55 protein-coding genes and 1 other RNA gene (2 of these 56 cut by a window edge) are annotated in these 55771 nt (G+C 62.2%); 25 read left to right on the top strand and 31 right to left on the bottom strand.

What is annotated here, in order from left to right; translation table 11 throughout:
* The 5 genes from GR198_RS22300 to GR198_RS22320 form a co-directional block, all read right to left on the bottom strand.
* Positions 1-408 carry the 5' portion of a hypothetical protein gene (locus GR198_RS22300; protein ID WP_003542836.1) on the bottom strand. The gene continues 228 nt to the left of window position 1, outside the view, so the window shows 408 of its 636 coding nt (coding positions 1-408); it begins with the start codon at positions 406-408; its stop codon lies off the left edge, out of view.
* Between the two features lie 112 nt (positions 409-520).
* Positions 521-646 (bottom strand): type B 50S ribosomal protein L36, encoded by a 126-nt coding sequence (gene ykgO / locus GR198_RS22305; RefSeq protein WP_003542835.1) that lies wholly within the window; start codon positions 644-646, stop codon positions 521-523.
* Between the two features lie 164 nt (positions 647-810).
* On the bottom strand, positions 811-1887 hold the full coding sequence (locus tag GR198_RS22310) for a 5-(carboxyamino)imidazole ribonucleotide synthase (protein ID WP_029871921.1): 1077 nt from the start codon (positions 1885-1887) through the stop codon (positions 811-813).
* The gene (purE, locus tag GR198_RS22315; RefSeq protein WP_025395974.1) at positions 1884-2378 is read right to left on the bottom strand and encodes a 5-(carboxyamino)imidazole ribonucleotide mutase; all 495 of its coding nucleotides are present in this window, start codon (positions 2376-2378) and stop codon (positions 1884-1886) included. The genes GR198_RS22310 and purE overlap by 4 nt, the downstream gene beginning before the upstream one ends.
* 18 nt (positions 2379-2396) lie before the next feature.
* A complete protein-coding gene (locus GR198_RS22320) occupies positions 2397-2600 on the bottom strand; it encodes a YdcH family protein (protein WP_003542832.1) in 204 nt (67 codons plus the stop codon).
* Positions 2601-2828: 228 nt separating this feature from the next.
* On the opposite strand from GR198_RS22320, the gene GR198_RS22325 reads away from it, so the two are divergent.
* Entirely contained in the window at positions 2829-3002 is a 174-nt protein-coding gene (locus tag GR198_RS22325; RefSeq protein ID WP_003542831.1) for a YdcH family protein, read from the top strand.
* Between the two features lie 206 nt (positions 3003-3208).
* Here GR198_RS22325 and GR198_RS22330 read toward each other — a convergent pair whose 3' ends face one another.
* Both GR198_RS22330 and GR198_RS22335 read right to left on the bottom strand, forming a co-directional pair.
* Entirely contained in the window at positions 3209-3469 is a 261-nt protein-coding gene (locus GR198_RS22330) for an ArsR/SmtB family transcription factor (RefSeq protein WP_003542830.1), read from the bottom strand.
* Between the two features lie 96 nt (positions 3470-3565).
* Positions 3566-4330 carry a sulfite exporter TauE/SafE family protein gene (locus tag GR198_RS22335; RefSeq protein ID WP_164069591.1) on the bottom strand — a complete coding sequence of 255 codons (765 nt, stop codon included), beginning with the start codon at positions 4328-4330 and terminating at the stop codon, positions 3566-3568.
* 107 nt (positions 4331-4437) lie between these two features.
* Here GR198_RS22335 and GR198_RS22340 point away from each other — a divergent pair, with 107 nt between their 5' ends.
* The gene (locus GR198_RS22340) at positions 4438-5091 is read left to right on the top strand and encodes a thiamine phosphate synthase (protein ID WP_029871923.1); all 654 of its coding nucleotides are present in this window, start codon (positions 4438-4440) and stop codon (positions 5089-5091) included.
* A gap of 10 nt (positions 5092-5101) precedes the next feature.
* Positions 5102-6184, top strand: a complete 1083-nt coding sequence (locus GR198_RS22345; protein WP_029871924.1) for a tetratricopeptide repeat protein — start codon at positions 5102-5104, stop codon at positions 6182-6184.
* A 94-nt stretch (positions 6185-6278) separates the two neighbouring features.
* On the opposite strand, the gene GR198_RS22350 is transcribed toward GR198_RS22345, so the two are convergent.
* Positions 6279-8021, bottom strand: coding sequence for a chemotaxis protein (locus GR198_RS22350; RefSeq protein WP_164069592.1), 1743 nt, complete (start codon positions 8019-8021; stop codon positions 6279-6281).
* A 342-nt stretch (positions 8022-8363) separates the two neighbouring features.
* Here GR198_RS22350 and GR198_RS22355 point away from each other — a divergent pair, with 342 nt between their 5' ends.
* The 10 genes from GR198_RS22355 (at position 8364) to GR198_RS22400 (ending at position 20040) form a co-directional block, all read left to right on the top strand.
* Positions 8364-8693, top strand: a complete 330-nt coding sequence (locus tag GR198_RS22355) for an STAS domain-containing protein (protein ID WP_028742222.1) — start codon at positions 8364-8366, stop codon at positions 8691-8693.
* Positions 8690-9058: a response regulator gene (locus GR198_RS22360; RefSeq protein WP_003542824.1), complete on the top strand. Its 369-nt coding sequence runs from the start codon at positions 8690-8692 to the stop codon at positions 9056-9058. The genes GR198_RS22355 and GR198_RS22360 overlap by 4 nt, the downstream gene beginning before the upstream one ends.
* Entirely contained in the window at positions 9055-11109 is a 2055-nt protein-coding gene (locus GR198_RS22365; RefSeq protein ID WP_029871926.1) for a chemotaxis protein CheA, read from the top strand. The genes GR198_RS22360 and GR198_RS22365 overlap by 4 nt, the downstream gene beginning before the upstream one ends.
* A complete protein-coding gene (locus GR198_RS22370) occupies positions 11106-11615 on the top strand; it encodes a chemotaxis protein CheW (RefSeq protein WP_003542822.1) in 510 nt (169 codons plus the stop codon). Before GR198_RS22365 ends, GR198_RS22370 begins: the two co-directional genes overlap by 4 nt.
* A gap of 33 nt (positions 11616-11648) precedes the next feature.
* Positions 11649-13358: a methyl-accepting chemotaxis protein gene (locus GR198_RS22375; RefSeq protein ID WP_029871927.1), complete on the top strand. Its 1710-nt coding sequence runs from the start codon at positions 11649-11651 to the stop codon at positions 13356-13358.
* 244 nt (positions 13359-13602) lie between these two features.
* Positions 13603-15525 carry a HAMP domain-containing methyl-accepting chemotaxis protein gene (locus GR198_RS22380; RefSeq protein ID WP_029871928.1) on the top strand — a complete coding sequence of 641 codons (1923 nt, stop codon included), beginning with the start codon at positions 13603-13605 and terminating at the stop codon, positions 15523-15525.
* Positions 15526-15697: 172 nt separating this feature from the next.
* A complete protein-coding gene (locus GR198_RS22385; protein WP_029871929.1) occupies positions 15698-17515 on the top strand; it encodes a methyl-accepting chemotaxis protein in 1818 nt (605 codons plus the stop codon).
* Entirely contained in the window at positions 17512-17994 is a 483-nt protein-coding gene (locus GR198_RS22390; protein ID WP_029871930.1) for a chemotaxis protein CheW, read from the top strand. The genes GR198_RS22385 and GR198_RS22390 overlap by 4 nt, the downstream gene beginning before the upstream one ends.
* Positions 17995-18024: 30 nt before the next feature.
* Entirely contained in the window at positions 18025-18882 is an 858-nt protein-coding gene (locus tag GR198_RS22395; protein ID WP_029871931.1) for a CheR family methyltransferase, read from the top strand.
* Between the two features lie 60 nt (positions 18883-18942).
* Positions 18943-20040 (top strand): protein-glutamate methylesterase/protein-glutamine glutaminase, encoded by a 1098-nt coding sequence (locus GR198_RS22400; RefSeq protein ID WP_029871932.1) that lies wholly within the window; start codon positions 18943-18945, stop codon positions 20038-20040.
* Positions 20041-20122: 82 nt separating this feature from the next.
* Here GR198_RS22400 and GR198_RS22405 read toward each other — a convergent pair whose 3' ends face one another.
* Positions 20123-20863, bottom strand: coding sequence for a 3-oxoacyl-ACP reductase family protein (locus tag GR198_RS22405; RefSeq protein WP_029871933.1), 741 nt, complete (start codon positions 20861-20863; stop codon positions 20123-20125).
* A 72-nt stretch (positions 20864-20935) separates the two neighbouring features.
* Positions 20936-21514, bottom strand: a complete 579-nt coding sequence (locus tag GR198_RS22410; protein ID WP_029871934.1) for a TetR/AcrR family transcriptional regulator — start codon at positions 21512-21514, stop codon at positions 20936-20938.
* Between the two features lie 218 nt (positions 21515-21732).
* Here GR198_RS22410 and GR198_RS22415 point away from each other — a divergent pair, with 218 nt between their 5' ends.
* From GR198_RS22415 to GR198_RS22425, 3 genes are all read left to right on the top strand, one after another.
* Complete coding sequence (locus GR198_RS22415) at positions 21733-22533, top strand: inositol monophosphatase family protein (protein ID WP_029871935.1); 801 nt, start codon at positions 21733-21735, stop codon at positions 22531-22533.
* 112 nt (positions 22534-22645) lie between these two features.
* On the top strand, positions 22646-23752 hold the full coding sequence (locus GR198_RS22420) for a MotA/TolQ/ExbB proton channel family protein (protein WP_028742214.1): 1107 nt from the start codon (positions 22646-22648) through the stop codon (positions 23750-23752).
* Positions 23753-23755: 3 nt separating this feature from the next.
* The gene (locus GR198_RS22425) at positions 23756-24787 is read left to right on the top strand and encodes a peptidoglycan -binding protein (protein WP_029871936.1); all 1032 of its coding nucleotides are present in this window, start codon (positions 23756-23758) and stop codon (positions 24785-24787) included.
* On the opposite strand, the gene GR198_RS22430 is transcribed toward GR198_RS22425, so the two are convergent.
* The 5 genes from GR198_RS22430 to GR198_RS22450 all read right to left on the bottom strand — a co-directional run bounded on the left by GR198_RS22430 (position 24788) and on the right by GR198_RS22450 (position 30068).
* Complete coding sequence (locus GR198_RS22430; RefSeq protein WP_029871937.1) at positions 24788-26038, bottom strand: RNA polymerase sigma factor; 1251 nt, start codon at positions 26036-26038, stop codon at positions 24788-24790.
* Positions 26039-26045: 7 nt separating this feature from the next.
* A complete protein-coding gene (locus tag GR198_RS22435) occupies positions 26046-26384 on the bottom strand; it encodes a YciI family protein (protein WP_012758892.1) in 339 nt (112 codons plus the stop codon).
* Between the two features lie 271 nt (positions 26385-26655).
* Positions 26656-26844: a YegP family protein gene (locus GR198_RS22440; protein WP_003542808.1), complete on the bottom strand. Its 189-nt coding sequence runs from the start codon at positions 26842-26844 to the stop codon at positions 26656-26658.
* A gap of 285 nt (positions 26845-27129) precedes the next feature.
* Positions 27130-28122: a Bug family tripartite tricarboxylate transporter substrate binding protein gene (locus GR198_RS22445; RefSeq protein WP_029871938.1), complete on the bottom strand. Its 993-nt coding sequence runs from the start codon at positions 28120-28122 to the stop codon at positions 27130-27132.
* Between the two features lie 143 nt (positions 28123-28265).
* Positions 28266-30068 carry an ABC transporter transmembrane domain-containing protein gene (locus GR198_RS22450; protein ID WP_029871939.1) on the bottom strand — a complete coding sequence of 601 codons (1803 nt, stop codon included), beginning with the start codon at positions 30066-30068 and terminating at the stop codon, positions 28266-28268.
* Between the two features lie 192 nt (positions 30069-30260).
* On the opposite strand from GR198_RS22450, the gene rpmE reads away from it, so the two are divergent.
* Entirely contained in the window at positions 30261-30482 is a 222-nt protein-coding gene (rpmE, locus tag GR198_RS22455) for a 50S ribosomal protein L31 (protein WP_003542805.1), read from the top strand.
* A 191-nt stretch (positions 30483-30673) separates the two neighbouring features.
* Here the strand turns inward: rpmE and rcdA are convergent, their stop codons facing one another.
* The 3 genes from rcdA to GR198_RS22470 all read right to left on the bottom strand — a co-directional run bounded on the left by rcdA (position 30674) and on the right by GR198_RS22470 (position 33092).
* Positions 30674-31189, bottom strand: coding sequence for a protease adaptor protein RcdA (rcdA, locus tag GR198_RS22460; RefSeq protein WP_003542804.1), 516 nt, complete (start codon positions 31187-31189; stop codon positions 30674-30676).
* A 391-nt stretch (positions 31190-31580) separates the two neighbouring features.
* Positions 31581-31772 (bottom strand): DUF1192 domain-containing protein, encoded by a 192-nt coding sequence (locus GR198_RS22465; protein ID WP_003542803.1) that lies wholly within the window; start codon positions 31770-31772, stop codon positions 31581-31583.
* A gap of 21 nt (positions 31773-31793) precedes the next feature.
* Entirely contained in the window at positions 31794-33092 is a 1299-nt protein-coding gene (locus GR198_RS22470; RefSeq protein ID WP_017989362.1) for an MFS transporter, read from the bottom strand.
* Positions 33093-33263: 171 nt separating this feature from the next.
* Between GR198_RS22470 and GR198_RS35475 the strand changes: the two genes are divergently transcribed.
* Complete coding sequence (locus tag GR198_RS35475; protein ID WP_003542801.1) at positions 33264-33428, top strand: hypothetical protein; 165 nt, start codon at positions 33264-33266, stop codon at positions 33426-33428.
* Between the two features lie 45 nt (positions 33429-33473).
* On the opposite strand, the gene GR198_RS22475 is transcribed toward GR198_RS35475, so the two are convergent.
* The 8 genes from GR198_RS22475 to tkt all read right to left on the bottom strand — a co-directional run bounded on the left by GR198_RS22475 (position 33474) and on the right by tkt (position 43460).
* On the bottom strand, positions 33474-34397 hold the full coding sequence (locus GR198_RS22475; protein WP_164069593.1) for a PhzF family phenazine biosynthesis protein: 924 nt from the start codon (positions 34395-34397) through the stop codon (positions 33474-33476).
* 157 nt (positions 34398-34554) lie between these two features.
* Positions 34555-35580 carry a class I fructose-bisphosphate aldolase gene (locus GR198_RS22480; RefSeq protein ID WP_003542799.1) on the bottom strand — a complete coding sequence of 342 codons (1026 nt, stop codon included), beginning with the start codon at positions 35578-35580 and terminating at the stop codon, positions 34555-34557.
* A gap of 220 nt (positions 35581-35800) precedes the next feature.
* On the bottom strand, positions 35801-37003 hold the full coding sequence (locus tag GR198_RS22485) for a phosphoglycerate kinase (RefSeq protein WP_204337189.1): 1203 nt from the start codon (positions 37001-37003) through the stop codon (positions 35801-35803).
* A gap of 70 nt (positions 37004-37073) precedes the next feature.
* A complete protein-coding gene (locus GR198_RS22490) occupies positions 37074-38948 on the bottom strand; it encodes a potassium/proton antiporter (RefSeq protein WP_164024175.1) in 1875 nt (624 codons plus the stop codon).
* 492 nt (positions 38949-39440) lie between these two features.
* Complete coding sequence (locus GR198_RS22495; RefSeq protein WP_164024174.1) at positions 39441-39620, bottom strand: hypothetical protein; 180 nt, start codon at positions 39618-39620, stop codon at positions 39441-39443.
* 209 nt (positions 39621-39829) lie between these two features.
* Complete coding sequence (locus tag GR198_RS22500) at positions 39830-40144, bottom strand: hypothetical protein (protein ID WP_130656184.1); 315 nt, start codon at positions 40142-40144, stop codon at positions 39830-39832.
* Between the two features lie 250 nt (positions 40145-40394).
* The gene (gene gap / locus GR198_RS22505; protein ID WP_024323244.1) at positions 40395-41405 is read right to left on the bottom strand and encodes a type I glyceraldehyde-3-phosphate dehydrogenase; all 1011 of its coding nucleotides are present in this window, start codon (positions 41403-41405) and stop codon (positions 40395-40397) included.
* A gap of 81 nt (positions 41406-41486) precedes the next feature.
* Positions 41487-43460: a transketolase gene (gene tkt, locus GR198_RS22510; protein WP_164069594.1), complete on the bottom strand. Its 1974-nt coding sequence runs from the start codon at positions 43458-43460 to the stop codon at positions 41487-41489.
* A gap of 333 nt (positions 43461-43793) precedes the next feature.
* Here tkt and GR198_RS22515 point away from each other — a divergent pair, with 333 nt between their 5' ends.
* From GR198_RS22515 to ssrS, 3 genes are all read left to right on the top strand, one after another.
* Positions 43794-44069, top strand: a complete 276-nt coding sequence (locus GR198_RS22515) for a DUF4164 domain-containing protein (RefSeq protein ID WP_012758879.1) — start codon at positions 43794-43796, stop codon at positions 44067-44069.
* A gap of 15 nt (positions 44070-44084) precedes the next feature.
* A complete protein-coding gene (locus tag GR198_RS22520) occupies positions 44085-44462 on the top strand; it encodes a cell division protein ZapA (RefSeq protein ID WP_003542783.1) in 378 nt (125 codons plus the stop codon).
* A 340-nt stretch (positions 44463-44802) separates the two neighbouring features.
* A non-coding RNA gene (ssrS, locus tag GR198_RS22535) (6S RNA) lies at positions 44803-44961 on the top strand.
* 81 nt (positions 44962-45042) lie between these two features.
* Here ssrS and GR198_RS22540 read toward each other — a convergent pair.
* The 4 genes from GR198_RS22540 to GR198_RS22555 form a co-directional block, all read right to left on the bottom strand.
* Positions 45043-46530, bottom strand: a complete 1488-nt coding sequence (locus GR198_RS22540; protein ID WP_164069595.1) for an esterase-like activity of phytase family protein — start codon at positions 46528-46530, stop codon at positions 45043-45045.
* Positions 46531-46770: 240 nt separating this feature from the next.
* Complete coding sequence (locus GR198_RS22545) at positions 46771-47754, bottom strand: NAD-dependent epimerase/dehydratase family protein (RefSeq protein WP_164069596.1); 984 nt, start codon at positions 47752-47754, stop codon at positions 46771-46773.
* Positions 47755-47851: 97 nt separating this feature from the next.
* Positions 47852-48388, bottom strand: coding sequence for a helix-turn-helix transcriptional regulator (locus GR198_RS22550; RefSeq protein WP_164048033.1), 537 nt, complete (start codon positions 48386-48388; stop codon positions 47852-47854).
* 76 nt (positions 48389-48464) lie between these two features.
* Positions 48465-48797, bottom strand: coding sequence for an ArsR/SmtB family transcription factor (locus tag GR198_RS22555; protein ID WP_164048032.1), 333 nt, complete (start codon positions 48795-48797; stop codon positions 48465-48467).
* Positions 48798-48866: 69 nt separating this feature from the next.
* Here GR198_RS22555 and GR198_RS22560 point away from each other — a divergent pair, with 69 nt between their 5' ends.
* The 3 genes from GR198_RS22560 (at position 48867) to GR198_RS22570 (ending at position 52899) form a co-directional block, all read left to right on the top strand.
* Entirely contained in the window at positions 48867-49349 is a 483-nt protein-coding gene (locus GR198_RS22560) for an SRPBCC domain-containing protein (protein WP_164069597.1), read from the top strand.
* A gap of 137 nt (positions 49350-49486) precedes the next feature.
* Positions 49487-50518 carry a phosphogluconate dehydrogenase (NAD(+)-dependent, decarboxylating) gene (gnd, locus tag GR198_RS22565; RefSeq protein ID WP_164048031.1) on the top strand — a complete coding sequence of 344 codons (1032 nt, stop codon included), beginning with the start codon at positions 49487-49489 and terminating at the stop codon, positions 50516-50518.
* Between the two features lie 272 nt (positions 50519-50790).
* Positions 50791-52899, top strand: coding sequence for a mechanosensitive ion channel family protein (locus GR198_RS22570; RefSeq protein WP_164048030.1), 2109 nt, complete (start codon positions 50791-50793; stop codon positions 52897-52899).
* Between the two features lie 6 nt (positions 52900-52905).
* Here the strand turns inward: GR198_RS22570 and GR198_RS22575 are convergent, their stop codons facing one another.
* On the bottom strand, positions 52906-53283 hold the full coding sequence (locus tag GR198_RS22575) for a DoxX family protein (protein WP_164069598.1): 378 nt from the start codon (positions 53281-53283) through the stop codon (positions 52906-52908).
* A gap of 236 nt (positions 53284-53519) precedes the next feature.
* On the opposite strand from GR198_RS22575, the gene mprF reads away from it, so the two are divergent.
* Positions 53520-55771, top strand: partial view of a bifunctional lysylphosphatidylglycerol flippase/synthetase MprF gene (mprF, locus tag GR198_RS22580; protein WP_164024169.1) — the 5' portion only. The gene runs 352 nt beyond the window's last position; 2252 of the gene's 2604 nt are visible here — the first part of the coding sequence; the start codon lies at positions 53520-53522; its stop codon lies off the right edge, out of view.

Consider the following 55771-nt stretch of genomic DNA (forward strand, 5'->3'; position numbering starts at 1 on the left):
GAAATTCAGCGTGGCGCGGCGGTTCCAGCTTTCGGCATAATCGGGCTTCAGCGCGATCGCCTCGTCGAGGAAATCGAGGGCGGCGGGGTTGCGCTTTTCCTCGATCGCCTTGTCGGCCCACTGCATCAGCAGATTGACGGTGGCACTGCCCGAATCGTTCCATTCCATGCGGATTTCATTGGCGATGCCGCTGGCCTTTTCGGGATCGCGTTCACGCTTCAGCTGGCTGAAGAGCTGGTCGAGGTGCTGCTTCGGCGAATTGTTGGCATCCGCCTGCTCGACGATAACCTCCTTTTTCGTGGCGGCGGCCGGCTGTTCCGCGGCGGCGGCCGGAAAGGAGGAGGTGAGCAGAATGAGGGCGAGCGGCAGCGCCGCTGATGTCAAAGCAAAAAAGCGCATGGCGGACATATTAGCCCGCCAGCGCCGAAGATCAAACAAATTTGACGTGATCACCGCAGCGACCCACCGGATATATCTGCCGGCGCAAGCTCACGCGGCAGGGCGATCCGGACGTGCGAAATCAGCCCTGACGAGCCTTGAAACGCGGGTTCAGCTTGTTGATGATGTACATGCGGCCCTTGCGGCGAACCAGACGGTTGTCACGGTGACGAGCCTTGAGCGACTTGAGCGAATTCTTGATCTTCATTTTTCTGATCCGCGATCTCTATGGGGGAATTCACATTCGCCCGTATCTTTAACAATCAAAAGCGCGCCATCGGGCGCGCTGTTTAGGTGGGGGAGCAGATACCCCGTCACCTTTTCCGTGTCAACCACATGAAGGTGTTTTTCCCAAGGCACAGGGGTGTTTTCTCAGGCCAAAACCGGCGATTTCGGCGTCAAGGTGGTGACATGGCCCATCTTGCGGCCGGGGCGCCACTCGGTCTTGCCATAGAGATGAACCAGCGTATCGGGGCGCCGCAGCCAGTCGGGAACGGCAAGGATATCGTCGCCGATCAGGTTCTGCATGACGCAGTCGGAATGGCGCTCGGCATTGCCGAGCGGCAGGCCGGCAACGGCGCGGATATGCTGCTCGAACTGGCTGACGACGCAGGCGGCTTCCGTCCAGTGACCGGAGTTGTGGACACGTGGCGCCATCTCGTTGGCGACCAGGCCGCCATCGGCAAGCACGAAGAATTCGATGCCGATGACGCCGACATAGTTCAATGCAGAAAGGATTTTCTCGGCCGATTGGCGCGCGGCGTCCGCCGCCGGCGCAGAGATCGCAGCGGGAACCGTCGAGGTGTGGAGAATGCCGTTGCGGTGGACATTCTCGGCGGGATCGAAGCAGACGACCGTCCCGTCGGTGGCGCGGGCGGCGATGATCGAGACCTCGCGCTCGAAGGCAACGAAGCTTTCGAGGATGAGCGGCACGCCGCCAAGTGCTGCATAGGCGCCATCCGGACTGTCGGCCGCCGAGCGGAAAACCTTCTGGCCCTTGCCGTCATAACCGAGACGGCGGGTCTTCAGCACGCCCTGGCCGCCCAAATCCTTCAGTGCCGTCTCGAGATCGGCCTGGCTGTCGATCGTGTGGAAGCGGGCGGTTGATATGCCGCAGCCATTGAGAAAGCGCTTTTCGACGAGGCGGTCCTGGGCTGCTTCCAGCGCCTTCGGCGGCGGATAGACGGACACACTCGCCGAGAGCGTTTCGGCGGCTACGACGGGCACGTTCTCGAATTCGTAGGTGACGACGTCGCAGATATCGGCGAGTTCGGCCAGCGCCGAGGGATCGTCATAGGCGGCGGTAATCTGCCGGTTGGCGAGCTGGGCGGCTGGGCAGTCTGCCTGCGGATCGAGGACGACCGTGCGAAAATTCAACCTGGCGGCGGCAATGGCCAGCATGCGGCCGAGCTGGCCGCCGCCGATAATGCCGATCGTTCGTGCCGTCATAGATCGTCCATCGGGTATTCGGCGACGGCAGCACTCTGGCGCGCGCGCCATTCGTCGAGCCGGTCGGCAATTTCTTCGTCGGAAAGGGCAAGCACGGCGGCGGCGAGAAGGGCGGCGTTGACCGCGCCGGCCTTGCCGATGGCGAGCGTACCGACAGGAATACCGGCCGGCATCTGCACGATGGAAAGGAGGCTGTCCTGGCCGGACAGGGCTTTCGACTGGACCGGCACGCCGAAGACCGGCAGCGGCGTCATCGCGGCGGTCATACCCGGCAGGTGGGCGGCGCCGCCGGCGCCGGCGATGATGACCTTGAAGCCCTCCGCGCGTGCGCCCTTGGCGAAATTGACCAGCCGGTCGACTGTGCGGTGCGCCGAAATGATGCGCGCGTCATAGGGAATTTCCAGCGCCTCCAGCGTGTCGGCGGCGTTTTTCATGGTCTCCCAGTCGGACTGGCTGCCCATGATGATGGCGACGGGTGGTCTGTCTGTCATCGTTGCTGCTATTCCCTCTCAGGCGATGATGTCAGGGATGATCTGATCTTCCAGCTTGGAGAGCCTGTCCTTGATAACGAGCTTCTTCTTTTTCATGCGCTGGATCCGCAGAGCGTCGCATCCGGTCTGGATCATGGCGTTGATCGCGGCGTCGAAATCCTCGTGCTCCTGGCGCAGGCGCGCCACTATGAGCCTGATTTCCGCCTGTTCCTGATCGGCCATATGCATTCCCCGTTATCGTCCTTGGACCTTGTCCGATCTGGCGATGATTTCCGCAAGCTCCTATCACCAAATACAGGTAACGGCTAGTTAGTCTTGATCATGAAATTGCCATCCAGTCTTCATCTTTTGGCCTTCGACAAGCCTTCAAAAATATGTCACAGTCCCGCCCGTTGACACCTTGATCCCCGACGATGTTGGCCGGGGAGGGTAAGAGGAAGGAAGGGTCATATGACTGTTCAAGCTCATCTTGAGTCACTCCAGAAAAAGCATGTCGCTCTCGAGGAGGAGTTGCACGCGCTCAGAACATCTCCCTCTATTTCGGATACGGAGCTTGCTGAATGCAAGCGCCGCAAGCTGCGCATCAAGGACGAGATTCAGCGTCTTAAGTCATCCGTCCACTAATCTTCCCAAGGGTCGCCGGGCGATCATCTTGCGCAACAAGGTAAATCCATCCATTCCGCCAAAAATTTGCAAGAACCGGTGATTTGACACCATATTTGCGCCAGTCCGATGCATCCGGCATCGTGGCTGGCGCTTTTGGGTCTGTCACGTCCCGCATCGCGTTCTTATGATTCGCATCGTATCCCCAGATCTTATGGGAACCTGCATCAGGCCCAGAACTGATCCAGCCACAAATTGAGCTTGTCGAAGCCGCGGTTATTGACCGTGTAGATGCGTTTGGTGCCTTCCGAGGTCACGGAAACGAGATTGCTGTCGAGAAGCGCCTTCAGGTGCTGTGAAACAGCTGGACGGCTGATCGGCAGGCCTTCGGCGAGCTCATTGACCGTCCGTGGCGCGCGACGCAATTCCTCCAGCAGAAACCGCCGGTTCGGATCGGCAATCGCAGAGAAAGGGTCGGTGTTCGACATGGCGGCAACGCTACGTCAAACCGGCCGCGCCAGCAAGGAAATTGTGCATTGCAGCGAATTGCAGCAATGCGAAGTGCAGCGGCGCTGTAGGGCCTCTTACCAGCCAAGGCCCTCGCGCACGATCAGGAAGGCGGCGATCAGCGCCATTGCATACATAAAGGGATAGAAGATCTGTGGCTTCATGCGGCGCACGCACCAGGCGCCGGCGATGGTGGCGAGCGGGGCGAAGGGCAGAAGCGTTGCGGAGGTCGCAAGGTTCTGGGTGCCGAGTTGACCGAGCGCAAAATAGGGGATCAGCTTGATGGCGTTGAGGATCGCGAAGAAGCGCACGCTGGTGCCGGTATATTCGCGTGGCTGCAATCTGAGCGGCAGGGCATAGATCTGGAAGGGCGCACCGCCGGCATGGGCGACGAAGCTGCCGTAACCGGAAAATGTGCCCCAGAGGTTGGCGGCCACCGGCCGCTGGCTGCGCGGCGGCACCACCCTGCCGGCGCCCGGGCCGAAATTGCTCCAGAAATAGCGCAGGCAGAAGAGGATGGTCACCGCGCCGATGACGATGCGCAGCATATTTCCCGGAACCAGCGCCGAGGTCGCCCAGCCCAGCGCAATGCCGATGACGGCGCCTGGCAGCATGATCTTCAGCGTCGCCCAGTCGCCATGCTTGCGCCAGATGACGAGCGAGATCATGTCCATGAAAACCAGGATCGGCAGCAGGATGGCCGCTGCCTCGACCGGCGAGACGACAAGGGCGAGGAAGGGCAAGCCGATCAGCGACAAAGCGTCGCCCATGCCGCCCTTTGCGAGGCCCACCAGCAGAACGGCGGGCACGGCGGCGTAGTAGAATGACAAATCCTGCGGCATGCTTTCGACGTCCTCCTCTTGCCAGCCTCGTCTAACGGAACTACTCACACAAAACGAGTGCGGATCCCTCATTTCGAAGGGGAATTCGCAGGAAACGGAAAGACCCCATGACCGAACCGGAAAACCGCTGCCGTCTTGTGCTCATCGTAGCCGATATCGCCGATGCCGATGAACAGGCAAAGATCGTCGCCGACGCGCTGAAGGGCGGCGATGTCGCTTCGGTGATCGTGCCGCAATACGGGCTCGACGACGGCACCTTCCAGAAACATGCCGAAAAGCTGGTGCCGTTGATCCAGGGCGCTGGCGCCGCCGCGCTGATTGCAGGCGACAGCCGTGTCGCAGGCCGGGCGAAGGCCGACGGCCTGCACCTTTCCGCCAATGCGGAGGCCCTTTCGGAGGCGATCGACAAACATGCGCCGAAGCTGATCGTCGGCGGCGGCAACGCGGCCGACCGGCACCATGCGCTGGAGATCGGCGAAGTCAGGCCGGACTATATCTTCTTCGGCAAGCTCGACGGCGACATCAAGCCGGAGGCGCATCCGAAGAACCTGGCGCTCGGCGAATGGTGGGCCTCGATGATCGAGATTCCCTGCATCGTCATGGGCGGCACCGATCCAGCCTCGGCGCTCGCCGTCGCCGAGACCGGAGCGGAGTTCGTGGCGATGCGGCTAGCGGTTTTCGGCGAGCCCGCCCGGGCGCCGGCCGTCGTTGCCGAGATCAATGCGTTGCTTGACGAAAAAGCGCCACGGTTTGAGGATTGAAATCGCGCTCATGCCGATCCCGCCCGCCCGTCTTTTGAAATATCTCCTCGCCGGTATGGCCGCCTTCCTTGCGGCCGGGCCGAATATTGCCTTGGCGCAGGCGCCGGACAGCGTCATCAGCCAGCCGGGCACGGGGCCGGCTTCGACCTTCCGCACCGACCGGCCTTCCAGCCCGGGCGTGCAACCCTCCGATGGTGTCGGCGTATTCGACCGCATGGGCGCGAAGCTGCCGGACCTGCCGCCGGAGAAGGATTATAAGGGGCCGATCGACGAGGCTTACGGCGCCTTCCAGCGCGGTTATTACCTGACGGCAATGGACAAGGCGCTGCCGCGCGCCCAGCTCGGCGATCCGGCGGCGCAGACGCTGATCGGCGAAATCCTCTCGCAGGGCCTCGGCGTCAAGAAGGACGTGACGAACGCCGCTTTCTGGTACGGCAAGGCGGCCGAAGGCGGCGATGCGGCGGCGATGTTCAAATATGCGCTGATCCTGATGGAAGGCGAGGGCGTGCCGCGTGACAAGGTCAAGGCCGACGACTACATGCACAAGGCGGCCGAGGCGGGCAATCCTTCGGCGGAATTCAACTGGGCACAGCTTCTCATCGCCGACAATCCCGGTGAGAAGGGACTGAGGCTGGCGCTGCCATTCTACGAGAAATCGGCCGAGCAGGGCATTGCCGATTCGCAATATGCCGTGGCGCAGATCTATGCGACGCTGAAGGACCTGCCGGAGGAAAAGAAGAAGCTCGCCCGCGAGTGGATGGTACGCGCGGCGCGCGCCGGCTTCGACACGGCCCAGCTCGATCTCGGCATCTGGCTCGTCAACGGCGTCGGCGGGCCGAAGGATTACGTCAAGGGCTTCGAATGGCTGAAACTTGCCGCCAATGGCGGCAATGTCGCCGCGCAGAACAAGCTCGCCCATCTCTATATCAATGCGATCGGCACGGCGCCCAATCCGATCGAGGCGGCGAAGTGGTACGTGCTGTCGCGCCGGGCCGGGCTCGCCGATCCGGCGCTCGAGGATTTCTACCTCGGCATCGAGGACACCCAGCAGAAGGCGGCGATCGACGCCGCCAACAAGTTCCGGCGGCGATAGCGGCCGTTTGTCGACCCGGCCGACGGGCTACTGCATAGTCCCCTACGGCGTCCTTTGCGCGTCTGAAAGACGCGCGGCGCTGTAGCGTTCCAACCTAAAAAAGCGCATCGGCGAAGAGGTCTTCATCGTTTTCGGCTTTGGCGGTTTCGGCGGGAGCGGAGGTGCTGTCCTCGCTTGCCAGAATGATGCCGCGATGAATGCTGCGCTCCTGGACCATCGTATAGTGTTTGAAGATCTTGCGGTCGAGCGGCGCGATCGTCTCGGCGAGATCGGAGATATCGGCGACATCGGTGCCGGCGACGCCTTCGAGCATATCGGCGCAGCCGGCAAGAACTTCGCCCAGATTATGCTGGAAATCGAGCTTGCCGATCAGCAGGCTGATCTTGGTGGCGACCTCGCGACCGTTCTCGGCGAGCACCTTCAGCTCGTTTTCCATCACGTTGGCTGCAGAGCGGATGTTGCCGACGGCCGAGGTCAGGCTTTCTCCGAGATTGCCGGCTCCGGCATCCGTGGCGGGGGCGACGCGCCCGGCCGCAGCTTCGAGCGCCGGCAGGCCGTTGACGATGGCGTCGGCGGAATCGTCGAGCTTGCCGGCGAAGATGCGCAGCTCGGCGGTGACGACGTTGATCGACCTGCCTTCCTCGCCGAGCCGGCTGCAGCGCAGGTTGGTATTCAAAGCCATATAGTGAATGTCGGTCTTGACGGCGCGGATGTTGCCGATTGCTTCGGAGAGCTTGGCGGCCGTACCGATCGTCGACTGGCTCACCTGGTCGGCCTGGCGGCTTGCCGTATCGACCTGCTTGACGATTTCATGGGCGGCCGAAACGCTGGATTCCAGCGCGCGCATGAAGTTGCCGCCGGCCTCGCCGCTCTGACCGCTCATCTGATCTCGTAGTTTGAGGATCTCCCGCATGTCGTGGTCGAAACTCGCGATCGTCTTGACGACGTTCTCGGAATCCCGCTGGAAATTTGCGCACATGTCGCTCATCTGCGCCGCCGTCAGATGGTGAATGACGTTTTGAAGGCGCTGGCGCGCGCCGGCGTCGAGTCTGGCGCCATCCTCGCCGGCAAAGAAATCTTCAAGCAGCGAAAAGGTGGCCTGCACATGCTCAATGCGCTGGCGGGTGATATCGCCGATCTGCAGGGCAGACAGGGTCGAGGCGACCTTGCCCTGGACGGCGCGGGCAATTGCGCCGACCTCGCGGGCGATGACGCCGAGATCCTTGCGGTGTCCGGCGATCTTGGCGGCATCATCGCGCAGGGCTCCGGCGACGGCCGGAACAGTATCGGCATAGCTTTTGGAAACACCGGCGCCAAAGGAGGCAGCGAGCTTGACCTCCTTGTCGAGACTGTCGAGGTGCGTGGCGAAACGGTTGACCTCATCGGTGCCCGAATAGATGCGCTCCAGGATCTCCTGGGCGAAGCCGGCGAATTCGGCAAGGCCGGCACCGGTAATCTTCACGGTCACCGCGAAGGTTCTGAGATAACGCATCGTCTCCTGCATGTCGGCGACGTGCTTGCGCAGCTCCCTGCCGGTATGCGCCAGCGAGACGAGCGCCTGCTGGCGGTTTTCCTCGGTGACGGGCAGCGCCATCAGGCTCTCCACCGTGGCGCGGAGATCGGCGCTGGTGTCGCTCGCCTCCTTGTTGTCGAGCGTCGTGGTGACACTCTCGAGCGAGTTCAACAGACGGTTGAGGACATCCATCACCGAGAGCAGCACGGTGCCGCCTTCGAGGAAACGTTCCTCGACCTGGCTACGAGCAGATTCCAGGGTCTGGCTGATGTCCCACCCTGACGTGTAGGCTACAGCGTTCGATGATACCAGAGCGTGTGCCACTTTTATACCTTTTCTTAAAATACAGGCAATTCGACTCTATTTTTACGGGCAGGATGGAAACGTCCGGTAAACGCGCCGGGACTCGCCAGCGTTGTGATTAACGAAAGATGTCGATGGGGTGCCGGTGAAAGTGTCACGGCGGCGCGGCGTAATTCAACATACTGTTTTTATTTTATTTATTTCTAAATTTTGAGGAAAAAATACAACTTATCCCGGATGAGAATTGGGAGTCGCGGAACGCGCTATACGGCAGTTTCCTACAACCGCTGTTTACTCTGCATTAACGCTGTCGTGAGAGTCCTTTTAGGGTCATCAAGTATTTTTCTGGCCCAGGAGGCTGCATTGGATACTCAGAAACAATATTACGAATCTATAAATTTGCCAGATGTCCTCAGTATTCGTAACGTGTCCGAACTATATTCAAAGTTTACTGATGAATTTCACAGCAATGATACAATCATCATCAGCATTCCCGAAGGCGCGGAAGCGGATCTGAGTTTCGTTCAACTCATCGAATCCTCGCGCCGCCAAGCAAAGGCCAAGGGAAAGACGTTCAAGCTTTCTTCGCCGGCCAGCGGCTCGGTCCTGAAGGTACTTGAGCGCGCAGGTTTCATCGAATCCTTCGATCATGAAGATGCAAAGTTCTGGTTGCATAAAGAGGTGACGTTATGACTGCAAATATCCTGACTGTCGACGATTCTGCCAGCATTCGTCTGACCACCAAGGTCACGCTGACCAATGCAGGCTATAGCGTCACTGAGGCGGTCAACGGGGCAGAGGGCCTCGCGACGGCCAAGGGCAGCAGCTTCGATCTGATCGTGACCGATCTCAACATGCCTGTCATGGACGGTCTGACGATGATCGAGGAACTGCGCAAGCTGCCGGCGCAAGCCGGCGTTCCGATTATCTTCCTGACGACGGAATCGGACGCCGATCTCAAGGCGCGTGCCAAGGCCGCCGGCGCAACCGGCTGGCTGACCAAGCCGTTCGACCCGGAAAGCCTGGTGAAGATCGTGAAGAAGGTTCTCGGACGATGAGTACGCTCGATCCGGTTGCCGTATTCCGCACCGAAGCCGCCGAATGCCTCGAAGCGATCGAGGCCGGTCTTCTCGACCTGACCCACCAGCTCGACAACAAGGATCTCGTCGACGCCGTGTTCCGCGGCCTCCACACGCTCAAGGGCTCCGGCGCGATGTTCGGTTTCGAGGCGCTTGCCGCCTTCACCCATCATTGCGAAACAGCCTTCGACCGTGTCCGCAAGGGCGAGGTCGCGGCGACCAGCGAACTCGTCGCCGCCGTTCTCGCCGCCCAGGACCATATGCGGGCCCTAGTCGACCAGCCGGACGCCGATCACGGCGATATCGGGCATAAACTTCTGACGCAGCTGCAGGCTGCCGTCGGCGGCAGGGAAGCGGCGCCAGCAGCAGCGCCGGCTGCTGTTTCCGTACCCGCAATCGCGCGCGACGCAGCGGCGAAGAAGAAGAACAGCTGGCGCATCCGCTTCAGCCTACCCGCCAATTCGATGGCCAACGGCACCAACCCGCTCGGCCTGCTGGACGAGCTGCGCGATCTCGGCGAATGCACCGTGCGCGCCAACACCTCGGCCATTCCGCCCCTCGACGCTCTGGCTCCGACGGAACTCCACATTTCCTGGGACGTGACGCTGACCAGCGAGCAGGACCGCTCGGCGATCGACGACGTCTTCATCTTCGTGCTCGATGACATGGAACTCAGCGTCGAGGAGATCAGCGGGCAGGCAGCGGCAACCGCCGCTCCGGTCGAGGAAAAGGCAGCACCTGCCTCTGTCGCGGTATCGGCGGCCGCCGTTTCACCGACCGCCGTCCCGGAGTTCCGTCCTGTCGAGGCGGTTCCGGCCAAGCGCGAGGCACCTGCCGCCGTCAGCCAGGCGAAGGCGGCCGAGAATGTCCGCGTTCCGGCCGAACGTCTCGACGAACTGATGGACCGCGTCGGCGAGCTCGTCATCGCGCAATCGCGCCTCAGCCAGCTCGCCAGCGCCAGCACCGATATCGCACTGCGCTCCGTCTCGGAAGAGATCGAACGTCTCTCCGGCGAATTGCGCGACACGATGATGGTGCTGCGCATGGTGCCGGTCGCAACCCTGTTCTCCCGCTTCCGCCGCCTCGTTCACGATCTCGCTCGCGAGACCGGCAAGGTGATCGAACTGGTGACGGAGGGCGAGAGCACCGAAGTCGACAAAACCGTCATCGAGCGTCTGGCCGATCCGCTGGTGCATCTGGTGCGCAACTCGATCGATCACGGCCTAGAAACGCCCGCCGACCGCCTTGCCTCCGGCAAGACCGAAGCCGGCACGGTGACGCTTTCGGCCCGCCAGGCCGGCGGCGAGGTGATCATCTCGATCAAGGACGACGGCCGCGGCATCAATCGCGAACGGGTTCGCGCCAAGGCGGAGTCCTCCGGCCTTATCCAGCCCGGTCAGCCGCTTTCCGACTCCGAGCTGCTGCAGCTGATCTTCGCCCCAGGCTTCTCAACGGCAGCCGCGATCACCAATCTGTCCGGCCGCGGGGTCGGCATGGATGTGGTGAAGAAGACCGTAGAGGCGCTCCGCGGCGCGATCGACATCGTCAGCGTGCCGGGACAGGGTTCGGAAGTGTCGCTGCGCATCCCGCTGACGCTCGCCATCATCGACGGCCTGCTGGTGCGCGTCGGTTCCGGCCGCTACGTCATCCCGCTCTCGGCGGTCGAGGAATGCCTCGAACTGTCGCTCGAGGAAGATCTTCGCTCGCGCGGCCGCAGCTTCATCTCGCTGCGCGACAGCCTGGTGCCGTTCCTGCGCCTGCGCGACCTCTTCCGCACCGGCACAAAACCCGACGTGCATCAGAAGGTCGTCGTTATCTCGACCGGCACGGAGCGTGTCGGCCTCGTCGTCGACCAGATCATCGGCGACCACCAGACGGTCATCAAGTCGATGTCGAAACTGCACAATAACGTCGCGACCTTCTCGGGCGCCACCATTCTCGGCGACGGCAGCGTCGCTCTCATTCTCGACGTCGGGCACCTGGTTGCCGCGGGTCAGCAACAGGAGGCGCAATTGCGTGTAGCAGGATGAGTGCAACAGCAGCAGCCGAACGATTTGACAATCACTGGAACTATGCCGAGGAAGTCGAAGTCCTGACCTTCGATCTCAACGGCGAAACCTTCGCGCTGGAAGCGGTCATCGTCCAGGAAATCCTGGACCTGCTTCCCGAGACAGCGGTGCCGGGCAGCCAGCCCTTCGTCGCCAGCGTCATCAACTTTCGCGGCAAGGTCATTCCGCTCGCCGATCTGCGTCTCGCCTTTGGAATGGAAGCGGCGGAGGCGACGATCGACAGCCGCATCATCGTCATCGAGATCGATCTGCAGGGCGAGCAGACGCTCGTCGGCCTCAGGACCGACAAGGTGAATGAGGTAACGACGCTTGCAAAGTCCGCGAGCGAGGCCCCGCCGAGTGTCGGCATGCGCTGGCGCGCCGATTACATCAACTGCCTGGTGAAGAGGGGCGGAGAGTTCATCATTCTCCCCAATCTGCAGGCGATTTTTTCATCGAGGCGCGATGCGGCGGGAGCCGCTAATTGACGCTGAATGAATTCAACGAGGGGTTTGGGGACTATGCGACTGACAATCAAGACGAAACTGGTGACCGCGTTCACCTTCATCATTCTGATGCTCGTAGGCACCGCCGCCTACGGTATCTTCAGCCTTGGGTCGCTGAACGACACGATCGATAAGCTTCTCGCCGGCCCGGCAGCCCGGCTCGATCTGGCGCAGCAGATCAACATTGCCCAGCTCGAGGAGATCCGCCAGCAGAAGAACCTGCTCACCGCCCGCAGCGCAGACGAGACGGCTGGCGCAATCGCGAAGGGCAATCAGGCCCGGAAGGACTTCACCGACGCCTTCAACCAGGTGTTGGAGCTGGCCACGGAAGAAGGCAAGGCGCGCTGGGCGCGCATCGCCGAACTTTCCAAGAGCTTCACGGCAGCCGACGATCAGATCCGGGAATATATGAAGGCCGGCAATGCCGAAGGCGCAAATGCCGTTTCCGTCACGACGGCGCGGGTCGCTGCCAACGACATCGACTCGACGCTCAGCGAAATCCTGGCACTTGAAAAGCAGCGTATGAAGGCTGCCGACGACGGCGCCGAAGCGCAGTACACGACGACGCGCACAATGATGGTTGCGGTCGCCGCCGTTGCCCTGCTGATTGCTGCCTTTACCGCGTTCTGGATCGCCAGCACGATCAGCAGGGGCCTCGGCCGTGCCAACAGCGTGGTACGGGAAGTGTCGGAAGGCGATCTGACCAAGATGGCCGATATCACCAGCCATGACGAAATCGGCGAACTTCTGGGCAACGTCAATACGATGATCGAACGCCTGCGCGGCGTCGTCGCCGACGCACTGTCGGCCGCCGACAACGTCTCTTCCGGCAGCCAGCAGCTTTCGGCAAGCTCGGAACAGGTATCGCAGGGCGCTACCGAACAGGCGGCTTCCGCCGAAGAGGCTTCCGCCTCGATGGAGCAGATGGCCGCCAACATCAAGCAGAACGCCGATAACGCCGCCCAGACCGAAAAGATCGCCCGCCAGTCGGCCAAGGACGCGGAGATGAGCGGTGAAGCGGTGACGCGTGCTGTCGACGCCATGCGCACGATTGCCCAGAAGATCGGCATCGTCCAGGAGATCGCCCGCCAGACCGATCTGCTGGCCCTGAATGCCGCTGTGGAAGCAGCACGCGCCGGCGAACACGGCAAAGGTTTTGCGGTCGTCGCCTCGGAAGTGCGCAAGCTTGCCGAACGCAGCCAGTCGGCTGCCGCCGAAATCAGCTCGATGTCGAGCGATACGGTCAAGGCTGCCGCCGATGCCGGCGACATGCTCGGCCGTCTGGTGCCCGACATCCGCAAAACGGCGGAACTGGTCTCCGAAATCAGTGCGGCCTGCCGCGAACAGGATATCGGCGCCTCGCAGATCAACGAAGCGATCCAGCAGCTCGACAAAGTGACGCAGCAGAATGCCGGCGCTTCCGAGCAGATGTCGGCAACCTCCGAGGAGCTCGCCTCCCAGGCCGAAGAGCTGCAGACCTCGATCGCCTTCTTCAAGGTCGATACGGCAGGCAGCGCACGGACCGGCGCCCACAAGGCCCAGCCAAAAGCTTCGACCAAGGTGCTCAAGGCCCCGGCCGCTGTCCGCAAACCCGCCCCGCAGGCCAACGGCCAGGGCCGTGGCCAGACGGTTTCGGCTCAGCAGCAGCGTCTCAAGGGCTTTGCTCTCGATATGTCGATGGGCGGTCCAGACGCCGGTGACGATGACTTTAGGGAGAGCGCATAAGCGCTCCCCTGGGGAAAGCGCCTGAACGCTTTCGCCACGTGATCCCTCGGGCTGCTCCGGTGGCCCGAGGCGGGATATCCCCCAACGCATGTAGGCGTTGGCGCTGCGATCGATAGATGTCCGGCTGCCGGGAAGTGAATGTAGTCGCTTTCCCCCTTTTCAGACACATCACTTTCACGCTCGACGCCCCACCGATGGGACGTGTCTCTATCCATTTGTTTTGACCGCAAACAGGGGGTCTCACATGCGTTTCACCATCAAGCTCAAATTGGGTCTTGCCTTCGGCATCATGACGCTGCTGCTGATCGGCATCGCGGTTTATGGAAGCCTGAGCCTCGGCACCTTGAACGATGCAAGCGGCAATATGATCGACGGCCCGATGCGCCGCCTGGAACTGGCGCTGAACGCCAATGTTGCCGAAGTCAACGCCATCCGCGCTCAGAAGAACGCGCTGCTTTCCACCGAACCCGACGCCGCTGCCGGTTTCTACAAGGAGGCCGACCAGAACTTGCAGGCGATGTTCGACGCCCTCGATGCCGGCCACGCCATCGCTTCGCCCGAAGGCAAGCCCTATTGGGAAAAGCTGCAGACGGTCGGTGCGAAATTCCGCGACAGATCCGCCGAACTGCAGCAGCTTGACGCCAGGGGCGATCAAGCCGGCGCACTGGCGCTGTCGCTCGGCGACCTGCGCACGATGACCAACGATATGGGTGACGCGATTGCCGCACTCATCGAGATCCAGCGCAAGGGCATGAAGGCGACCGATCAGTCGAACACCGATCTTTACAATTCGACGAAGCTGATCCTCGGCACCGCTTCCGGTATCGCAGTGCTCATCGCTCTCGGCGCTGCACTGTGGATCACGCTCGGCATCAACAACGGTCTGCGGAAGATTACGACCGTCGTAAACGCCGTCGCAATCGGCGACCTCAACCAGAAGGTCGACGTCAAGACCAATGACGAGATCAAGGATCTCATCAACACGGTCAATACCATGACTGCCAACCTGCGCGCCACGGCAGCACTCGCCGATCAGATCGCCATGGGCGACCTCAGCACCGATGCCAAGCCGCTTTCGGACAAGGATACGCTCGGCATCGCGATGCAGAGCATGATCTCCAACCTGCGGACCACCGCCGGGATCGCCGATCAGATCGCCAACGGCGACCTGACGGTGTCTCCGAAGCCGCTCTCCGACAAGGATGCGCTGGGCCTCGCCCTGGAGCAGATGGTCGAGCGTCTGCGCGGCGTCGTCGCCGACGCGATCTCCGCCGCCGAGAACGTCTCTTCCGGCAGCCAGGAACTCTCGGCAAGCTCCGAGCAGGTCTCGCAGGGCGCCACCGAACAGGCGGCTTCCGCCGAAGAGGCTTCCGCCTCGATGGAAGAGATGGCTTCCAATATCAAGCAGAACGCGGACAACGCGGCCCAAACGGAAAAGATCGCCCGTCAGTCGGCCAAGGATGCGGAAGCCAGCGGCGAGGCCGTCTCCCGTGCCGTCGACGCCATGCGCACGATCGCCCAGAAGATCGGCATCGTCCAGGAGATCGCCCGCCAGACCGATCTGCTGGCTCTGAATGCCGCTGTGGAAGCAGCACGCGCCGGCGAACACGGCAAGGGTTTTGCGGTCGTCGCCTCGGAGGTGCGCAAGCTTGCCGAACGCAGCCAGTCGGCTGCCGCCGAAATCAGCTCGATGTCGAGCGATACCGTAACGGCCGCCCAGGAAGCCGGCGATATGCTCGGCCGGCTGGTGCCCGACATCCGCAAGACTGCGGAACTGGTCTCCGAAATCAGTGCGGCCTGCCGCGAACAGGATATCGGGGCTGCCCAGATCAACGAGGCAATCCAGCAGCTCGACAAGGTGACGCAGCAGAATGCCGGTGCCTCCGAGCAGATGTCGGCGACCTCCGAGGAGCTCGCCTCCCAGGCTGAAGAGCTGCAGACGTCGATTGCCTTCTTCAGGGTCGACATGGCAGGCGGCCGCCGCGAGCGTGCGCCGGCTGCAAAACTCACTGTCCGCAGCCGGGCTCCGGCCACACCACGCAAGCCGGCCAGCAAGGCGCCGGCCAATACGGTCGCCGGCCAGCAGGCCCGCGCCAAGGGCTTTGCCCTCGACATGTCGATGGGTGGGCCGGATACGTCGGACGATGAATTCCGCGAAAGCGCATAGGGCTTTTGGGATGCAGAAGCTGGGGCCGCAGTGGACGGCGGTCCCTCGATTGAACCGGTGCATGGACGCACCTGGTCATGCCGGCTTCGCCGGTGACGCATGAAGCGTTTTCACGACGGCATGATGTGCGATCCGGCGGAATATCCGTCGCGGTACTAACGGGGGTTTGGAAATGCGCTTCACAATCAAACTTAAACTGAGCCTGGTGTTCGGTTTCATCGTTCTCCTGACCTGCGCCATGGCCGGTCTTTCGATCTACAATCTCTCGTCGCTGAACAGCGACATCTCGGTCATGGTTGCCGGTCCGGTTGCCAACCTGCGCGATTCCGGCGATCTTTCCGACGCCGTGATGCGCTCCATTCGCGCCGAAAAGGATGCGATCATCAATACCGACGCCAGCAAGATCACCGGCTATGTCGACGAGATCTCGCAGCAGCGCGAGCTCATCAAGACGCTCCAGGACCGCCTTGCCGCCTCCGACGATCCGGAGATCAAGACCGGCATGGCACAATTCGGCGAACTCTACGGCAAGTGGACGGCGCTGCAGGATCGTGTCGCCGATCTCGCCAGGCAGAACACTTCGGAATCCAACGCCCAGGCCGGCATCATTTCGATGGGCGAAGGCCAGATGGTGACGACTCAGCTTCTCGGCATCCTCACCAAGCTGAACGACACGGTGACCGGCAACGTCGCCGAAACCGACGCCGCCACCAACGACCAGTATGCGCACTCACGCAATCTGCTGGTCATAATGACGATTGGCCTGATCATCGTCTCGTCGGCCGCGGCAATCTGGATCCTGCTCAACATTTCGCGCGGCCTGAAGCGCGCCGTCAATCTTGCGGATGCCGTCAGCATCGGCGATCTCGAACAGAACATCGAGCACAAGAGCAACGACGAAATCCGCGATCTCGTCCATTCGATGAGCCGGATGACGGCGAACCTGCGCAATACCGCGACGATTGCCAGCCAGATCTCGAACGGCGACCTGACGGTTTCTCCGAAGCCGCTGTCGGAGAAAGATACGCTGGGTATCGCGCTCGAGCAGATGGTCGAACGCCTGCGCGGCGTTGTCGCCGACGCCATCGCAGCCGCCGAGAATGTCTCGGCCGGCAGCCAGGAACTGTCGTCGAGCTCCGAGCAGGTGTCGCAGGGCGCCACCGAACAGGCCGCCTCGGCCGAGGAAGCTTCGGCTTCGATGGAAGAGATGGCCGCCAACATCAAGCAGAATGCGGACAACGCTTCCCAGACCGAGAAGATCGCCCGCCAGTCGGCCAAGGATGCCGAAGCCAGCGGCGAAGCGGTGACGCGTGCCGTGCAGGCGATGCGGACCATCGCCGAGAAGATCGGCATCGTCCAGGAAATTGCCCGTCAGACCGATCTGCTGGCTCTCAACGCGGCCGTCGAAGCGGCACGTGCGGGCGAACACGGCAAGGGTTTTGCGGTCGTTGCCTCCGAGGTGCGCAAGCTGGCCGAACGCAGCCAGTCGGCCGCTGCCGAAATCAGCTCGATGTCGGGCGATACGGTCAAGGCGGCCCAGGAAGCCGGCGACATGCTTGGTCGCCTAGTGCCCGACATCCGCAAGACGGCGGAGCTTGTCTCCGAGATCAGTGCCGCTTGCCGCGAACAGGATGTCGGTGCGGCGCAGATCAACGAGGCGATCCAGCAGCTCGACAAGGTGACGCAGCAGAATGCCGGCGCCTCCGAGCAGATGTCCGCGACTTCGGAAGAACTTGCTTCCCAGGCTGAGGAACTTCAGACGTCGATCGCCTTCTTCAAGGTCGATACGGCGGGCGGGCGCCGCGAGCGCGCACCGGCCGCCAGGATGATGGTCCGCAGCCCGGCTCCTACCACCGCCCGCAAGCCTGCGCCCAGGAAGCCGGCTGCCAACAGCGTCGCCGGCCAGCAGGCTCGGGCGAAAGGCTTCGCTCTCGATCTCTCCATGGGCGGTCCCGATAGTGGGGACGCCGAGTTCAAGGAAAGCGCATGATCATGGCCACGACATCTCTGGAAGCGCAATTCGTGACCTTCAGCCTCGGCGACGAGATTTTCGCCGTGCCGGTTGAGGTCGTACGGGAAATCCTCGACTATGCGGAAGCTTTCAAGATTCCGAATGGTCCCGACTATCTGCTCGGCCTGCGCGATGTGCGCGGGCAGGGCGTGCCGACGATAGATCTTCGCTTGAAGCTCGGCATGACGAAGACCGTGCCGACGCCGCACACACGGGTGCTCGTCCTCGACGTGCCGATGGAAAGCCGGCTGCTGACGCTTGGCCTCGTCGCCGACCGCGTCTTCGAGGTCACGCCGTTCCGGCGCGAGCAGATCGAGGCGGCGCCCGATATCGGCGTGCGCTGGCGCTCGGACTATATCGCCGGCGTCGTTCGCCGTGAAAACGGCTTCGTCGTCATCATCGATCTTGCACGCTTGCTGTCGCGCGAGGACGCCTCGGTACTGCAATCGGCGGCCTGACCCGCGCATCAACTCGGAGTACTGCATTCTATGAGTATGGCAGCAGCGGTGGAAACCCAATTGCCGGGCGACCGGATCAGCAAGCGCAATTTCGACAAGCTTGCCCGGTTCATCTACGACTATAGCGGCATCAAAATGCCGCCGACCAAGCTGACGATGCTCGAAGGGCGGTTGAGGCGCCGCCTTCGCGCAACCAACCACGCGACCTTCGACGATTATTGCGACTTCCTGTTCAATGAGGATGGCCTCGCCCAGGAAGCCGTCTACCTGATCGACGTGGTGACGACGAATAAGACCGACTTCTTCCGTGAAGCCAAGCATTTCGACTATCTGCAGAGCGTGGCGTTGCCGGCGATCGCCAACAGCGGCGTGCGGACCATCCGCACCTGGAGTTCGGCCTGCTCGACGGGGGCGGAACCCTACACGATGGCGATGGTGCTGGCGGAATTTGCCGAAGGCCGCAACGACGTCTCCTACAGCGTGCTGGCGACCGACCTTTCCACCGACGTGCTGCAGACGGCGCGGCGTGGCATCTATCCGGAAGATTTGATCGCACCCGTGCCGCGCGACCTGCAGCGCAAATACGTGCTGACGGCCAAGCAGCCGGGTCGGCGGGAGGTGCGCATTACGCCGAAACTGCGTAGCAAGATCGGTTTTGCCCGCATGAACCTGATGGACGAGAAATACGCGATCGGCGAACCGATGCACCTCATCTTCTGCCGCAACGTGCTAATCTACTTCGACAAGCAGACTCAGGCCGGCGTGCTCAACCGCCTCTGTGATTGCCTGGCGAAGGGCGGCTATATGTTCATCGGCCATTCCGAATCGATCACCGGCTTCGATCTGCCGTTGAAGCAGGTCTCGAATACCGTGTTTCAGCGTATCTAAGCGCATCGCGTCATCCCAAAACCGCTGCGCACTTCTGGACGGCATGCATTAGGGGCATTCATGGCTAAGAAAATCCGCGTTCTCATCATCGACGATTCCGCCAGCATCCGCCAGACGCTGACCCATGTGCTGGAGCAGGATCCCGATATCGAGATCATGGCGGTCGCATCCGACCCCTTCATGGCGGCGCGGAAGCTCCAGGAGGAGATCCCCGATGTCATCACGCTCGACGTCGAGATGCCGCGCATGGACGGCATCACCTTCCTGCGCAAGCTGATGTCGCAGCGGCCGATCCCCGTCGTGATGTGCTCGTCGCTGACGGAGGCGGGATCGGAAACGCTGCTCCAGGCGCTGGAGGCCGGCGCCGTCGACGTCATCCTGAAATCGAAGATCGGCGCCGCCGACAGCCTTTCCGACGATGCGATGCGCATTCGCGAAGTCGTCAAGAGCGCCTCGCATGCACGGCTTTCCATCGTCCGCCGTGCTGCCGGAACCATCCGCTCGGCCTCAGTGGAAGGGCCGGCCAAGAAGCTGACGGCGGATGTGATGCTGCCGCCGCCGACGGGGCGGGCCATGGCGAAGACGACGGAGATGGTCGTCTGCGTCGGCGCCTCCACCGGCGGCACGGAAGCGTTGCGCGAATTCCTGGAGGAACTGCCGGCCAATGCACCTGGCATGGTGATCGTCCAGCATATGCCGGAGAAATTCACCGCCGCCTTCGCCAAGCGGCTGAACGGGCTCTGCGAGGTCGAGGTCAAGGAAGCCGTCGATGGCGATCCGGTGCTGCGCGGCCACGTGCTGATCGCGCCAGGCGACAAACACATGCTGCTCGAGCGCCAGGGTGCGCGCTACTATGTGAGCGTCAAGACCGGGCCGCTGGTGTCGCGCCACCGGCCTTCCGTCGACGTGCTCTTCCGCTCGGCGGCGCGCTCGGCCGGCTCGAACGCCATGGGGATCATCATGACCGGCATGGGCGACGACGGCGCGCGCGGTATGCTGGAAATGCATCAGGTCGGTGCCTATACGGTGGCGCAGGACGAGGCGAGCTCCGTTGTTTTCGGCATGCCGAAAGAGGCGATCGCCAAGGGCGGCGTCGATCGTATCCTGCCGCTCGATCAGATCGCTCGCGAAGTACTGATGACGCAGCAGAAGTTTTAAGTCGGTTTCAACGGAACCGACTGAAGCCGGCGGCATCGTACGATACCGCCGGCTTTTGATCATAGCCGTGCAGGTTCGGTATTCAGGCGAGATAACCGCCGTCGATCGTCAGGCTGGCGCCGGTGACGAAGGCGGCCTCGGCACTGGCGAGATAGGCGGCGAGGCCGGCGATCTCGCGGTCCTCACCCAGGCGGCCAAGCGCCATCAGCGGCTTGAGGCGCTCATGATCGTCCTCATTGGGGTTCATGTCGGTCGCCGTCGGGCCGGGCTGGATGTTGTTGACGGTGATGCCGCGTGGGCCGAGATCGCGGGCGAGGCCGCGGGTCATCGAGGCGATCGCGCCCTTCGTCATACTGTAGACCGCGGAGGTCGGAAAGCCGCTGCGATCGGCGGTGACGCTGCCGATGGTGATGATGCGGCCGCCTTCCTTCATATGTCTTGCCGCTGCCTGGATGCCGACGAAGGCAGCGCGGACATTAACGGCGAACATCCGGTCGAAATCTTCGAGCGAATAGTCGTCGAGCGGGTTGAGGATGAGAATCCCGGCATTGCTGACGAGAATGTCGAGACCGCCGAAGGTCCGGGCTGTCAGCGCGACGGCATCCTGTACGGCTTTCGCATCGGCACTGTCGGCCCGGATCGCCAGCGCCCTGCCGCCGGCAGCCTCCAGCTCGGCGACGATCGCCTTCGCCTTGTGCTCGGAGCTGGAATAGGTGAAGGCAACGGCGGCGCCATCAGCGGTGAGCCTTCGGACGATGGCGGCACCGATGCCGCGCGAGCCGCCGGTGACGAGGGCGACCTTGGTGGAAAGGGATTGAGACATGCAGGTTTCCTTTGTTTTTGGATTGATCAGTCTAGAATTGCCCATGGAAAAGTCAGCTCGGAGTTGTTCTGGTCAGCGGAGGCTTCTGATTGCCATGCGTGCGATAGCGCGGAGCGTCGCGGGTAGGGCGCCGTTTCGGGCGCTGACTTTCATGCCCGACAGGGCAGCGCCGAGAAACGGAATGGCGTCGGCGATATCGATATCTGTTGCGAGATCTCCGGTCCTGCGAGCCTCACCGAGAAGGCTCTCGATCGCCGCGTGAAGCGCGTGGCCGGCGCTGTCTGTAAGAGCTGCGACCTCGGCATCGGTACGGCCGAATTCGCAGATGGCGCTGACACCGAGGCAGCCGCGTCGCGCCTCGGCAGCGGGACGCGAGGCGAAGGCGACAAGAGCGCCTTCCAGCGCCTCGATCGGCCGGCCTTCGCGGCGAAGATCGGCGATGATCTTGTCGATGCTCTCCACATTGTAGCGCTTCAGTGCTTCCAGATAGAGGCCGCGCTTGTCGCCGAAGGTGTCGTACATGCTTTGCCGGCTGATCTTCATCGCCGTCAGCAATTCCTCGGTCGAGGTGCCTTCATAGCCGTGCTCGGAAAATACGCCGATGGCGGCATGAAGGGCGGTGTCGCGATCGAATTCCTTGTGTCGTGCCATGACCAGGTTTCTACTCTTATTGGACTAATCTGTCCAGAATAAAATTAATGGTTTCCGGCGCCGCAGGGCAGCCATGCGTGCCTCCCCTTGAAATTTCCCTGATTTTGTGGTCTTGAGGCCGCCAATCTTCGCAGCGCTGCCTGTCATGCATGTTCAGGGACACTTCCCGCCCCTGGCAGCGCGCGCGCCCCGTATCAGTCCCAAGGAAAAATGCGCCGATGGCCCGTTCAGCTCTTCTCAATGTCATGGTTCAGGCTGCCCTCAAGGCAGGAAAGTCGCTGGGACGTGATTTCGGCGAAGTGCAGAACCTGCAGGTTTCCGTGAAGGGACCGGGCGATTTCGTTTCCACCGCCGACCGCAAGGCCGAAAAGATCGTCAAAGAAGAGCTGCTCAAGGCGCGTCCGACCTATGGCTTCCTCGGCGAGGAAAGCGAGGAAATCAAGGGCACCGACGGCGCGCATCGCTGGATCGTCGACCCGCTCGACGGCACGACGAACTTTTTGCACGGCATCCCGGCCTTCGCGGTCTCGATCGCGCTCGAACGCAATGGCGAGATCGTTGCCGCCGTCGTCTTCAATCCAGCGACCGACGAACTCTATACCGCCGAGCGCGGCGGCGGCGCCTTCCTCAACGACCGGCGCCTGCGCGTCGCCGCGCGTCGGGCGCTGTCGGATTGCGTCATCGGCTGTGGCGTGCCGGCGCTCGGCAAGCGTAATCACGGCAAGTTCCTGGTCGAGCTTCGCCACGTGATGGGCGAAGTGGCGGGCATCCGCCGCCTGGGCTCGCCGACCCTCGATCTTGCCTATGTCGCGGCCGGGCGTTTCGACGGTTTCTGGGAGGCCGAGCTTGCGCCGTGGGACATGGCGGCCGGCATCCTGCTCATCCGCGAAGCCGGCGGTTTTGCCACCGACTGGGATGGTGGCGCAACGATGCTGGAGAGCGGCACAATCGTCGCCGGCAACGAGATTATCCACAAGGCGCTGATCGAAGTCGTCAAGCGGCCGGTTCCCGCCAAGTGACCGAACGAAAATCTGGCTGTTGTAAAGTCACGGTTTTCTCCCCGGCATACTTCAATTCGGCACAATGTTGCTCTAGTCTCCGCCAGCAGGGAATCCGGAGGCTGCGTAACCTATGGAAAATGTGAATGTGGCGGAGATCGGCTCCACCGAAAAGACGGCGGGCATTTATGCCAACAGGCTTTCGAGCCCCATGCCCTTCCTCTGGACGATGCTGCTTTTCCTCGTCATCGTCGGCTTTATCGCCGCTATCCTTTTCCGCCAGACGCAGACCGCCTTCATGCACAATCCGGGCCTCAACGGCCTGATCGTCGGCGTTCTCGCGGTCGGAATCATCCTTGTTTTCAACCATGTACTGGCGCTTCGCCCCGAGGTGCGTTGGTTTAATTCCTTCCGCGCCGCCGGCAGCGTCGACAAGGTCAACCGCAATCCGCGGCTGCTTGCGCCCATGCGGGCGCTGCTCGGCAGCCGCAAGTCCGCAGTGTCGCTGTCGACGACGGCGCTGCGCTCGATCCTCGATTCGATTGCCAGCCGCCTCGACGAATCGCGCGACGTTTCACGCTACCTGATCGGCCTCTTGGTCTTCCTCGGCCTGCTCGGTACCTTCTGGGGCCTCATCGGCACGATTGGTTCGATCAGCATTGTCATCCAGTCGCTCGATGCCGGCTCGAACGGCACCGGGGACGTGCTCTCGGCGCTGAAGGAAGGGCTTTCCACGCCGCTTTCGGGCATGGGCCAGGCCTTCTCTTCCTCGTTGCTCGGCCTTTCCGGTTCGCTCATTCTCGGCTTCCTCGACCTGCAGGCAGGGCGCGCGCAAAACCGCTTCTATATGGAGCTGGAAAACTGGCTCTCCTCGGTCACGGATGTCGGCTCCGATCATCTTGCCCCCGCTCTCGACGCTGTTTCCGGCGCTTCGTCGGACGACATGCGCGCGCTCTCCGATTATCTGCGCAAGGTCTCCGAAGAGGGTGGTGCGGGCAGCCAGCGCTCCGTCGCCGCCATGGCAAGCCTTGCCGAGGGTATTCAGGGCCTCGTCAAGAACATGCGCAACGAGCAGCAGATGCTGCGCGACTGGATCGAGGCACAGCAGGACGAAGCCAAGGCGATGCGTCGCACGCTCGACCGGCTTGCCGAACGCATCGGCGTGCAGGAGCGCGCAGGCGAGAGGGGCGAACGCGTGCGCGACCGCGCCAGCCAGGCAGAAAAGAGCGAGGGCAAGTAAGCCATGGCTCTAGCCCGCAACCGGCGCCGCGAACGCACGGTGGATTATTGGCCGGGTTTCGTCGACGCGCTGTCGACGCTGCTCATCTCCATAATGTTCCTGCTGACGGTCTTCGTCGTCGGGCAGTTCATCCTCAGCCGCGAGATCACCGGACGCGATGAGGTGCTCAGTCGCCTCAACAGCCAGATCAACGAGCTGACGCAGCTTCTCGCGCTCGAAAAGGGCAGCAACCAGGATCTCCAGGATTCGGTCGCCAATCTGCAGGCTTCGCTTGCCAGTGCCGAAGGCGACCGTTCGCGGCTGCAGGCGCTGCTGAATGCCGGTTCGGGCGGTCAGGATGCGGCGCAGAAGCGGATCGGCTCGATGACGCAGGAGCTCGACGAGCAGAAGCAGGTGAGCGAACGGGCGCTCAGCCAGGTCGAACTGCTGAACCAGCAGATCGCGGCACTTCGCAGCCAGATTGCCGCCGTCGAAGCAGCCCTTCAGGCCTCGGAGGATAAGGATCGGGTCTCGCAGACCAAGATCGCCGATCTCGGCAGCCGCCTCAATGTGGCGCTCGCCGCGCGCGTCCAGGAGTTGAACCGCTATCGTTCCGACTTCTTCGGCCGGTTGCGCGAGATTCTCTCGGACCGTGAGAATATCCGCATCGTCGGCGACCGGTTCGTCTTCCAGTCGGAAGTGCTGTTTCCCTCGGGCGGCGCAGATCTCAACCCGGAAGGGCAGACCGAGATGGCGAAGCTTGCTAGCGCCCTTCTCGATCTCGCCAAGGAAATTCCGCCCGAGATCAACTGGGTGCTGCGCGTCGATGGCCATACCGACAATGTGCCGCTTGGCGGAACGGGCCGCTATCGCGACAATTGGGAGCTTTCCTCGGCGCGCGCGATTTCGGTCGTCAAATTCCTGATCGCACAGGGCGTACCGGCCGACCGGCTGGTTGCCGCCGGCTTCGGCGAGTTCCAGCCGATCGCGCCTGGCGATACGCCGGATGCGCGCTCTACCAACCGCCGCATCGAGCTGAAGCTGACCGAGAAGTGATTAACTTGATATCGCATGCCGCGCTTCTTTTAGCCGGCCGGTGAGAAAATCGCGCACGGCGGGGCTGTCGCTGAGGCCGATCGCTGTCATATAGGCATCGGCGGCCGCGGTATCATCGCCGGCCTCGGTCAGGAGAAAGGCACGCACCGCCCAGTAGGGCTGGTAGCTTGCGATGTCGCGCGGATCGAGCTTGTCGAGCCGCTCCAGGCCGACAGTGGCGCTCAACGCCCTGCCGATCACCGCAGCCTGGCTGACATGCGCACCCAGCGTCGGCTTCATCATCACCAGCGCCGCGTAGAGTGTCGTCAGCGCCTGCCAGTCGGTCGTTCCCGACAGCCGGCGCGCCGCATGCACGGATTGGATCGCTGCCTGGCACTGGAAGGGACCGAAACGGTCGAAGCTGCCGGCCTTGCGCAGCAGCGCATCCGCCTCGGCAATCATGATCGCGTTCCACGCGGTCGTATCCTGCTCGTCCAGCGGCACATATCGGCCGCTATCGTCGCGCCGGGCGCTGCGGCGGGCTTCGCAGTGGAGCATCAGCGACAGCAGGCCGATCGCTTCCGGTTCGTCCGGCAGCACTGCCAGAAGCGCACGGCCGAGCCAGATCGCCTCGCCGGCGAGCGAATGGCGCTCTTCCTCGCCGTCGAGACCGTCCCAGCCGAGACCGTAAGCCGCGTAGATCGCCGAAAGCACCGCGGCCAGCCGCCCGGGTAAGGCGGGGCGAGGCGGGACGGCGAAGGGAATGCCGGCATCGCGGATCTTCACCTTGGCCCGCACCAGCCGCTGGCTCATCGTTTCTGGCGAAACGACGAAGGTCCGTGCGATGGTTCTCGCCTCGATGCCGAGAACGGTCTGCAGCATCAGCGCCGTATGCACGGAGCTGTCGATGGCTGGGTGAGTGCAGGCAAAGAGCAGCTTCAGCCGCTCATCGGGAAAGACGGCGTTGCCGGCCGCGTTCATGCGTTCCTCCGCCTCCTCGAAGGCGACCGATATCGTCGTTTGCGCATTGGCCTCGACGGTGCGGTGGCGGGCAGCCTGCATGAGGTTGCGGCGGGCAGCCACCAACAGCCAGGCTTCCGGATTGCCGGGAACGCCGCGCTCCGGCCAGACGCGAAGCGCCGAAGCCAGCGCTTCCGACAATGCGTCTTCTGCCGCCGGCACGTCGCGCGAGCGGGCGGCGAGAAAGGCGATCAGCTTGCCGTAGGACTGACGCGCCACCTTTTCGGCAGCGCGTCTGGCATCGGGCGGCATGACTGCCTCACATCTGCAGGCGCGGGCGCACCTCGACCGACCCCTTGTCGGAGATCGGAACGCGGATTGCCCATTCGAGCGCGGTGTCCATGTCGGGGACGTCGATCAGATAGAAGCCGCCGAGCTGTTCCTTGCCGTCCGGATATGGCCCGTCCTGCACATCATGGTCCTCGCCTTTGCGGCGCACGATCGTGCCGGTCTCCGGGCCTGTCAGCCCGGCGCCGCCAGTCATGATCCCTGCCTGGGCGAGTGCCTGGCTGTAGGCGACCCAGCCGTCGCGATAGGCGGGATCGCTACGGCGGGCGAAATCCTCGGCGGCTTCGCGAATGATGAGAGCATATTGCATGGAAAACTCCTGATCTCGTTGCTGACGTTGATCCGAGCATGCCGGTATCGGGGATCGTGATCCCGAAAGCCGTGAAGCCCGGCGGAGCGGTGGGGCCGTTCCGAAACAATGAGGCGCGGCCACCGGTCGTTTCGACATGGCTTTAAAAAAATATGCGGAAAAGAAAAATGGCGCCGAAAATCGCAAGCAAGCGGGCCGGGCTCAAGGGCACCGGGGCTGCTTACGGGCGCGAAAGGGCAGGGCGGCAATCACGCCGCCGCTGCCGGTCTGCTCAGGATTCGGCCTTCGTCTGGTCGACGATCTCGGCGCTTGGCGTGTTCTTCTTGATGGATTCGATGGCACTCATGGCGGACGCCTTCGCCTTGTAGCCCTCCGACGAGAACATGGCTTCCCCGTTCGATGCTTTGAAGCGGAAGCGGAACTCGCCGCCCTTATCCTTATAGACTTCGAATTTATACATAGATGTCTCCCGAAATCCCAAAACGCTGAATTGCAACCATCAGCTTAGTGGAGGCTAGATCAAAATGGCGAGCTTTTCCACTGCCTTAATCAGGATTGGGTTGCTTAGCGTCCAATTGTCACCATTTCCATTGGACGCAAGCGAATGAGGGCGCCAGCGCCTATGCCTGAGAACAGGATGATTTTAGGCCGGATCGGCCTAAAATCTGAATCCTGTTCTCAATTAAAGAGTAGAGCATGATATCATCCGAAAACCGCTCCCACTTTTCGGCATCATGCTTTGGCATCACTCCATCTGGATATTCGCGCCCTTGACGACCGGTCCCCATTTGGCGAGTTCGGCCTTCACATGGGCGGCGAGTTCCTCCGGCGTCGAGCCGACGACGGTGGCGCTGAATTCTTTCATCCGTTCCGCGACGGCTGGGTCGGCGAGCGCCTTTTTAGCCGAGGCGTTGAGGCGCGTCACGACCTCGCTCGGCGTTTTGGCCGGGGCGAAAAGCGCGTTCCAGGTGTAGGTCTCGTAACCTGGAATGCCTGACTCGGCGACGGTCGGTACGTCGGGGAAGGACGGCGCGCGCTCGGCCGTGGTCACCGCCAGCGCCCGCAGAGTGCCGGCCTTGATGTGGCTCGACGAGGAGGGCAGGTTGTCGAACATGATCGGCACCTGGTTGCCGATGACGTCGTTCAATGCCGGACCGGCGCCCTTATACGGTATGTGCTGCATGCTGACGCCGGCCATGGACTTGAAAAGTTCGCCGGAAAGATGCAACGGCGTGCCGTTGCCCGATGAGGCGTAGCTGTATTTGTCGGGCTCGGCCTTCAGCAGGGCGACCAGTTCCTGCACGGTCTTTGCCGGCAGTTCCGGATTGACGACCAGCACATTCGGTACGACGACAAGCAGCGAGATCGGTGCGAAATCCTTTTCGGCGTCATAAGGCGTCGATTTCAGGATCAGCGGATTGAGGGCGTGGGTCGCGACCGTGCCCATCAGGATGGTGTAGCCGTCCGGTTCGGCGCGGGCGACGTTACCGGCGCCGAGATTGCCGCCGGCGCCGGCGACGTTCTGAACGATCACCTGTTGGCCGAGATCCTCAGACATCTTCTGCGCGACGATGCGGGCGACGACATCGGTCGAGCCGCCGGCCGCGAAGGGCACGACCATGGTGATCGTGCGGTCGGGAAAATCCGCAGCAGCGGCAGAGGCGCCGACGGCAAGGGCCGCAAGCGCACCGAAACCGAGCGCAAGGCCCGTACGTCGCGTCATATCGAAAAGCGCCATTCCTATCTCCTCCCAAGGATTTCAGCAGCAATATCCCCACCCCGGGGAATGAAGAGGTTAGGGCAGGACGCGCGAAAGACAACCGCAGAGAAGCGCGGCGGGTTCAGACTTTAGTCGCTGTTGGCGGGAGAAGTGCGCGCCGGCTATTTCGCGGCAGCGAGCACATCCTCATTGGCGGCGTCGAATTGCAGCCGCGCCAGCCGCGCATAGATGCCGCCGTGACGGATCAGGCTCTGATGCGTGCCCTCTTCGACGACCCGGCCCTGATCCATGACGAGAATGCGGTCGGCCTTCAGCACGGTTGCCAGGCGGTGGGCGATGACGAGCGTCGTGCGGCCGTCCACCAGGCCGTCAAGCGCCTTCTGCACCAGCGTCTCGCTTTCGGCGTCAAGCGCGGAGGTTGCCTCGTCGAGCAGCAGCACGGGCGCGTTCTTCAGGATGGCGCGGGCAATGGCGATGCGCTGGCGCTGGCCGCCTGACAGAGTGATGCCGCGTTCGCCGACCTCGGTCTCGTAGCCCTGGTCCAGCCGGGCGATGAATTCGTCGGCCTGCGCGGCAAGAGCTGCAGCGCGGACCTCGTCACGCGAGGCGCCGGGACGGCCAAAGGCGATGTTGTCATGGATCGAGGCGGCAAAGATGGTGACGTCCTGCGGCACGATGGCTATGCGCTGGCGCAGCTCATCGGGCGTCGTCAGCTGCGCATCGACCCCATCGATCTTCACGCTGCCCTGCTGCGGATCGTAGAAGCGCAGCAGCAGCGAAAAGACGGTGCTCTTGCCGGCACCGGAAGGGCCGACGATGGCGACCGTCTCGCCTGGCGTGATCGCGAAGCTTAAGTCATGCAGCGCCGATTTGCCGGGGCGCGAGGGATAGGCAAAGTGCACGCCGGAAAATTCGACGCGGCCGCGGCTGGGCGACGGAAGCGGCTCAGGCCTGGTGGGGGCTGCGATCGGCGAGACCTCGTCGAGAAGCTCGGTCAGCCGGTCTGCGGCACCGGCTGCCTGCGAGAGTTCACCCCAGACCTCCGACAGCGCGCCCAGCGAACCGGCGGAGATGACGGCATAGAGCAGGAACTGGCCGAGTGTGCCGGCAGAAAGCGTGCCGGCAAGCACACTGTGGGCGCCGAACCAGAGCACGGCAACGACGCTGCCGAAGATCAGCGTGATGGCGATCCCCGTCAGCAGCGCGCGCGAGCGGATGGCGGCGCGGGCGGCCTCATAGGCGGATTCGACGGCGGTGCCGTAACGCGTCGCTGCGGCATCCTCGCCGTTGAAGGCCTGGACGGTGCGGGTCGCGGCGATCGTCTCGTTGGCGAAGGCGGAGGCATCGGCGAGCGTATCCTGGGCGGCGCGTGAGCGCTTGCGCACCGAGCGGCCGAAGGCGACGAGCGGGAAGACGATCAGCGGGATCGCTCCGATGACGAGGCTCGAAAGCTTCGGCGAGGTGACGATCATCATGCCCATGGCGCCGATACAGAGGATGAGGTTCCTCAGCGCCACCGAGGCGGTGGCGCCGACGGCGGACTTGATCTGCGTCGTATCGGCGGTCAGCCGCGAGACGATCTCACCGGATTGGTTGACGTCGAAGAAGGAGGGCGACAGCCGGGTCACATGGGAAAAAACATCGCGGCGAAGATCGGCGACGATGCGCTCGCCGATGGTGATGACGAAATAATAGCGCAGCGCGCTGGCGACCGCGAGCACGATGGCCATGACCATCAGCATGGCGAAGTAGCTGTTGATGAAGCGGCCGTCGGACTGGGTGAAGCCGTGATCGATCATGCGACGCACGGCGAGCGGCAGCGCCAGCGAGGTGATGGCGGCAAGCGCCAGCGACATCAGCGCACCGGCCACCAGGCCGCGGTAGCGCATGACATAGGGCGTCAGCCTGCCGAGCGGTCGCAGCGATCGCTTCTTGTTTTCCTCAGCCCGTGCCTGCTCTGCCAAATCGTCTCCGATCGCCCGCAGGACCCGCGCAATGCGGCCTGTTGGCTCTTGTTATCTAGGCGTCCTTCATGTATAGGCACCGCATCCTAATGGGAAGCCGTAGCCATCCGACTGCGGCTTCATTTATTCAATCGGTTCGTTGGCCGCAACTGCATGCGGCAAATTGAACTCCGGTATCGCAGGAAGATTGTTATGAAGGCAGGCATCCATCCCGAATATCACATGATCAAGGTGGTCATGACCGATGGCACTGAGTACGAAACCCGCTCGACCTGGGGTTCGGAAGGCGCTGTCATGAACCTCGAAATCGATTCCAAGTCGCATCCGGCCTGGACCGGCGGCAACCAGCAGCTCATGGACCGCGGTGGCCGCGTCTCCAAGTTCAACAAGCGCTTCGGCGGCCTCGGCCTCTAATCGCTTTTGCTCGACGGAATTCGAAGAGAGCCCGGTTTCGCCGGGCTTTTTTGCGTTCGCCACGGCTTACAGTGCCGCGCGTCTTTTCGGACGCGCAAAGGACGCTGTAGGGATGCCGGTTGTTCAGCGGCAAACAAAAAACCGGCCGCGTAAGACGCAGCCGGTTTGTATTCGAATTCTTGCAGGTCCGGTCAGTTGTTGCCGAAGGCGGTCTGCAACAGGGAAAGCTGGGCCTGGACGCTGTTCTGATTATCATGAACGATCACTGCTTCGGACGGGCGGTAGATCTCGCGGTCGAGCAGGGCAATGCGGTTCTGCAGACGCAGCGAGCGTTCGACAAGGTCGCGGAAGGATTCCGGCAGGTCACCCCACCCGGGTGCGGCGCGGTCGACGTTGAACCCGTCGAGGCGAACCTTGTTCTTTTCGGCCAGCACCTGGTCACGGGACATTTCGCCATTGTTGACGGCGCGCTGCAACAGCAGCCAGGAGGCCATCTGCATCAGGCGGGTGGTGAGACGCATCGATTCCGCAGCGTAGAGAACCGAGGCCATCCGCGGCAGAACCTTGGAGGCGGCGCGGCCCTGACCGTCGAGATAGGCGGCAGTCTCTTCGACCAGCGACATGCCTTCCGCATAAAGTGCCTTGAACTGCGAGGATGCAGCGGCGCGGCCTGCAAAACTGATCGTGTTCAATCCAACTTCCGACATCGCAATAGTCCCTGTTCGCACGCAGCTACATATATTCAGGTAACGCCGGCACCGACGGAAAAGTTTCCAGGCCCGGTCTTTATGACTTTAAGATGGTATCATTAGCCCAAATGCGCAAGCCGTTTCTTAAGAAAGGGTTAATCTCCACAGTTTCGTGGAAGTGCGCTGGCCATAGGAAAAAGAAGAGCCGCAAACGCGGCTCTCAAGGTAAAACAGGGAGAAAAATCAGACCAATTCACCGCTTGGAAAACTGTCTGAGATCCAGAGGAAATCCGGATGAATACAGTAATACCTTATAAAGCTTAATATTTTATTAACATTGTGCCGGATTAAGACTTGAGGCGGGCTATTTTATCCGCCTATAGCCTTGTTTCTCGGGGTTTTTATCGGATCACGAGCGGAAGAAGCTTTCCGCTGCCTGCCGCCCGGAGGCTTTGCGGGCGGCCTCGGCCTCGAGACGGGCGATCTCCGTCTTCAGCAATTCCACCCGCGCCTTCAATTCGTCGACCGAAAGCATGGAGAGATCGGCGCCGATCTCGTGGGCGACTTTCTTCTGCGGCCGGTCATCATCGATGAAGCTCATGGTTCGTCCTCCGTTCGCTGCCTAACCAAACTTTACAGCAGGATCGTCGCTTTCGGGAGACTTTCCGGTTTCGGGAGGTTTGCCGGCGCCGCGATCGGCAAGCGACATGCTTTGCGGTGTCAGGATCGCCGAGGTGCCGGTCGGGATCGTCGTGTAGGCGTCGCGGTCGCTGGCGGGGACCGCGGCCCGGATGCGGCTCCTGATGATGGCATAAACGGTGATCAGCACATGGGCGATGGCGGTGACCAGGAAAAGCGCGTGTGGACTGATCGCCGACATCACGGGACCGCTGAGCGTCGGGCCGATCACCGTGCCGATGCCGTAGAGCAGCAGCAAGCCGCCGGAGACCTTGACGAAATCCTCCGACGCCGCGAAGTCGTTCGCGTGGGCGACGGCGATCGGATAGAGCGTATTCGCCACGGCGCCGTAAAGGACGACGAGCCCGATCAGCAAAGCGGGGGACGTCGGGTGGAGCAGGAAGATCAGCAGGCCGGCAAGGGCGGCGATCCCCGACATGGCGGCGAGCACGTAACGCCGGTCGATGCGATCGGAAAGCCGGCCGGCCGGCAGCTGCATCACCGCCCCGGCGAAGATGGTGGCGCTCATCATGACGGCGATGCTGGTGTCGGACAGGCCGGCGCCGGCGCCGAAGACGGCGCCGAGCGTGCCGTAGGCACCGTTGGCGATGCCGACGAGCAAGATGCCGAGGCAGGAGACCGGCGAGTTACGATAGAGCGCCGGCAGATCGAGGCGCACTGCCTTCAGCGGCTGCGGCGAAGCGGCGGTCGACAGCGTCGTCGGCAGCATGGCGATGCAATAGAAGATGCCGCAGATCATGAAGAGAACCGGCGTGCGCACATCCTCGAGCGGGATCATCATCTGGCCGCCGACGACGCCGATGAGTGTGATGCCGATATAAAGCGAGAAGATCATGCCGCGGCTCTCGTTGCTGGCGCGCTCGTTCAGCCAGCTTTCAATGATCATCGACGTGCCGGCGGTGGAGAAGCCGGTGACGGCGCGCAGGACCACCCACCAGATCGGATCGATGATGATGCCGCTGACCAGCGCAATGATGGCGATGATCGAGATGAACCCCGAAAAGGCACGCACATGGCCGACGCGGCGCACAATCTTCGGCGCAATCAGGCAGCCGATGACGAAGCCCCCCGCCCACGAAGTGCCGAGCAGGCCGAGCGTCGTCGTTGCGTAGCCTTCGAGATTGCCGCGCACGGGAAGCAGGATCCCCTGCAGGCCGTTGCCCATGAAAAGGAAGAGCGTGCCAAAGAGCAGCGCGGCGACGGACAGCAGATTTCTCTTCATTTCCCCAGACTCGGTCTTAGCGATTTGCAATGAGATAAGGCAGGACCTGCGTCAGCCCAGCCTCAAGATGATTGATTGTGCCCCGGAATGTCTTTACGGCGTGTCGAGATCCTGTGTTCGCGCGGAAAAATGTCCGTCCTGTGACATTCCGAAAAACGGAAAAAATAAAGCATGACAAAGCTGATAGCCTTGCTGCTCATCCTTGCCATGGCGATACAAGTGATCAAGCCGCTCGGGCTTCCCGGCCTCAGGCGGCGGATGGATTTCTGGAAGCTCGCGCTGATCGCTTTCGCCGTCTGGGCAGTGGCTCTGCTTTCGCGCGATTTCCTGATGTAGCCCCGGATTACGTGTAACGCAGGGGTACGGTCCGGGCTGCGACCGTCAGTCTTGCAAGCTAATTTCTCCGCGCATGACGGAAACGCAGCCTCCCGAGATGACGACATCGGTGACGATGCCGCCCGATTTCACAACATCAAGGGTGATGACGCTGCGGCGGCCCATTTCGACGCCCTGTTCAATGGTGATGCGGACGTTCATATCGGCACCCGGCGCAAGCGAGACGAGATAGGCGCCAAGCGCGGCTGAAGCGCTACCCGTTGCCGGATCCTCAGGCACATTGTCGAGGGGCGCGAACATGCGGGCGCGAATATTCCATGGATTTTCGGCTGCCCTCACATAGAGGAAGAGCGAGAAGTCGTGGCCGCTGGTGGTCTGGCGGCCGGCAGCTGCCTGGAACCCGGCAAGGTTCGGGCGGGCGGTGGCCAGCGCCTCGAGCCCGTTCACTTCTGCAACGGCGAAATTCAGGCCGACGGACGCAAAGACCGGGGCATGGGTGGTGCTGACGATGACGCCGGGGTTGAGCGAGACGCAGCCGGCGATGGTTTCCGCGGCGATGGTGTCGCCGATCGTCAGCGGCTGCGGCGCGCGGATGGCGGCAGCAGCAACCTTTCCGCCGCTGCGTTTCAGGCTGACTTCGACGATGCCGGCCTTTTCCTCGAAACGCAGCGTATCGCCGACCGGCTTGCCGAAAATCTCCGCCTGCTGGCCGAGCACATAGGCGGTGCCGACGTTCGGATGGCCGGCAAAGGGTATTTCCATCGTCGGGGTGAAGATGCGCACGCGGGCGGAATTTTGCGGGTCTTCCGGCGGCAGGACGAAGGTGACTTCGGAATAATTGAACTCGGTGGCGATCTTTTGCATCGCCGCATCGCTCAAACCGCGCGCATCGGAGATGACGGCAAGCGGATTGCCCTCGAAGCGGGTGGAGGTGAAGACATCGACGGTGACGTAGGAGAGGGTGTTCATGGCGGCTCCTGTTGTGACAGGGCGCTATGAGTAATCACGGTTTTCGAGGGAACGAAGTGGTTTCTTGTCGCCGTGACAATGAGAGGTAAGAGAGAGGGAATGGCAGGGGCGGCCACGCTACGTTTGCCGCCCCTGCCCAAGTCCTAAGCGTTAATAATCAGGCGGCCTTTTCCAGGTCCTTCTTCCAGTTGCCCTTGGCGGCAAGGCTGTTCATCTCGGCGCGGTGGGTGAATTCGCGCTGGCCGGCAGCGACGTTTTCCTGCTTGCCGTTCCAGGCCCTGAGCGCGCTGTCCTGCAGCGCGCGGCCGTAGGAGAAGGTGACGAACCAGGGCAGGTCGCCGCTGGCATTGATCGCAGAAAGATGGGCTGTCGCCTCTTCGGTCGTCTGGCCGCCGGAAAGGAAGGCGATGCCGGGAACGGCGGGAGGAACGGTCGCCTTCAGCACCTTGACGGTGCGCTCGGCAACTTCCGCGACCGAGGCCTTGCGGGCGTTCTTGCCGTCGATCACCATGTTCGGCTTGAGGATCATGCCTTCGAGGTTGACGCGGGCATCGGCCAGTTCCTCAAAAACGATGCGCAGCGTGGATTCGGTCACTTCGGCGCAGCGGTCGATATTGTGGTCGCCCGGTTTGCCGTCCATCAGGCATTCCGGCTCGACGATCGGAACGATCCCGGCTTCCTGGCAAAGTGCGGCATAACGAGCAAGCGCCTGAGCGTTGGCGCGGACGGATCCGCGGGTCGGCAAGGTCGATGAGATGGCGATGACGCCGCGCCACTTGGCGAAGCGGGCGCCGGCTTCATAATATCTGGCGAGGCGCTCGCCGAGGCCGTCGAGGCCTTCGGTGATGGTTTCAGCGGGATATTTGGCCATCGGCTTGGCGCCGGTATCGACCTTGATGCCGGGGATGGCGCCAGCTGCGCGGATGATATCGACGAAGGGTGTGCCGTCCGCGGCCTTCTGGAACAGGGTCTCTTCGAAGAGGATGACGCCGGAGATATATTTCTTCATCGCCTCGTCGGAGCGGAAGAGCATCTCGCGGTAGTCCCGCCGGCTCGTTTCGGTCGAGTCGAGGTTGATCGTGTCGAAACGCTTCTTGATGGTGGAGGTCGATTCATCGGCGGCGAGCAGCCCCCGGCCGCCCGTAACCATCTGCACTGCAATGTCTTCCAGTCGTTCGCTCATTTCGTTCTCTCCACAACAATAAACATCGGCACTTGAGGTATATAGAACGCGGATAACAGAAGTTTATAGCGAGGAAAATGGAAGGCTAAGTCATTGAAACGATTGAATTCAATTCAATCGTTTGAAAATTTGGGATTTTTTTCATCCTCTGAGCAAAAGACCGCGGAAGCTGTTTTTCTTCCACGGTCTATCCACATGTAAAATCTGCGAAATCTTGGGACTATCTAGCAGCGTTGAGGACGGCGACGCCGGGAAGCTCCTTGCCTTCCATCCATTCGAGGAAGGCGCCGCCGGCGGTCGAAACATAGGTGAAATCGTCGGCAACGCCGGCATGGTTGAGCGCCGAGACGGTGTCGCCACCGCCGGCAACGGAGGTGAGCTTGCCGGCTATCGTGCGCCCAGCGGCGTATTTCGCAGCAGCGACCGTTGCGGCATCGAAGGGTTCGATCTCAAAGGCGCCGAGCGGGCCGTTCCAGACCAGTGTTGCCGCGCGCTCGATCCAGGCGTTGATGGCCTCGACGGATTTCGGGCCGACATCAAGCACCATGGCATCGGCAGGAATGGCGTTGATATCGATCGTCTCGTTGGCGGCGCCGGCCTTGAACTCGCGGGCAATCACGCCATCCTCGGGCAGGATGATGGCGCAGCCGGCGGTGGCCGCCTCGATCATGATCTGCTTGGCGGTTTCGGCGAGATCATGTTCGCAGAGCGACTTGCCGACATTGGTGCCGCGGGCGGCGATGAAGGTATTGGCCATGCCGCCGCCGATGACGAGCGCATCGACCTTCTTCACGAGGTTCATCAACAGGTCGATCTTGGTGGAGACCTTGGCGCCGCCGACGATCGCGACGACAGGGCGAGCGGGATCACCGAGGCCCTTTTCCAACGCTTCCAGTTCGGCCTGCATGGTGCGGCCGGCATAGGCCGGCAGTTGGTGGGCAAGGCCTTCGGTCGAGGCATGGGCGCGGTGGGCGGCCGAAAAGGCGTCGTTGACATAGATATCGCCGTTGGCGGCAAGCGCCTTGGTGAAGTCGGAGTCGTTCTTTTCCTCGCCCTTGTGGAAGCGGGTGTTTTCCAGAAGCAGGATATCGCCGTCATTCATCGCGGCGACGGCGGAGGCGGCGGCCTCGCCGATGCAGTCGGAGGCCGTCAGCACGGCATGATCAAGCACTTCCTCGACGGAAGGGGCGATCAGCGACAGCGACAGATCCGGCGAAGGGCCATCTTTCGGCCGGCCGAAATGGGCGAGCAGGATCACCTTGGCACCCTTTTCGGACAATTCGAGGATCGTCGGCGCCACACGTTCGATGCGCGTCACATCGGTGACCTTGCCGTCTTTCACCGGGACGTTGAGGTCGACGCGGACGAGAACGCGCTTGCCGCGGATGTCGGAAAGATCGTCGAGGGTCTTGAAAGAAGGCATGGGGAGGATCCTGTCGTGGTTGGCGAAAGTTGCGCCGAACATAGCAAGGATCATTCGAGACGCAAGGCGTTCAGCGGCCGTTTTCGCGTGTGCCCTCATCGCGTCCGGCCGGCGGTTTCAGCGTGCTTTCGGAGGCTGCGGTTTCCCGGTTGCGGCGTCCGTTCAACCGGTCGCGGATGCGCTGGATGATGTCCTTGAGATTGAGGAAGATCGGCAGCGTAATTGCCGGTTCGACTGCTTCGAGCGACATGCCGACGGAGGTGATGTGATCGTGCTCGTCGAGATCGCGGACGATGAGGATGATCGAGCCGAGGCGGACGCGGTCGGCATAATCGGCCTTGCCGCCGAGACGCTGTCGCATCAATTCGGCGATCGTCAGGCCCTTTTCGGATTCGTTGAGCAGGCCGGGGCCATAGGCGGCGTCGAGATCGGCGGCGGGGCGGGCGGGAGAGAGCGCGAAGGCCCCGAAGAATTCGGCATCGTCGTCATCGACCGGCGCCCGACTGGCGAAGAGCCGGTCGAGCAGGCGAGAATAGCTCGGCACGATGAAGAGGTAGACGAGATCGTGCTCACGCAGCCGCCCGGCATATTGGTAGCGCATCGACTTGCCGTCGCGGATGACGAGCGAGGGGGTCGCCCAGCGCGGAATGCGCTCGCCGCGCAGCACCGGGCTATCCTTGATGACGCGGTAGGAGAGCAGTTCGTGGTTGGCCGCGCCCGGCAGGTCGACCTCGACCTTGTCGACGGCGCCGATGCGCGGCGGAATGATGAGGCCGAGTTTCTTGGCTACGGGTTTGATCGTCCAGCCCTGGAGGAGCAGCGAGACCAGCACAATGATGAAGGCGGTGTTGAAATAGATCTGGCCGTTTTCCAGCCCGCCGAGGATTGGCATGATGGCAAGCAGGATGGAGACGGCGCCGCGCAGGCCGACCCAAGCAACGAAGCCGATTTCCTGCTGCGTGTAATCGAAGGGAAGCAGCGACAGCCAGATCGCCAACGGCCGGGCGATGAAGATCAGGAAGAGGGCGAGCAGGATGGCCGGCACGATGATGACAGGGAATTGCGACGGCGTGGCGAGCAGGCCGAGCACCAGGAACATGATGATCTGCGCCAGCCAGGTCATGCCGTCCTGGAAGCGCTTGATGGTGCCGATCGCCTGCATCTTGCGGTTTCCGGCGTAGATGCCGGCAACATAGACGGCGAGGAAGCCGCTGCCGCCGACCGCGCCGGTGAAGGAGAAGACGAGAAGAGCGAGCGCCAGCACGAAGATCGGTGTCAGGCCGCGATCGGTATCGAGCTTGCTGACGATCAGCACGATCATCATGCCGCCGAGCAGGCCGAGAATGACGCCGAGGCCCATCTGCTGCACGAACATGGCAAGCATGCCGATATTGATGCCGGCATAACGCTCGCCGCTCGCCAGCACCTCGACGAGGGCGATGGTGAGGAAGATCGCCATCGGGTCATTGGTGCCGGATTCGACTTCCAGCGTCGAGCGCACCTTGTCGCGGATGTTGATACCGCCGATGCGCAGCAGGAAGAAGACAGCGGCGGCATCCGTCGATGCGACGATCGAGCCGAGCAGCAGTCCTTCCAGCCAGGTGAAGTTCAAAAGCCACATGGCGGCGAAAGCAAAGAGCGAGGCGGTGATCAGCACGCCGACCGAGGCGAGCGCCAGAGAGGGCACGGCCGCCAGCCGGAAGGCCTGCATCGGCGTGCCGAAGCCGGAATCGAACAGGATGATGGCCAGCGCGATGGAGCCGAGAATATAGGCGAGATAATTGTTGCTGAACTCGATGCCGAGGCCATCGACGCCGGCAGCAAGGCCGATCATCAGGAAGAGCAGCAGCAGGGGGGCGCCGAAGCGGAAGGCGAGCAGGCTCGAAAATGCGGCAAGAAGCACGAGCGCCGTCGAAACCAGCACCACGATATAAAACGCTTCCATGCCCACCCCTTTCCATCGACTGCTTCGCGAACACAGCCGCCCCGGCCGATCCGCCTCTATTCAACCCCTCCGTCACGCGCGGCGATCCGTCAGTAAACGGCAAAACGTCAGAGAAGGGTAGGCCTTGCGGCTTAACCTCGTCGTGATGCTGCTTCATGCTGCTGAACGGCTGCCGGACGGCCAACCGATACGGAATGCTACGGGAGAAATTCTCTATAAAGAATGTATAGGAAAATCAGGCGAGAGCAGGGCAAAAAAGACAGGCACGGATTTTTCCTGCCGGTATCTGCTAATGGCAACAGAATAAGACACGCTCCTCCTTTCACGCGGCTCGTTTGCCTGGTCTGACGAGGGGAAGAATGGATTGCAGGCGCGGGTGCAGAGCGGGGAAATGAACGCTGAGATATTTCGATATCGGGTAGGAGAATGCCGGCCGCCCAGCGAGAGCAGCCGGCTGTCGTTTTGTGCCGGAAGCGGCCGGCCCTTGCTCTGCTATCCCAACATTTCCTGCAGTATGACGATGGCGAGAAACGAGAGGCCAATGAACGCGGCGACCCAGATGACCAGACGATTAGCCTTTGCCAACACGGCAGGTCTGACGTCCCGCTTGGGGTGAAACCGTTGCCGCCGTTTGAGGGTGGTGTGGGACAAGCGTTTTTGTGCCTCTGCCATTTATCACCTCCACTTGGCTCATTTTAGCCATTGTGCAGTGCTGCGCACGCATTTCCTCAATCTAGCACGCTTGGCCAGCGGATTGCCAACCCGTGATCAATCCTTGCGGCCAGGGATTTCGTCGACGATGGTTTCGCGCAGGAACGTCTATCGAATTCGAACCCGCCGCTTCGATCTGACTTCGGAACCGGAAAAATGCGGATCGTCGGTCAGTCTTCTGTGTCCTCGCCCTCGTCGGTCAGATCCGCGACAGGGACCAGGAACACGACGAACTCGTCCTCGATGGTCCGTTCGGGATCGTCGTCGAATTCATAGGCGTGCTCGACCTCGCTTGCTTCCTCGGTGGTCGCCTTGCGCAGGCTCAGGGTCGCTTTGCGGTCCCAAAGTGGCTTGCCTTCGGATTCCAGGACGGTCAGATCGTCGCGAAAGTCTTCCGCCTCGAAGAAATGCGTCGCTTCCTCGTGATTTTCCGAGCGAAAACTGGCAACGGCGCGGCCGGCGATTTCAACGGTAAAATAATCCATCCATCTCTCTCATTTTCATGCGGGCGACAGCGCTACCGCACGGGTATTGGCGTTCAGCGCCTGGCCGGCGGCCGATGCGGCGCGAGGAAGCTGGGCATTTTGCAATGTCCAGCCGAGTTATCCTAACAGATCCCATCCCGACAATGGATGAAAAGATACCAGAGCAGGAAGGCTGGTGTCGTTCGCAGGCGCGGCAACAAAAAGCGGCCCGGTTTCCCGGGCCGCTTGCATGTCGATGCCTCAAGAGCGCTCAGATGAGCTTGGCGAAAGCGACTGCCGTGTCGGACATACGGCTGGAGAAGCCCCACTCGTTGTCGTACCAGGACAGGACGCGCACGAAGTTGCCTTCCATGACCTTGGTCTGATCGGTTGCGAGGATCGAGGAGTGGCTGTCGTGGTTGAAGTCACGGGAGACGAGCGGCTCGTCGGTGTAGCCGAGGATGCCCTTCAGCTTGCCGTTTGCCGCAGCCATGATGGCTTCGTTGATTTCGCCAACGCTGGTCGCCTTCTTGGAGACGAACTTGAAGTCGACGACCGAAACGTTCGGGGTCGGAACGCGGATCGACGTGCCGTCGAGCTTGCCTTTCAGATGCGGCAGAACGAGGCCGACCGCCTTGGCTGCACCCGTCGAGGTCGGGATCATCGAGAGGGCGGCCGCGCGGGCGCGATACAGGTCCTTGTGCATCGTGTCGAGCGTCGGCTGGTCGCCGGTATAGGAGTGGATGGTCGTCATGAAGCCGTGGTCGATGCCGACGGCGTCGTCGAGAACCTTCACGACTGGCACCAGGCAGTTGGTGGTGCAGGACGCGTTGGAGATGACCAAGTGCTCCTTGGTGAGCTGGTCATGGTTGACGCCGAAGACGACCGTCAGGTCGGCACCATCGGCAGGCGCCGAGACGATGACGCGCTTGGCGCCGGCCGTCAGGTGGGCGGCAGCCTTGTCGCGGGCGGTGAAGATGCCGGTGCATTCCATTGCGATGTCGACGCCGAGCTCGCGGTGCGGGAGCGTTGCCGGATCCTTGATCGCCGTGACCTTGATCGGCTTGCCGTTACCGACGATGATCGTGTCACCCTCGACCTTCACCGTTGCCGGGAAGCGGCCGTGGATCGAGTCGTAGCGCAGCAGGTGGGCGTTGGTTTCAACCGGGCCGAGATCGTTGATGGCGACGACTTCGATGTCGGTGCGGCCGGATTCGACGATGGCGCGAAGGACGTTGCGGCCGATGCGGCCGAAACCGTTGATGGCAACCTTGACTGTCATGTTCATTCACTCCCGATAGAGTAGGGCCCGATAGCGAGGGCCTGGAATTGAGGAGATGGAGAGCGCCTCAAGGCGCCCTCATTAAAGCTTTGCTTCCGCGGCCGCAACGACGGCGTCGGCGGTGATGCCGAAATGCTTGTAAACTTCCTTGACCGGGCCGGAAGCGCCGAAGCTCTTCATGCCGATGAAGGTGCCCTCCGGTCCGATGAACGCATCCCAGCCTTCGCGAACGGCGGCTTCGACGGCGATCTTGACCGGCGAGTTGCCGAGGATTTCCTTGCGATAGGTTTCCGGCTGCTCGAAGAAGAGTTCCGTGCAGGGAACCGATACGACGCGGACGGTGACGCCCTTGGCTTCGAGTGCCGTGCGGGCTGCAACGGCGATTTCGACTTCCGAGCCGGAGGCGAAGATTGTTACCTTGGCGTCGGCATTGCCGGCGAGCACATAGGCGCCTTGTTCGCAAAGGTTCTTTTCGCTGTATTCCGTGCGGGCTGCGAGCAGGTTCTGACGGGTCAGAGCAAGGCCCGAAGGACGGTTGTGCGTCTTGATGGCGATCTGCCAGCATTCCGCCGTTTCCGTGGCGTCGGCCGGACGGAAGACCATCAAGTTCGGGATGGCGCGCAGACCGGCGAGCTGTTCGACCGGCTGGTGCGTCGGGCCGTCTTCGCCGACGCCGATCGAGTCATGCGTCAGGACGTGAATGACGCGAATGCCCATCAGCGAAGCAAGGCGGATCGGCGGGCGGCAATAATCCGAGAAGATCAGGAAACCGCCGCTGTAGGGGATGAGGCCGCCATGCAGCGCAATGCCGTTCATGGCAGACGCCATGCCATGCTCGCGGATGCCCCAATGCATATAACGACCGGCGAAATCCGTCGGCGTGATCGAATGCATCTGGCTGGTCTTGGTGTTGTTCGACGGCGTCAGGTCGGCGGAGCCGCCGAGTGTTTCCGGCAGGAAGCCGTTGATGACCTCAAGCGCATCTTCCGAAGCCTTGCGGGTCGCAACCGTCGGTTTGGTCTCGGCGAGCTTCTTCTTATATGCGCTGATCGCGGCGTCGAAACCTTCCGGCAACTCGCCTGCCATGCGGCGGGTGAACTCGGCTTTGGCCGGAGCCTTGGCGAGGCCGTCTTCCCAGGACTTGACGAGGTCGACGGAGCGGGCGCCGGCAGCACGCCAGCTGTCGAGAACGTCCGACGGGATGACGAAGGCTTCGGCTTCCCAGTTCAGCGCCTTGCGGGTGGCAGCGATTTCCTCGGCGCCGAGCGGGTTGCCGTGGACCTTGTGGGTGCCCTGCTTGTTCGGGGCGCCGAAGCCGATGATCGTCTTGCAGGCGATGAAGGTCGGGCGGTCGGAATTATGGGCAGCTTCGATCGCGGCGGCGATGGCAGCCTGATCGTGACCGTCGATCTCGATCGTGTTCCAGTGAACGGCCTTGAAGCGGGCGATCTGGTCGGTGGAATCCGACAGCGACACGGCGCCGTCGATGGTGATCGAGTTGTTGTCCCAGAACAGGATAAGCTTGTTGAGCTTCAGGTGGCCAGCGAGCGCGATGGCTTCATGGCTGATACCCTCCATCAGGCAGCCGTCGCCGCAGATCGCATAGGTATAGTGATCCTGGAGATCGGAGCCGAACTCCTCGCGCAGCTTGCGTTCGGCAATCGCCATGCCGACGGAATTGGCAATGCCCTGGCCGAGCGGACCGGTGGTCGTTTCGATGCCGGTCGCGTGACCGTATTCCGGATGGCCGGCAGTCTTCGAGCCGAGCTGACGGAACTGCTTCAGATCCTCGATCGTCATGTCAGTGTAGCCGGTCAGATACAGCACCGAATAGAGCAGCATCGAGCCATGGCCAGCCGACAGCACGAAGCGATCGCGGTTCGGCCAGTGCGGCTTCTTCGGATCGAACTTCAGATATTTGGTGAACAGGACCGTTGCCACGTCGGCCATGCCCATCGGCATGCCCGGGTGGCCGGAGTTCGCCTTTTCGACGGCGTCCATGGCGAGAAAACGGATCGCATTCGCCATCCGGTCGTGTTGTTCGGGAGAGGTCATGGCTTTTCCGCAAGTTCCGGGTGTCGGGGGATGGCCTCGAGCCTCCAAGACCATCGAGTGAAAGCGGCAGAGACATAGCAGTTGGGACGGGCAAGTCAATAAATGGCAGGCCAAATCCGGGCGCGCAGCAACGATTTTTGACATTTGATCGCGCGATTGTACAAATGACGAATCTGATGTGGCGAGCCTATGTAAAACGCTCATCCACAGGATAGGCCGGTGGGCAAGTGACAGGATTTATTGACGGGCCGTCGGCGAGCTGCATATCCTTTTGAAATCGCAGGATCGGCGCGGCGTGCCGATTCGCGGATCCTGCGCGGGAATCGGAAAGACATGATGCCCACAGGCAAAACCATGGAAGCAGCGCTCAACGAATTGAGACAGGCGATATCGAGCCTCGAAAACGCCGTCGACATGCGCGTCGAGCGGCAACGCGAGCAGGGCGAGATCGAGGGCGAGGTACGACGTGTGCACGCCGACCGTTCGCGGCTGGCGCAGGAGCTCGACCAGGCCGAATTCCGCGCCAACCGGCTGGAAGAGGTCAATCGCGAGGTATCGCGGCGGCTGGTGACGGCCATGGAAACGATCCGCGCAGTTCTGGATCGCTGATAGAAAGAGTTTGGCATGGCGCAGGTGACGGTAACGATCGACGGCAAGGCCTATCGCATGGCCTGCGAGGAAGGGCAGGAGGATCACCTGACCGATCTCGCCACCCGGTTCGACCGCTATGTCGGCCATCTCAAGGATCAGTTCGGGGAAATCGGCGATCTCAGGATCACCGTCATGGCCGGCATCATGATCACGGACGAGATTGCCGAGCTGACGCGCCGCGTTGCCGGATTGGAATCCGAGCTCGAGACGCTGCGCGGCAATCGCGATACGGTGCTTGCCGCCACCGCTCGCACCGAGGAGAATCTTGCCGCAGCGCTCAGCGAAGTGTCGAGCCGCATCCGCGGCATCACCGACAAGCTGAACGGCCGGTCGGCCCCCGAACTCAATTGATCCTAGAGCCTTTCCTGGTCAGATTGAAGCATTCTGTTGGCTCAAACGGAGTCGGATGGTCGACCGGCCGGCGCGCATCGTAGCCAAGCTCTACGGCCAAGCCGGCCGGTCGATCAGCCGGCCCGTTTCAGCCAACCCGAAGGGCCGGGCATCTTCCCGCCAGGATCAAAGGCGATCGGCTCGGACGTACCAAGGGGTATGCCCTTCGCCAATCGCCTTTGCCCTGACGAAAACCTGCTCCGGCAGAATGCTTCAATCTGACCAGGAAAGGCTCTAATTAAATAGGGGCCGCCTTCCGTCGCCACTGGCGCGCCAGCACAAACGACCTTATATATCGCTATGCGGTCTGCGCCTCTCGACAGGAACCACAATCCCTGGGGCCATACTCGATCCAAAGGGAGCTGTCCCTGGCCAGGCCCGTGGGCCTGGACACACGGCGCCCACCTACGTTTGTAGGCACCCAGGATCGTAAACATCCATCGGTGGTCGTGGATCGCACCCTTTCCTTCCATTTTCAGCGAAGACGCCGGATATGGCGGGCGAACGCGGGTTGCCCGTTCGCCCTTCTTCAGCGCGTCCGTTACTTCTTCAGGCCTGGAAGGGTGACCTGGAAGACCTGGAACATGGTGTCGACGTCGGCACCGCCGTCTGCCTTGTAGGCGGCGCCCACCTGGAAACCATCCTGCGTCAAGAAGTCGTTGTCATTGGCGACGAACAGGAAGTAGTCGTCCGGCAGGTTCGGGTCGAGAACGCTCGCCAGACCCATGGCTTCCCACTTTTCCGACAGATTGTTCTTATCGTTCGGCGCGCCGTTGTGCAGGCCGAAGCGGGTGAGATCGGCCTTGTCGTTGAGGTCGATGAAGGGTGTCAGCGTCGCCGGCGTCAGCGAGGGATCGACGACGCCCTTCGGCGCGATCGGCTTGCCGTCATCGAAATCGCTGCCGGCAATGTCGGTCGCGGCGGAAACGTCGACGATGTCGACCTTGCGGTAGAGCGAGGTGTCGCCCTTCAGGCCCTGGCCGTTGCCGCTGTCACGGGCGAGCATCAGGAAGGTCTTGTCGGAAAGAGCAATGATTTCGCTCTCGGCGGCGATCGTCGTCTTGTCCTTGGCGTCCTTGAAGACCGGCAGCGGCACGATATATTCGTGCACCAGTTTCAGGTGATCGGGATCGGCGGCGTCATAGATCAGCGCGCGGGTATTCTGGCGGGTCGAGCCGGAATCGCCGCCGTCCTGGCGGGCGGCCGATTGCAGCACTGATATGATGAACTTACCATCAGGCGTCATCGCCATGCCTTCGAGACCCTGGTTGTTCTGGCGGCCGGTCTCCGGATCTTTCGGGTCCGGAGCGGATGCGCCGGGGCCCGGATTGTTGGAGGCAAAGCTCAGCGCGCCCTTGCGCCTCGGCAAAAGCGCTTTCGGCGGCTGGGTGGCGGAGAGCAGGTGGCCGTCGGCCGAGAAGTGATAGATATAAGGTCCATATTCATCGCCGACGAACATGGTGCCGTCGGCCATGCGGATGATGGCTTCATTGTCGAGCGCGATCTTGCCGTTCGTCGCCTGCGGCAGAGGTGGAAAATCGCCGGCAGCTGGGCGGACGCCGGATTCCGGGTCGAGACCCGTCATGTCGCCACCCTTGTCGTCGACGAAGAGTGTGGAATCGACGAGCTTTGCGTCGACGCCAGACTGTTCCTTGCCGGCTTCGGGTGCCGCACCCGGAGCGGTCGGCGTCAGGCCGATCGAGATGGTGTTCAGGCGCGGTCGATAATCGACGGTGCCAACGGCGTTGTAACCGCGGTCGGGCAACAGGTAGAGCGTGCCCTGGTAGCCGGCGCCGTCGCGGCTCCAGGCGGTGGGATCGAGTGCCATGCCCGAGCCGGAACCGAAGGTCTCACCGAATTTGTCACGCTGGTTGGCCGGAATGCGGCCGATGCCCACCAGGCCTTTGTTGACGAAGGTGAGGCCGCCGACGGTGGCGGAATTCTCGGCCATTGCGACGACTGGCACGGCGGCGGATGCCGCGAGAACCGCGGCGAATAGCCGCGCTGTGTAAAGTCTGACATTCTTCATGGAAATACCCTCTCGGTCAAAAGCGCTCTCGAAGCGGCTTCCGCCCGCAGGCTGGACACCGCTTCAAATGACACCCCCGGCCTGGATTCGATTTCCCGATGGCACAACACGCCCTGGATTTCGTCGCCCCATATCCCCGGCAGACGGTCTATGACGGGATCATGATATCTGGATGACGCTTTTCAGCGAAAGCGTCGTGCTGGAGAGGAAGTCGGGCTTTCGCGTGTCCAGCTCGCTGCTTTATCCGACCGGATAAGGCCCCTCGGCAAAGACCTCGTCGTGATAGCCTTTGGAGCCGACATCCAACGCCAAAGGGCTTCGCCACTCCCTGTCGTCGCGCAGGCAATCGAGCACGAAACGGAAATCATATCGCGGCTGCCAGCCGAGTTCCCGCCTTGCGCGTTCGTTGACATAGACACGGTCGAGCGAAGGAAACATCTTCCAGCCGTGTGATGCGTAAAGGGCGCCTGCACCCGGGACCAGTCGTTCGACGACGTGAGGCGCGTCGCGCCGGATCGCGGCGAGATCACTTGCCGAAAACGGCGTTGTGGCGGAGATAATGTAGCGGCCAAAGCCGATCGCCGGCGCCTTTTCGAGCGCCAGCAGATGGGCGCCGACCACGTCGGTGATATCGACGCGGCGGTGAAGAAGCTCGTTGGCCTGGGCGTTCTCCGCCGAATAGCCGTTGCAAATGTCAGGATCGTCGTCGTTTTCGGGAAAGAAACGCGACGTCCTGAGAATGACCGTCGGCAGACCTGATTTGCGGGCGAAGAGTTCGCACAGACCTTCGGCGGCGAGTTTCGTCACGCCGTAGATGTTTTTCGCGACGGGAAGCACGTCCTCGGTCACCCAAGCCGCCGGTTCGCCGGCAGCTGGCGTCAATGCCGCACCGAAGGTGCTGGTGGTGCTGGTGAAGACGAAGCTTGCAACGCCTGCTGCGACCGCTTCTTCGAGCAGGTTGAGGGTGCCGGCGATATTGGTGTCGAGGAAATCGTAATTGCCGTGGGTTGCCACATGCGGTTTGTGCAGCGTCGCGGCATGGATGACGTGGCTGATGCCTGACATCGCCTGCCGGACGAAGGCGCGATCACTGATCGAGCCGACCATGTCGGTAAAAGCCGAGGGCTTGATATCGATGCCGCGCACCCAGCGGCTTTCCGCCCTCAAGGTCCGCATCAGCGCCTCGCCGAGATGGCCGGCACTTCCCGTCACCAGTATCGTCATCACATCGTCTCCTGACCGTTCGGCGGCGGACGCTATAAAGACTAAGGTTTCCGGACAACGCATAAATTATGCATGGGCGTGCAGGAAAGCTTGAGGCTCAGCCGATGGTCGTAACAAGGCGGCCGGTGCTGCCGTCGGAAAGCATGATCCGTTCCCAGGTCACGCGGCCGGCGGCGATCGGCAGCAGCGCATTGCCGTTGGCGCCGGTATCGAGGGTCAACGACGAGAGCCTGCCCTCATGCCAGCCGCGCTCCTCCAGCGACTGCTCGGCGGCGGCGATTTCGGCGGATGCATAAGAGAATAGGGAGCGGCCGAGAAAGGCACCGAGCGGCGCCCGCCACTCTGCCTGTCGCGGGCGGGAGGCGGAGAGCAGCCGGTGGGTGCGGTCGCAGATCAGATGCACCGGCCGGACGGAATCCTCGACCAGCCGCTTGAGCGCCGCATCGACTGCTGCATGTCGCGGCGCGGCGAAAATCCGTTCCAGCTTGATGGCCTGTTCGGACGAGAGAGCGAGCTGATCGCGCTCCCAGCGTGAGACCGTCGCCTGGTTGACGCCGAGGAGTTCGGCGAGATGTTCCTGCTTCATGCTGCGCAGCAGCCGCATGCGGCGTATGCCGGCGCCCGATATCGTCATCTGCCTGATCCCGTGCCGTTTTGGCCAGCATAAGGCTTCGGCTGGCCGGCAAGCAAGCTGTTGGGCGGTTGGATCATTATTCGGGCTGGCCCTCGAGGTCGCCTTTCAGCCGGTCGAGAATCGACAGGGAATGGCCGGCATAGGCGCTGATCCAGCGGTCATAGATGTGTTTGATCGGCAGACTGTTCAGGTGGTTCCAGCGTTCGCGGCCTTCCTTCCTGGCGATGACCAGGTCAGCCTCTTCCAGCACCTTCAGATGCTGCATCACCGTACAGCGATCCATCTGCGGAAACGTCTCGCACAGGGTCCCCGTGGTTCGGGGGCCATCCTTGAGCAGATCGAGGATTTCGCGGCGGCGATGATGCGCCAGCGCCTTGAAAACGGGGTCGTCGGTTGATTCGCTTGACATGTTATATTTTTATAACATAATGGCGCCAAGGACAATGGAACAGACACACTGGAGAAGAGGAGAAGTGTCATGTCTCTCGGAATCCGCATTTCCGGCCGTGTCGGCCGCCCCGTTGCCGAGGTGTTCGATGCCGTCGTCAACCCGAAGAAGCTCAGCAGTTATTTCACCACGATCGGCGGAGCGAGCGCACCGCTCGTGAAGGGCACGACGGTGACCTGGTGGAAGGACGCGCCGGTCGAGGTCGCCGAACTCGTGCCGGAAAGCCGCATCGTGCTGCGCTGGGATGGCGGCACCGGCGAAGACAAGGCGACCTATAAGACGCTGGTGGAGATGAACTTCAAGCCGCTGGAAGACGGCGGCACGCTGGTGACCATCGCCGAGACCGGCTGGCGTGAAGACGATGCCGGCCGGCGCGGCACCTATCTCAATTGCGAAGGCTGGACGCAGATGCTTTGCTGCATGAAGGCTTTCGTCGAATACGGCATCAATCTGCGCGAGGGCATGTTCCTCAGTGAAATGAAGGGTGAGCCCGCCAGCGCGCCAGATGTTTGAACGAGTGAGGCGGCGTCAAGACGATCAGCGGCGCAATCGTCGCATTCGCCAATATCACCGAGACTTTGCTTGCCTGTCACACTGCGGGTGCTAATTTCCGGATTCGATACTTCATTTCGGTTTCCAGGAGATTCATTATGCAGCTTGGCATGGTTGGTTTGGGCCGCATGGGCAATTATATGGTCCAGCGCTTGATGCGAGGCGGTCACGAATGCGTCGTCTACGACGCCAGGCCGGAAAGCGTTGCCGAGCTCGCCGGCCTCGGCGCGACCGGCAGTGCTTCGCTCCAGGAATTCGTCTCGAAGCTCACCCATCCGCGCGCGATCTGGCTGATGCTGCCGGCGGCGATCGTCGACAAGGTGCTGGCGAGCCTGGTGCCGCTGCTTGAGAATGGCGATATCGTCATCGACGGCGGCAACTCTTATTATCATGACGATATCCGCCGCGGCGCCGACCTCATCACCAAGGGCATTCACTATGTCGATGTCGGCACCAGCGGCGGCGTCTTCGGCCTCGAGCGCGGTTATTGCCTGATGATCGGCGGCGAGAAGGGCATCGTCGAACACCTTTCCCCGATCTTCGCGACGCTGGCGCCCGGCGTCGGCAAGACCGAAGCCTCGCCGAACCGGAGCGCCGAAGCGGCTGCGGTCAGCACAGCGGAACAGGGTTACTTGCATTGCGGCCCGCATGGTGCCGGTCATTTCGTCAAGATGGTGCATAACGGCATCGAATACGGCCTGATGGCCGCCTATGCTGAAGGTATCAATATTCTGAAGCATGCCAATATCGGCGCCGCCTCGCACGAGGCCGATGCGGAGACCGCGCCGCTCGCCCATCCGGAACATTTCCAATATGATTTCAACCTGCAGGATGTCGCCGAAGTCTGGCGCCGCGGCAGCGTCATCACCTCCTGGCTGCTCGATCTCACGGCCGATGCGCTGCATGCCGATCCTGCACTTTCGAAATATGCCGGCCGCGTCTCGGACAGCGGCGAAGGTCGCTGGACGATCATGGCGGCAATCGACGAGAGCGTGCCGACGCCGGTGCTGAGCGCTGCGCTCTACGGTCGCTTCTCCTCGCGCGACAATGACGAGTTCGCCAACAAGGTGCTGTCGGCGATGCGCGCGGGCTTCGGCGGCCACGTCGAAAAGCCAGTCGTGAAATCCTGAACAACTCTCAAAGTGCTACAGCGTCCTTTGCAGCGTCTCGAAAAGACGCGTGGCGCTGTAGAGCGCCCGGCGTTATAGCCGAGGCCGTCAGTCCCTGAATCGAGGCCCGAATTTGGGCTCTGAATTTGGGATCGACGGTCCGGCCGCTCCGCCTGCCTTCCCGAACGATCTTCGTCTCCATCCTCCTTGCTGGCGGCAGCGGTCGAGGCTATCGATGCTGTCGAAAGACGTTGGCCGTGCATCGGCGGTCGGCGGCCCATCGGAGGACGGCAATGAAGCGTGGCATGGCAGGGATCTCCAGGATCGTCCTATTCTGCATAGTGGCGCTGTCGGCGCTTTTTTCGGCAGTCTCGCCGGGTGCTGCGCAGAACCCGCCCGCGGCTCCTGTTACGGCAGGTCCACCGGCCGAAGTGCGTCAGATGATGGAGCTGATGCAGACGCCTCAGGTCAAGCAATGGATGTCGACGCAGATGACGGCGGCGCCTGCGAGGGATGCGGCGGCCGGCGACCAGATGTCGGTGCTCTCAGGCCTGCTCCAGCATGCCCGCCGGCACGTCTCAATGGTCTCCGATGCGGCGATGGCGCTGCCCTCACAGGTCGGCCATGCTTCTTCGCTGTTTTTCGGCGAGATCGCCGCCGCCGGCTGGCCGCGCATGATGGCGCAGTTTCTGGCGATTTTCCTGCTTGGCACCATCGTCGAGCGCATTGCCCGCTATGCCTTTCGCCGCCGCCGCCAAGCGGCACAGATGGCGGGCATGCACCTTGCCCCGCGCGTCATCCCGGCACTGATCTTCGCCATGGCGACGGCGCTTGCTCTTCTCAGCGTCAGCTGGCCGCCGGTCAGCCAGAGCATCGCGATCGTTTGCGTTGTCGCGCTTGTGGTCCAGCGCTTCACGATTTGCCTCGGCGGTGTACTGGTCGATCTCATCGGGCTGGCGCGGGTGGAGGAAGAACGGCAGGGTATCACTGATCCGATCATGCCGGCGCGCGCGGTTGCATTCTTCTGGTATCGGCGCTGTGCGACTTTCGTCATCTATTTCATTTTCGGCTGGGCGGTGATCCAGTCGATGGAGCCGCTCGGTTATTCCTCGAGCGTGCGGCTCCTCGTCGGCTATATCCTCGGCATCGGCCTGTTGTTGATTGCGATCGAGGCGGTCTGGTCGCGGCCGCAGAAGGACGAGAAGCGTGGTCACGGTACATCCTGGGCGCTCACCGTCTATTTCCTCTTGCTCTGGAGCCTTTGGGTCGCAGGCTTCAACTGGCTGCTCTGGCTCGGCATTTACGTGCTGCTGCTGCCGCGCGTGCTTGCCGTCTCGACGATTGCGGTAAAATCGCTGCAGCAGACCGAAGCGAGCTTCCTCGCCACGCGCCGCATTGCAGCCGTGCTGCTCGATCGCGGCGTGCGGGCGCTGATCATTGCCGTTGCCGCCATCTGGCTTGGGCATATGCTCGGCGTCGGCGCCGACACGATGGCTGCCGGCGAAACGATGATCGACAAGATCGCGCGCGGCGTGATCGGCGGCATCGTCATCCTGCTTGCCGCCGATCTGCTCTGGCATGTCATCAAGGCCTATATCGACGGCAAGCTGCTCGATTCATCCGTGGATGGCGGAGCAACGGATGAGGAGAAGGCCAAGCGCGCGCGGATACAGACGCTGTTGCCGATCTTCCGCAATATCCTTGCCGTCGTCATTGCCGTCATCGCCGTTCTGATGGTGCTCTCCGGCCTCGGTATCGAAATCGGGCCGCTGATCGCCGGCGCCGGTGTCGTCGGCGTGGCGGTCGGTTTCGGCGCGCAGACGATCGTCAAGGACGTCATCAGCGGCATGTTCTATCTCTGGGACGATGCCTTCCGTATCGGCGAATATATCGAAAGCGGCAGCCACAAGGGCGTGGTCGAGGCCTTCAGCCTGCGCTCGGTCAAGCTCAGGCATCATCGCGGACCGCTGACAACGGTGCCGTTCGGCGAACTCGGCGCCGTGAAGAACCTCAATCGCGACTGGACGATCGACAAGATCAGCCTCAACGTCAAATACGACACCGATCTCGTCAAGGCGAAGAAGGTGATCAAGCAGATCGGCCAGACGCTGCTCGAAAATCCGGAATTCGGTCCTCATATCATCGAGACGCTGAAGATGAAGGGTGTCGAGCAGTTCGGCGAATTCGCCATCGAAATCCGGCTGTCGATGATGACGAAGCCCGGCGAGCAATTCGTCATCCGCCGCAATGCGCTGGCGATGATCCGCAATGCCTTCCAGGAAAACGGCATCGAATTCGCCGTGCCGACGGTGCAGGTGGCGGGTGATCGCGACGCGGAGGTGGATGCTGCCGTCGCGCGCTACGCCGCGCATGCGCGGGCGAGCAGCGAACCGGCGGCATGAACCGCTTCACATTGCGCCGGCGGCTGCGATCAGCAGGCCGCCGATGATCGCCAGGTTGTTTTTCCAGGTATTGATCGCGCTGTCGCGCGCCGTTCCCTGCATGTCCCAGAAATTCAGCAGCATGACGGTGGCGGCCAGCGTGAAGACGATGAGACCGAATGCCGCTGCCGCGACGAACAGGCCGAACATCAGCAGGATGCCGGCGACGATCTGGAACATGCTGCCCAAGACCAGCACCCATTTCGCAAAAGGAACGCCGCGGGCTTCGATCGCCTCGGTCAGCGGCACGATGACGAAAAAATGATGAATGCCGCCAGCGACATAGAGGCCGCCGAGCAGCAGGCGGCCGAGGGCAAGCATCACGAAGGCCGAACCATCCTGCATATCGAACCTTTCTCCCGCATCTCAACTCTCCATCGAGCGCAAGGCTCTGCCGAAGCTTACGAAAATGCAATGTGCTGCGACGCCCGCCTGCGCAAATTCGCCCCAATTGAGGATGATTGAGGCGCAGGCGGCGGGGCTGGGTAGCGGCGGCATGGCTTCATAGAGCTTATATGCCTCTCATGTTACGTCATCTGAAATGATTCCCGCCAAGCTGGCAGTTACAGCAGGGTACGAGAATGTCGGGGCACGGCAATTTGGAAGAGATTGAAGAAACGGACGGGTTTTCTTTTGGCGGGCTATTCAGACGGTACAGAACGCCGCTGTTGGCAGCCGCGTCACTCGTGGTCTTCTGCCTCGTCGGTTACGCGATCATGCAGCTCACCAACGAGGTGCGCTATGACGACGTCGTCGGTGCGCTGGCCGCCACCAGGCCGAGCGCGATCCTGCTTGCGTTGTTCTTCACGGCGCTCAGTTTCCTCGCGCTGATCTTCTACGATCTCAACGCCATCGAATACATCGGCAAGAAGCTGCCCTTTCCGCATGTGGCGCTGACGGCGTTCAGTGCCTATGCCGTCGGCAATACAGCCGGTTTCGGCGCGCTTTCGGGTGGTGCGATCCGCTACCGCGCCTATACCCGCCTCGGGCTCTCGCCGGAGGATATCGGCCGCATCATCGCCTTCGTCACGCTGTCCTTCGGTCTCGGGCTTGCGGGTGTCGCAGCAATCGCCCTCATCGTCATCGCCGACGAGATCGGCCCGCTCGTCGGCGTGAGCCCTTTCCTTCTGCGGCTGATCGCCGGTTCGATCGTCGCCATTCTGGGCGCGGTGATGATTATCGGCCGTGACGGGCGTGTGCTCGATCTTGGCCCTGTAGCAATCCGCCTACCGGATTCGCGCACCTGGTCGCGCCAGTTCCTCGTCACAGCCTTCGATATCGCCGCCTCGGCGTCCGTGCTCTATGTGCTGCTGCCGCAGACGGCCATCGGCTGGCCGGTCTTCCTCGCCGTCTATGCAATCGCCGTCGGTCTCGGCGTGCTCAGTCACGTCCCGGCCGGGCTCGGCGTGTTCGAGACCGTGATTATCGCCTCGCTCGGCAGCGCGGTGAACATCGATGCCGTGCTCGGATCGCTGGTGCTCTACCGGCTGGTCTACCATGTGCTGCCGCTGTTGATCGCTGTGCTCGCCGTCTCGGCGGCGGAGCTGCGTCGTTTCGTCGACCATCCGGCCGCCTCCAGCATGCGGCGCATCGGCGGACGGCTGATGCCGCAGCTGCTGTCGGCTCTCGCACTGCTGCTCGGCGTCATGCTGGTGTTTTCGAGCGTCACGCCGACGCCCGACCAGAACCTCGAATTCCTCTCCAACTATCTGCCACTGCCGATGGTCGAAGGGGCGCATTTCCTCTCCAGCCTGCTGGGGCTGGCACTCGTCGTCGCCGCGCGCGGTCTCGGCCAGCGGCTCGACGGCGCCTGGTGGGTGGCCGTGTTCTCGGCGCTTGCCGCGTTGACTTTGTCGCTGCTGAAGGCGATCGCGCTCGTCGAAGCCGCTTTTCTCGCCTTCCTCATCTTCGGGCTCTTCGTCAGCCGCCGGCTCTTTACCCGTCAGGCCTCGCTGCTCAACCAGGCGCTGACGGCGTCCTGGCTGATGGCGATCGCCGTGATCGTCGTCGGCGCCGTCGTCATCCTGCTCTTCGTCTATCGCGACGTCGAATACAGCAACCAGCTTTGGTGGCAGTTCGAATTCACCGCCGAGGCGCCGCGCGGGCTGCGCGCCGTCCTCGGCATCACCATCATCTCGTCGGCGATCGCCGTCTTCAGCCTGCTCCGGCCGGCAAGCTTCCGGCCGGAGCAGGCGACGGACGAGGCGCTGGCGCGTGCCGTCGAGATCGTCATGAAGCAGGGCAATGCCGATGCCAATCTGGTGCGCATGGGCGACAAGAGCATCATGTTCTCGGAAAACGGCGATGCCTTCATCATGTATGGCCGGCAGGGCCGCTCCTGGATCGCACTGTTCGATCCGGTCGGCGACCATCGCGCCGTGCAGGAACTCGTCTGGCGTTTCGTCGAAGCGGCGCGTGCCGCCGGCTGCCGCGCCGTGTTCTACCAGATATCGCCGGCGCTGCTGTCCCATTGCGCCGATGCCGGCCTGCGCGCCTTCAAGCTCGGCGAACTGGCGGTGGCCGATCTCAGGACCTTCGAGATGAAGGGCGGCAAATGGGCGAACCTTCGCCAGACGGCAAGCCGTGCCCAGCGCGACGGGCTGGAATTCGCCGTCGTCGAACCGCAGGACGTGTCTTCGGTCATCGATGATCTAGCCGCCGTTTCCACGGCCTGGCTCGAGCATCACAATGCCAAGGAAAAGGGCTTCTCGCTCGGCGCCTTCGATTCCGATTATGTCTCCTCGCAGCCGGTCGGCATCCTGAAAAAGGACGGCAGGATCGTCGCCTTCGCCAATATCCTCGTGACCGAATCCAGACAGGAGGGCACGATCGA

Origin of the sequence: Rhizobium leguminosarum, from assembly GCF_010668065.1 — a bacterium.
GTDB lineage: Bacteria > Pseudomonadota > Alphaproteobacteria > Rhizobiales > Rhizobiaceae > Rhizobium > Rhizobium leguminosarum_S.

Excerpts from the sequence above, each read along its gene's own strand:
- ykgO (WP_003542835.1), bottom strand. The coding sequence starts at position 646 with ATGAAGATCAAGAATTCGCTCAAGTCGCTCAAGGCTCGTCACCGTGAC.
- GR198_RS22310 (WP_029871921.1), bottom strand. The coding sequence starts at position 1,887 with ATGACGGCACGAACGATCGGCATTATCGGCGGCGGCCAGCTCGGCCGC.
- purE (WP_025395974.1), bottom strand. The coding sequence starts at position 2,378 with ATGACAGACAGACCACCCGTCGCCATCATCATGGGCAGCCAGTCCGAC.
- GR198_RS22320 (WP_003542832.1), bottom strand. The coding sequence starts at position 2,600 with ATGGCCGATCAGGAACAGGCGGAAATCAGGCTCATAGTGGCGCGCCTG.
- GR198_RS22325 (WP_003542831.1), top strand. The coding sequence starts at position 2,829 with ATGACTGTTCAAGCTCATCTTGAGTCACTCCAGAAAAAGCATGTCGCT.
- GR198_RS22330 (WP_003542830.1), bottom strand. The coding sequence starts at position 3,469 with ATGTCGAACACCGACCCTTTCTCTGCGATTGCCGATCCGAACCGGCGG.
- GR198_RS22335 (WP_164069591.1), bottom strand. The coding sequence starts at position 4,330 with ATGCCGCAGGATTTGTCATTCTACTACGCCGCCGTGCCCGCCGTTCTG.
- GR198_RS22340 (WP_029871923.1), top strand. The coding sequence starts at position 4,438 with ATGACCGAACCGGAAAACCGCTGCCGTCTTGTGCTCATCGTAGCCGAT.
- GR198_RS22345 (WP_029871924.1), top strand. The coding sequence starts at position 5,102 with ATGCCGATCCCGCCCGCCCGTCTTTTGAAATATCTCCTCGCCGGTATG.
- GR198_RS22360 (WP_003542824.1), top strand. The coding sequence starts at position 8,690 with ATGACTGCAAATATCCTGACTGTCGACGATTCTGCCAGCATTCGTCTG.
- GR198_RS22365 (WP_029871926.1), top strand. The coding sequence starts at position 9,055 with ATGAGTACGCTCGATCCGGTTGCCGTATTCCGCACCGAAGCCGCCGAA.
- GR198_RS22370 (WP_003542822.1), top strand. The coding sequence starts at position 11,106 with ATGAGTGCAACAGCAGCAGCCGAACGATTTGACAATCACTGGAACTAT.
- GR198_RS22375 (WP_029871927.1), top strand. The coding sequence starts at position 11,649 with ATGCGACTGACAATCAAGACGAAACTGGTGACCGCGTTCACCTTCATC.
- GR198_RS22380 (WP_029871928.1), top strand. The coding sequence starts at position 13,603 with ATGCGTTTCACCATCAAGCTCAAATTGGGTCTTGCCTTCGGCATCATG.
- GR198_RS22385 (WP_029871929.1), top strand. The coding sequence starts at position 15,698 with ATGCGCTTCACAATCAAACTTAAACTGAGCCTGGTGTTCGGTTTCATC.
- GR198_RS22390 (WP_029871930.1), top strand. The coding sequence starts at position 17,512 with ATGATCATGGCCACGACATCTCTGGAAGCGCAATTCGTGACCTTCAGC.
- GR198_RS22395 (WP_029871931.1), top strand. The coding sequence starts at position 18,025 with ATGAGTATGGCAGCAGCGGTGGAAACCCAATTGCCGGGCGACCGGATC.
- GR198_RS22400 (WP_029871932.1), top strand. The coding sequence starts at position 18,943 with ATGGCTAAGAAAATCCGCGTTCTCATCATCGACGATTCCGCCAGCATC.
- GR198_RS22405 (WP_029871933.1), bottom strand. The coding sequence starts at position 20,863 with ATGTCTCAATCCCTTTCCACCAAGGTCGCCCTCGTCACCGGCGGCTCG.
- GR198_RS22410 (WP_029871934.1), bottom strand. The coding sequence starts at position 21,514 with ATGGCACGACACAAGGAATTCGATCGCGACACCGCCCTTCATGCCGCC.
- GR198_RS22415 (WP_029871935.1), top strand. The coding sequence starts at position 21,733 with ATGGCCCGTTCAGCTCTTCTCAATGTCATGGTTCAGGCTGCCCTCAAG.
- GR198_RS22420 (WP_028742214.1), top strand. The coding sequence starts at position 22,646 with ATGGAAAATGTGAATGTGGCGGAGATCGGCTCCACCGAAAAGACGGCG.
- GR198_RS22425 (WP_029871936.1), top strand. The coding sequence starts at position 23,756 with ATGGCTCTAGCCCGCAACCGGCGCCGCGAACGCACGGTGGATTATTGG.
- GR198_RS22430 (WP_029871937.1), bottom strand. The coding sequence starts at position 26,038 with ATGCCGCCCGATGCCAGACGCGCTGCCGAAAAGGTGGCGCGTCAGTCC.
- GR198_RS22435 (WP_012758892.1), bottom strand. The coding sequence starts at position 26,384 with ATGCAATATGCTCTCATCATTCGCGAAGCCGCCGAGGATTTCGCCCGC.
- GR198_RS22440 (WP_003542808.1), bottom strand. The coding sequence starts at position 26,844 with ATGTATAAATTCGAAGTCTATAAGGATAAGGGCGGCGAGTTCCGCTTC.
- GR198_RS22445 (WP_029871938.1), bottom strand. The coding sequence starts at position 28,122 with ATGGCGCTTTTCGATATGACGCGACGTACGGGCCTTGCGCTCGGTTTC.
- rpmE (WP_003542805.1), top strand. The coding sequence starts at position 30,261 with ATGAAGGCAGGCATCCATCCCGAATATCACATGATCAAGGTGGTCATG.
- rcdA (WP_003542804.1), bottom strand. The coding sequence starts at position 31,189 with ATGTCGGAAGTTGGATTGAACACGATCAGTTTTGCAGGCCGCGCCGCT.
- GR198_RS22465 (WP_003542803.1), bottom strand. The coding sequence starts at position 31,772 with ATGAGCTTCATCGATGATGACCGGCCGCAGAAGAAAGTCGCCCACGAG.
- GR198_RS22470 (WP_017989362.1), bottom strand. The coding sequence starts at position 33,092 with ATGAAGAGAAATCTGCTGTCCGTCGCCGCGCTGCTCTTTGGCACGCTC.
- GR198_RS35475 (WP_003542801.1), top strand. The coding sequence starts at position 33,264 with ATGACAAAGCTGATAGCCTTGCTGCTCATCCTTGCCATGGCGATACAA.
- GR198_RS22475 (WP_164069593.1), bottom strand. The coding sequence starts at position 34,397 with ATGAACACCCTCTCCTACGTCACCGTCGATGTCTTCACCTCCACCCGC.
- GR198_RS22480 (WP_003542799.1), bottom strand. The coding sequence starts at position 35,580 with ATGAGCGAACGACTGGAAGACATTGCAGTGCAGATGGTTACGGGCGGC.
- GR198_RS22485 (WP_204337189.1), bottom strand. The coding sequence starts at position 37,003 with ATGCCTTCTTTCAAGACCCTCGACGATCTTTCCGACATCCGCGGCAAG.
- GR198_RS22490 (WP_164024175.1), bottom strand. The coding sequence starts at position 38,948 with ATGGAAGCGTTTTATATCGTGGTGCTGGTTTCGACGGCGCTCGTGCTT.
- GR198_RS22495 (WP_164024174.1), bottom strand. The coding sequence starts at position 39,620 with ATGGCAGAGGCACAAAAACGCTTGTCCCACACCACCCTCAAACGGCGG.
- GR198_RS22500 (WP_130656184.1), bottom strand. The coding sequence starts at position 40,144 with ATGGATTATTTTACCGTTGAAATCGCCGGCCGCGCCGTTGCCAGTTTT.
- gap (WP_024323244.1), bottom strand. The coding sequence starts at position 41,405 with ATGACAGTCAAGGTTGCCATCAACGGTTTCGGCCGCATCGGCCGCAAC.
- tkt (WP_164069594.1), bottom strand. The coding sequence starts at position 43,460 with ATGACCTCTCCCGAACAACACGACCGGATGGCGAATGCGATCCGTTTT.
- GR198_RS22515 (WP_012758879.1), top strand. The coding sequence starts at position 43,794 with ATGATGCCCACAGGCAAAACCATGGAAGCAGCGCTCAACGAATTGAGA.
- GR198_RS22520 (WP_003542783.1), top strand. The coding sequence starts at position 44,085 with ATGGCGCAGGTGACGGTAACGATCGACGGCAAGGCCTATCGCATGGCC.
- GR198_RS22540 (WP_164069595.1), bottom strand. The coding sequence starts at position 46,530 with ATGAAGAATGTCAGACTTTACACAGCGCGGCTATTCGCCGCGGTTCTC.
- GR198_RS22545 (WP_164069596.1), bottom strand. The coding sequence starts at position 47,754 with ATGACGATACTGGTGACGGGAAGTGCCGGCCATCTCGGCGAGGCGCTG.
- GR198_RS22550 (WP_164048033.1), bottom strand. The coding sequence starts at position 48,388 with ATGACGATATCGGGCGCCGGCATACGCCGCATGCGGCTGCTGCGCAGC.
- GR198_RS22555 (WP_164048032.1), bottom strand. The coding sequence starts at position 48,797 with ATGTCAAGCGAATCAACCGACGACCCCGTTTTCAAGGCGCTGGCGCAT.
- GR198_RS22560 (WP_164069597.1), top strand. The coding sequence starts at position 48,867 with ATGTCTCTCGGAATCCGCATTTCCGGCCGTGTCGGCCGCCCCGTTGCC.
- gnd (WP_164048031.1), top strand. The coding sequence starts at position 49,487 with ATGCAGCTTGGCATGGTTGGTTTGGGCCGCATGGGCAATTATATGGTC.
- GR198_RS22570 (WP_164048030.1), top strand. The coding sequence starts at position 50,791 with ATGAAGCGTGGCATGGCAGGGATCTCCAGGATCGTCCTATTCTGCATA.
- GR198_RS22575 (WP_164069598.1), bottom strand. The coding sequence starts at position 53,283 with ATGCAGGATGGTTCGGCCTTCGTGATGCTTGCCCTCGGCCGCCTGCTG.